Here is a 55844-nt window from a genome sequence, read left to right as displayed (position 1 = left end):
GAGAAGGGCCTGACTGTGACCGAGATCATGGATGAAGCCTATGCGGGCAACATCAAGGGCATGTATATTCAAGGCGAGAACCCGGCGATGTCTGACCCTGATGTGGAGCACGCGCGCGATGCGCTGGCCAAGCTGGAGCATTTGATCGTGCAGGATATTTTCCTGACCGAAACGGCGAACTATGCCGATGTGATCCTGCCCGCCTCGGCGCTTTATGAAAAGAACGGCACGGTGAGCAACACCAACCGTCAGGTGCAGCGCGTGCGCCCTGCCGTGGCCCCACCCGGAGAGGCGCGGGAGGACTGGAAGATCACCGTCGAGCTGGCGCAGCGCATTGGCCTGAACTGGGTTTATGAGGATGTGTCCGAGGTTTTCAACGAGATGAAGCTCAACATGCCTTCGCTCGACAACATCACATGGGAGCGGCTCAAGACCGAGACAATCACCTACCCCTCGCTGTCGGAGACAGACCCGGGGCAGGCTATTGTCTTTGGCGACGGCTTCCCGCGCGCCGAAGGGCGGGCGAAGTTTACGCCGGCCAGCGTGATTGCACCCGATGAAGCGCCTGATGCGGAGTATCCGATGATCATGACCACGGGCCGGCAGCTCGAGCATTGGCACACCGGCTCGATGACACGGCGCGCGAGCGTGCTGGACGCGGTAGAGCCTGAGGCGAACTGCTCGCTGCACCCCAAAACGCTGCGCCGCCTTGGCGTTGCGCCCGGGGAGCATGTGCGCCTGAGCACGCGCCGCGGCAGTATCGTGATCATGGCGCGGGCCGACAGGGCCGTGGCGGAAGACATGGTCTTTGTGCCTTTTGCCTATGTGGAAGCGGCGGCAAACATCCTGACCAACCCTGCGCTCGACCCTTATGGCAAGATCCCCGAGTTCAAATTCTCGGCGGTGAAAGTTGAGAAAGCCGAAGGCGCCGTGGCCGCAGAATAGGGCTTGCAAGATGCGGGCGCGGCGGGTTGTCTGGTGGGGTAATCCTGCCAAACTAGGACCGCTGCCATGACCCTCTCAGTAAACCCCACCCGCTTTCTGGAAGACTTGCACGCGCTGCGCCGGTTCGGCGCGTCGGGCGTGGGCAAGGGCGTTGTGCGGCCTGCTTATTCAGAGGCCGATGTCGCGGCGCGGACCTGGCTGGCGGGGAAGTTTGAAGAGGCGGGCCTCACGGTGCATTACGATCCGATGGGCTCGCTCTTTGGTTTGTCGGATGCGCCCAAATCGCTTTTGCTGGGGTCGCATTCCGACAGCCAGCCCGAGGGCGGCTGGCTTGACGGCGCGCTGGGAGTAATTGCGGCACTGGAGGTGGCGCGCGCGGCCAAGGAGGCCGGTGACCCTGCGGTGTCTGTTGTCAGCTTTCAGGACGAGGAAGGGCGCTTTGGCGTGACCACGGGCAGCACGGTCTGGTCAGGGCAGCTTTCGCTGGCGGAGGCAGACAAGCTCACCGACAGGAGCGGGCTGAGCCTGGCAGAGGCACGCGGCGCGATGGCGCATTTGACAGGTGATTTTGTCGATCCCACGCGCTTCACCGGCTTCATCGAAATGCATATCGAGCAGGGGCCATGGCTGGATCAGGCCTGCGAGGCGGCCGGTGTGGTCAGCAGCATTGTTGGCATCCGCGACATGCGTATAACCTTTGAGGGCGAGCAGAACCATGCGGGCACTACGCCGATGCACCTGCGCAAGGACGCCTTTCAGGCGCTCACAGCCTTCAACGCGCTGATTGCGGAGCGCTTCCAGAACGTGGTAACGCCCCAGACCGTCTGGACCATTGGCCATGTCAAGCTGCATCCGGATGCACATTCGATCGTGCCGGGGCGCGCGACCTTCTCGATGCAATGGCGCGATGGTGATGCCGACAGGCTCGCGCGTGTGGAAGCGATTATCCGCGCGGCTGCCGAGGAGGTCGCCGCACTGCACGGGATGACCCTGAGCTTCGGGCCGATGTTGGGGCTGGAGCCAGTCGATATGGACACCCGCTTGCGGGCCGCGCTCGAGGCCAGCGCGCAAGAGCACGCCGCGGGCCGCTGGCGCAAGATGCCGTCGGGCGCTCTGCATGACGCAACCAATGTCGCGCAGCATATGCCTGTGGCAATGCTCTTTGTGCCCTCGATCAACGGTATCAGCCACGCCTTTGAAGAAGATACGGCCGAGGCCGATCTCGTCAAAGGGCTCGAGGTCCTCGCAGGGGCTGTCGCTCGGGTTGGCTGAAGCCCCTCTCTGTTTTTCTTTCTAAAAATATCCCGAGGGGGTCCGGGGGAGCAGCGCTCCCCCGGCGGATCGGATTTGGCGAAGCCAAATTCGAAACAGGACTAGCCCCAGCTCACATCGCCCAGAAAGACATAGCCCGCGCCGTAAATCGTCTTGATCAGCCGCGGGTTTTTCGGGTCTTCGCCCAGTTTGGTGCGCAGCCGGGAGATGCGCACATCCATCGCCCGATCAAAGCTTTCGCCGGCCGCGCCGCCCAGAGTTTCTTGCATGTTAGCGCGTGAAATCAACCGCTTGGGCCGCTCCAGAAAGAGTCTAAGCACTTCGCCCTCGGCATGGGAAAAGGCGGTCTCGCTGCCGGTGTCATCCACCAGCATGTAGCGGTCAAAATGGGCGGTCCAGCCGTTGAAGCGCGCGGTTTCAGTGCTTTGGGGGGCGGGTGCGGCCTTGCGCAGGCGGGCGCGCACACGCGCAACCACTTCGGCAGGTTCGAAAGGTTTGATGATGTAGTCATCCGCTCCGAGTTCCAGCCCCGTGACGCGGTCTTGCACCTGTGCGCGGCCGGAGATGATGATCACGCTTGCGCCCTGCTCCAGCGCGAGGCGGTGCACCAGTGTGAGGCCGTCCTTGTCGGGCAGGGAGAGATCGACAAGGCAAACGTCGGGCGCTGTGGTTTTCAGCGCGGCTTCAAACTCGGTTGCCCGGCCAAAGCTCAGGGTCTCAAAACCGGCCTCTTCCAGCGCATCTGTCAGCATGTCGCGGATGGCGCGTTCGTCATCCAGAATGGTTACCAGTGGTTTGCTCATGGGGTCTTGTCCGTTCCGAGGTAGGTTGCGAGTGTCTGCGCGGTGAAGGGTTTGCGCAGCACCGGCGCAAGTTTGATGGCCCGCTGGAACAGTGGATCTGTTTCGGGCAGGGAGGTCATCAGAAAGCTGGGGGGGCGCGTGGCGCCCAGTTTGTTGAGAAGGTCAAGGCCCGTGGCCTCACCTTCCAGCGAGATATCCGACAGCACGAGGGCAATATCGGGCAGGTCTTGAGCCAGCACCAGCGCCTCATCCACGCTTGTTGCCTCGATCACCGAATGGCCCTGTGCCACGAGCATCTCGCGCACATTTGTGCGGATAACCGGGTTGTCCTCCACGAGCAGGGCAAGGCCGGGCGCGACCGGGGCAGGGGCGTGCCGGATGGGCAGGCGCAGGCTGACTTCTGCGCCGGTTGTGCTGTTGCGTGCCTGCACCTGCCCCCCGGAGAGCTTGGCCATATCATAGACCATGGCCAAGCCGAGCCCTGAGCCGCCATCGCCTTTTGTGGTGAAGAAGGGGTCAAACACATGTGCCAGCGCATGTTTGGAGAAACCCGGCCCCGTGTCGCAGACCAGAAATTCGATCCAGAGATCTTTGACCGTTTGCACGCTGAGCGTGATCTGGCCTGCGTCACGGCAGGCATCTCGGGCGTTGAGCACGAGGTTGAGCAGGCTGTCTTGCAACATGCCTGCGTCCAACATCAGGGTGAGATGCGAGGGGAGGCTGTCGTGTTTGATCTCAAGGCTTTGGCCTTCTGGCAGTGTGGTTTGGGCGAGGGTCTGAAACTGGGCGAGAAAGCTTTTGAGCAACACCGGCTGTGGATGCAGGTCGCGGTGACCTGTCATATCGGCAATCCGGTTGAGCAGATCACCGCCGCGGCGCGCGGCCGTGAGTGTTGCGCTGATAAGGTCCTGTGCCTTCGGTTCAAGACCAAGGTTTTGAAGCCGGCTCTGTGAGCCAAGCACAATTGTAAGCAGGTTGGAAAAATCATGGGCCAGCCCGGACACCATCTGGGCGGCCAGTTCGCGGCGGCGGGTTTGCTGGAGTGCGGCGCGGGTCTGGGTCTCTTCGGTGATGTCCATCGAGAGAATATAGACCCCCCCTGTGCTGGCATCCGGCGTAAGCGCCACGCGGATGCGCCGCGAGCTTGGCTCGTGGGTGAATTCAAACACCGAGGGTTTGCCCGCAAACCCGCGCTCCAAATGTGGTGCAATCACGCTGTAGGGCTGCGGCCCGAGCACCTCGGCGGCGTGGTGCCCCACCGGATCGGCAAGGCTGCCGGGCATGACCGAACTCACGCGGCGGTTGGAGAAGGTGTAGACCTGATCAGAGCTCACATGGGCGATATGGGCCGGCATCATTTCGGTGGTGAGGCGGGTGCGCGCCTCCATGGCTGTGAGCTGGCGCTTGGCCTCTTCCAATGCGGTGATGGTGGCTTCCAGCTCGCGGTTGGTGCTGGCAAGCTCTTCGGCGCGGGTGAGCAGCTGGTCTGAGAGGGTTTCCGAACGGGTGCGCAGGAGCTCCTCTTGCCGCTTTGTGCCTGTAATGTCGGTATAAACGGCCACCCAGCCGCCATTGGGCAGGGGGGAGCCTTCCACCGAGATCCAGCGGCCGTTGCCCATTTGGCGCTCGATGTAATGCGGCTCAAAGGCGCGCGCGAGAGCGACCCGCTCTTGCACGAAGGCGTCAATATCATCTATGGCGCCATATTCTCCGCGCTCGGCAAGGTAGCGGATGGTGGCGGCAAAGTCGGCTCCGGGAGAGACAATCCAGTCGGGCAGGGCAAACATCTGGCGAAAGCGGGCATTGGAGACCACCAACCGCAGGTCGCTGTCGTAGATTGACAGGGCCTGCTGGATGAGGTTCAGCCCGGCCATTGTCATGGCTTGATCGTTGGATGATGTGTTCATTTGGGCCCTCTCCTGACATTTGCTAACACCGTGAAGCGCCAAGGCAAACCCCAAGGCGGCCCCTGAATGTTGCTTGTTACAATTCGTTAGATTCGCGAAATGATCAGGTAAAAGTTGACGGCAACTGTGAAACCGTCACGCTGGGGGAAGGAGAATCGCCCGGAACGTGGTGAGTTTGCCTGCATGGGGCAAAGGGAGGAATAGATTTGACACAGTCGTCAGAGGCGACGGGCGGGCTTTGCTCCGTTCCGGCGCTGTTGCAGCGGAACGCGCGGGACTTTGGCAGCAAGGCTGCATACCGTGAAAAGGAATTCGGGATCTGGCAAAGCTGGACCTGGGCGCAGGCCGAGAAGGAAATCGAGGCTCTGGCGCTCGGATTTATCAACCTCGGCGTGAATGAGGGCGATTTCATCGCAATCATCGGGCGCAACCGGCCCCATTTTTACTGGACAATGGTTGCGGCGCAATCGGTGGGGGCTGTGCCTGTGCCGCTGTATCAGGATGCCTCTGCGGAAGAGATGGCCTATGTGCTGGAGCATTGCGGCGCGCGTTTTGTTGTCTGCCAGGATCAGGAGCAGGTCGACAAAGTCATCGAAATTCAGGACGGGCTGCACCAGTTTGAGCATATGGTCTATGTCGACCCTCGGGGTCTGCGCAAATATGACCATCATGCGCTGCACCGGTTTGTTGATATTCAGGCGCAGGGCCGTGCGGCGTATTACGAGTGGATCGAAGATCTGAAAGCCCGCCGCGAGAAGCTGACCTATGACAGCACCTGCGTCATGCTTTACACCTCGGGCACGACAGGCAAGCCGAAGGGTGTTGTGCTGTCCAACCGCAACATCATCGAGACCGCCAAGAACGCCAGTGAATTTGACAATCTCAACGCAGGTGATGAAATTCTGGCTTATCTGCCAATGGCTTGGGTGGGAGATTTTATTTTCTCGGTCGGTCAGGCCTATTGGACGGGTTTTTGCACAAACTGCCCTGAGAGCCCGGAAACCATGATGACCGATCTGCGCGAGATCGGCCCGACTTATTATTTTGCGCCGCCGCGTATTTTTGAGACGCAGCTGACCAATGTGATGATCCGCATGGAAGATGCGAGCGCCTTCAAGAAAAGCCTGTTTGACTACTTCATGGCACATGCCAAGAAGGTTGGTCCTGCCATTCTTGACGGCAAGCCCGTGGGCTTTATGGACCGGATGAAATACAAGCTAGGTGAGTTGATGATTTACGGGCCCCTCAAGAACACGCTCGGCTTTAGCCGTGTGCGCGTGGGCTATACGGCGGGCGAGGCGATCGGACCGGAGATCTTTGAATTCTACCGCTCGCTCGGCATCAACCTCAAGCAGCTGTATGGCCAGACAGAGGCCAGCGTTTTCATCACTGTGCAGCCGGATGGCGAAGTGCGGGCCGACACGGTGGGCGTGCCTGCGAAGGGTGTGGAAATCCGGATCGCGGAGAATGGCGAAATCTACTACCGCTCCGAAGGCACTTTTGTGGAATACTACAAAAACGCCGAGAGCACGGCCTCAACCAAAGATGGTGAGGGCTGGGTGGCCACCGGCGATGCGGGCTTCTTTGAGCCGGAGACCGGGCATCTGCGGATCATCGACCGTGCCAAGGATGTTGGCACCATGGCCGACGGCAGCCTGTTTGCGCCAAAATATGTTGAAAACAAGCTCAAGTTCTATCCGGATATTCTGGAGGCTGTGTTGTTTGGCAATGGCAAGGACCGTTGTGTGGCCTTTATCAACATCGACCTCACGGCTGTGGGCAACTGGGCGGAGCGTAACAACATTGCCTATGCCTCCTATCAGGAGCTGGCGGGACACCCCAAGGTGCTGGCCTCGATCCAGAGCCATGTGGAAGAAGTCAATAAATCGGTCGCAAAAGACGAGATGCTTTCGGGCTGTCAGGTGCACCGCTTTGTTGTGTTGCACAAGGAGCTGGATGCGGATGATGGCGAGATGACCCGCACCCGCAAGGTGCGCCGGGTGATTGTGGCGGACAAGTTCAAGGACATTGTGGACGCGCTCTATGACGGTGCGCCCCAAGTATCGACCACAACAGAAGTGACCTATGAAGACGGGCGCAAGGGCGCGATCAGCGCAACCTTGAGCATCATTGATGCCAAGGTGCAGGCCGTGAGCACACAGAAGGTGGCAGCAGAATGAACGATATGAGCAGCGAAGGCTACACCACAGCCGATGGACGCAAGATCGGCGGCACGCTGATGGAGATGAAAAACATCACCCTGCGCTTTGGAGGGGTGAAAGCGATCACCGACATCAGTTTTGACATCAAGGAAGGTGAAATTCGCGCCATTATCGGCCCGAACGGCGCTGGCAAATCCTCGATGCTCAACGTGATTTCCGGCTTCTACATTCCTCAGGAGGGCGAAGTCTGGTATCAAGGGGCCAAGCGCCCGCAGATGAAGCCTTACGAAGTGGCGCGGCAAGGTATTGCGCGCACCTTCCAGAATATTGCCCTGTTTGACGGCATGAGTGTTCTGGACAACGTTATGACCGGGCGGCTGAACCATATGACCACAGGGCTTTTTGCCCAGGGCCTCTGGAAGGGCAAAGCCGAGGCGGAAGAAGTTGAAAACCGCGAAAAGGCCGAAAAAATCATTGATTTTCTCGAAATTCAGGCGATCCGCAAAACACCGGTTTCGCGGCTGCCTTATGGCCTCAAGAAGCGGGTTGAGCTGGCGCGCGCGCTGGCGGCGGAGCCTTCGCTTTTGCTGCTGGACGAGCCTATGGCCGGGATGAACGTCGAGGAAAAAGAGGACATGAGCCGCTTTATTCTGGATGTGAATGACGAATTTGGCACCACGATTGCGCTTATCGAGCACGATATGGGCGTGGTTATGGACCTCTCGGACCGTGTTGTGGTGATGGATTATGGCAAGAAGATTGGGGACGGCACGCCAGATGAGGTGCGCAACAACCAAGCTGTGATCGACGCTTATCTGGGGGTGAGCCATGACTGATCTGACCCTGAACATCCAAAGAAATCTGGAGGCTTAAGCCATGTCTGACAATCTTATTTTCGGGGCAGAAGTCTTCCTCAACGGCCTCATGGCGGGGGTGCTTTATGCGCTTGTCGCGCTTGGGTTTGTTCTGATCTACAAAGCGTCGGGGATCTTCAACTATGCTCAAGGCGTTATGGCGCTTTTTGCGGCGGCCACGCTTGTGGGGATCATGAAGGGGCAAGTTCCCTTCAGCCATCTGATCAACGCGATTTTTGGCACGGAAGTGCATTACTTTGGCTGGCATTTGCCTGCCATACTGGGAATTTTGTTTACCGCGGCTGTGATGGTTGCGCTGGCGTGGTTGGTGCAGAAGTTCGTTTTCCGCCATCTTGTCGGGCAGGAGCCGATCATCCTGTTCATGGCCACCATTGGCTTGGCTTATTTCCTGGAAGGGGTGAGCGACCTGATGTGGGGTTCTGAAATCAAGAAGCTGGATGTGGGCCTGCCGCAGGGTGCGAGCTTCTGGCTGGAAGAAAACACCCAGTGGATGGGCTTTGGCAATGAGAATTTCTATGGGTTCTTCATCGACAAGCTCGACATGTTTGCCACGGTGATTGCCGCTATCTTGGTGCTGTCATTGGTGATTTTCAGCCAATACAGCAAGCAGGGCCGCGCCATGCGCGCTGTGGCAGATGACCACCAGGCGGCGCTGTCTGTTGGGATCAACCTCAACTTTATCTGGGTTATGGTGTGGTCGCTTGCGGGGTTTGTGGCGCTGGTTGCCGGCATCATGTGGGGCACCAAATCTGGCGTCCAGTTCTCGCTCTCGCTGATCGCGCTCAAGGCGCTTCCGGTTCTGATGTTGGGCGGGTTTACCTCTATTCCCGGCGCGATTGTGGGTGGTTTGATCATCGGTGTGGGCGAAAAGCTGTTTGAATTTGCCATCGGCCCCATGGTGGGCGGTGCCACCGAGAACTGGTTTGCCTATGTGCTTGCGCTTATCTTCCTCGTCTTCCGGCCCCAGGGGCTGTTTGGCGAGAAGATTATCGAGAGGGTCTAGCGCCATGATGAAGCTGATTGCAGTTATCAATGTTGTTGCTTGGGCGGGGTTCTGGTCCTTCGGATATATTGCCCTGTCCGCCGGCACCGGCAGTGACAGCCAGATCACAACAGCAGCCATTCTGGCCGCATTCGGGGCGGGCATCGGTTTGTGGACATATTTCCAGCTGGTCCGCCACGCAGAAGAAACAGGCTATGCCAAACGCAGCAACCGCGTTGAGCTGGGCCATCAAGAACCAAACGGGGAGAGTGTCTGATGTTTTATCGTGAGGCCGGTGACTACAAAACATCCTACCAGGACGACGGGCAAACCTTCCCGATCAAATTTGACCGCTACCGCTATTACTTTGTGCTGTTTGTGGCCTTTGCAATGGTGCCACTGCTGATCAATGATTATTGGGTCAACGCGATTTTCCTGCCGTTCCTGATCTATTCGATTGCGGCGATCGGGCTGAATATTCTCGTGGGCTATTGCGGGCAGGTCTCGCTGGGCACCGGGGGCTTCATGGCGGTGGGGGCCTATGCTTGCTACAAGTTCATGACAGGGCTCGATATCTGGATTGGCGGTGTGCAATATGCCTTGCCGCCGATCAATATCTTCTTCTCGGTCATCTTGGCGGGGCTGGTGACGGCGGTTGTCGGTGTGCTGTTTGGCTTGCCGAGCCTGCGCATCAAGGGGTTTTACCTGGCCGTGGCCACACTGGCTGCGCAGTTCTTCCTGGTTTGGCTGTTTAACAAGTGGTCTTGGGCTTACAATTATTCGGCCTCGGGCCAGATCAATGCGCCGGAGCGCGAGATCTTTGGTGTGGCCATCACCGGGCCAAGCACCGAAGCCTGGGCCAGCTATCTCTTCTGTTTGGTGATCGCGACGATCACGGCGATCATTGCACGCAACCTGACGCGGGGGGCCTCTGGCCGCAAGTGGATGGCCATTCGCGATATGGACATCGCGGCGGAGATCATTGGGGTGAACCCTCTGAAAGCCAAGCTCAGCGCATTTGCCGTGAGTTCCTTTTACATTGGTATCGCGGGGGCGCTGTTCTTCGCGGTCTATCTCGGCGCGGTGGAAGTGGGCGAGGCCTTTGGCATCCAGAAATCCTTCATTGTGCTCTTCATGGTGATCATTGGCGGTCTGGGATCAATTTTCGGATCCTTTGCGGGCGCGGCCTTCCTTGTGTTGCTGCCTGTGTTGCTCAAGCTGATGCTGGCGGACAGCACTGACCAGATCTCCGGATTTGCAACCACAATGAGCTGGGTGTTCATGGCGGCGCTTGTTGGCTCGGTTGGGATGCTGCTTGTCAGCACCCTACGCCACCGCAGCCTGATTGCCGGTGCTGGGATCTATTGGATTTTTGCCGCGCTGGCGAGTTTCATGGCCTATGCGCTGGCCATTGGCGGCATGGGGTGGCCCACCGATATTGTGGCCCATATGCAGCTTGTGATTGTCGGAGCGTTGATCATTATTTTCCTGATCGCCGAACCACATGGGCTAGCCCAGCTGTGGCGCGTGGCGAAAGAGAAACTACGGTTGTGGCCGTTCCCCCACTAGGGCGCGGCAACAAATAAGGGCGGCGGCCTCAGGCCGCGGCGAACATCGGACATAACCAAGGGAGGAGACCCCGATGAAGAAGAAACTAGCAACAATGGCCGTGGCAGCCGTGATGGCGGCAGGCCCTGTGATGGCGGACCTTGTGTTCCCGTCACTCTCATACCGCACAGGCCCATACGCGGCGGGGGGCATTCCGTTTGCCGACGGCTATGCCGACTACTTCACACTGCTCAACGAGCGTGATGGCGGTATTGGCGGCGTCATGACCAAAGTGCCAGAGTGTGAAACCGGCTATAACACCGAAAAAGGTGTTGAATGCTACGAAGCCACCAAGGGCGAGGGCGCGCTTGTTTATCAACCGCTGTCAACGGGCATCACCTACCAGCTGATCCCGAAAGTGACAGCCGACAATATCCCGCTCCACACAATGGGCTATGGGCGCACTTCAGCGGCGAACGGCAAGGTGTTTAGCCACATCTTCAACTACCCTGCTAACTACTGGAACGGCGCTTCTGTTGCGATCAACCACCTTCTGGACACCAATGGCGGCGATATCAACGGCAAGAAAGTTGCGCTCGTCTATCACAACTCTGCCTACGGCAAAGAGCCGATCCGCACCTTGGAAGAGCTGGCCAAAAAGCACGGTTACGAGCTGAGCCTTTTGCCCGTTGACCACCCAGGTCAGGAGCAGAAATCCCAATGGCTTCAAATCCGTCGTGACCGTCCCGACTATGTAATCATGTATGGCTGGGGCGTTATGAACCAGGTGGCCATTCAGGAAGCCGCCAACATCCGCTTCCCCATGGAAAACTTCATCGGGATCTGGTGGTCAGGTGCGGAGCATGACGTAACACCTGCGGGTGATGCGGCCAATGGCTACAAATCGGTGACCTTCCACAATGTCGGTTCTGACTTCCCGATCTTTGACGACATCCAGAAGCATGTTGTTGACAAGGGCCTCGCGGCCGGCGCTGGCGATCAGATCGGCACGGTGCTTTACAACCGTGGTATGTATGCGGCGATGCTTGCAGCAGAAGCGGCCAAGACAGCCCAGGAGATCCACGGCACAGCCGATATCACGCCAGCGATGATGCGTGATGGCATGGAAGCGCTGGAGATCACCGAAGCGAAGATGACAGCCCTTGGGATGCCAAACTTCGGTCCAAGCTTCAAAGTAAGCTGCGAAAACCACGGTGGCCCAGGCCTCGGCGGGATCACGCAGTGGAACGCGGCGGACAAGAAGTGGAGCCTGATCTCTGACTTTGGCCCCTCGGACATGGATGTCATCCTGCCGCTGATCACCGCAGACTCAGAATCGTTTGCGGCTGAAAACAACATCGAACAGCGCTGCAACTAAGCGCCTCTGGCCGCCTGCCTTGTGCGGGCGGCCAACCTTTTAACCGAAGATCAAACAAGCGAGCCCTGAGACATGCTGGATGCTGGTGACACAAACGAAACCGTTCTCGAGATCAACAACATTGAGGTGATCTACAACCACGTCATTCTGGTTCTGAAAGGCGTTTCGCTGAAAGTGCCCAAGGGCGGGATCACCGCGCTGCTGGGCGGCAATGGTGCTGGCAAGACGACCACGCTCAAGGCCATTTCCAACCTCCTGCACTCGGAGCGTGGAGAGGTGACAAAGGGCAGTGTGAGCTACCGTGGTGAGATCACCCAGCATATGGACCCGGCGGATCTTGTGAAGCGCGGCGTTATTCAGGTTATGGAAGGGCGGCACTGTTTTGAGCACCTCACAGTTGAGGAAAACCTGCTCACAGGCGCCTATACCAGAACCGAAGGCAAGGGGGCGGTCGATGCCGACCTTGAGATGGTCTATACCTATTTTCCGCGGCTCAAAGAGCGCCGCAAGAGCCAGGCTGGCTATACCTCGGGCGGGGAGCAGCAGATGGTTGCGATTGGCCGTGCGCTGATGAGCCGGCCCGAAACGATCCTGCTGGATGAGCCTTCAATGGGCCTTGCGCCACAGCTCGTGGAGCAGATTTTCGGGATTGTGAAACAGCTCAACGAGGAAGAGGGATACACCTTCCTTCTGGCTGAACAGAACACAAATGTGGCCCTGCGCTTTGCGCATTACGGTTATATTCTTGAGTCCGGTCGGGTGGTTATGGATGGCCCTGCCGCAGAGCTTCGGGAAAACCCGGATGTGAAGGAATTCTACCTCGGGATGTCGGACGAGGGGCGCAAGAGCTTTCGTGATGTGCGCTCCTATCGCCGTCGCAAAAGATGGCTGAGCTAAGACGGCCCGGCCCGTAAAGTCACTGTCAGGGGGTTTTTGATCGGCCCCCGTCAAGCTTCTATACCTGCCGGGTATCCGGCCTGCTAAGCACGAGAAAGTTTCACCCATGAGCCAGTTTTTTGATGAGTTGGAGACACGGACACCTGATGCGCGCGCCGCGGATGTGGCGGAGCGGTTGCCCCGGCAAATCGCTCTGGCGCAGGGGCTTTCGGGCTATGGCAAGAGCCTCGCGGGCGTGGACGCCAGCCAGATCACGAGCCCAGAGGCCCTGGCCCGGTTGCCTGTGCTGCGCAAATCGGACCTCAGCGCCGCGCAGAAGGCAGCCCCACCCTTTGGCGGGCTGACAGCGGCGAAGGCGGCTGGCTTTGCCCATATTTTCCAGAGCCCCGGGCCGATTTATGAGCCCGGAAACGTAAGCCATGACTGGTGGCGCGCCGGGCGCTTTCTGGCGGCGGCAGGCATTGGCGCGGGGGATATTGTGCAGAACTGCTTTTCTTATCATCTCACCCCTGCGGGGATGATGTTTGAGAATGGCGCGCGCGCTGTGGGCGCGGCGGTTGTGCCGGCTGGCGTGGGGCAGACCGAGCTTCAGGCGCAGGCGGCGCATGATATTGGCTGCACGGCCTATGCGGGCACGCCCGATTATCTCAAGATCATTTTGGACAAGGCCGACGAGATGGGCCTCAAGCTCAAGTTTACCAAGGCCGCCGTGGGCGGGGGGGCGCTGTTCCCCAGCCTGCGCGCCGAGTATAAAGACCGTGGCATCATGTGTTTGCAGAGCTACGGCACGGCCGACCTTGGCACGATTGCTTATGAGACCTCTGCAATGGAGGGGATGATCGTGGACGAGGGGGTGATTGTCGAGATTGTGCGCCCCGGAACCGGCGACCCTGTGGCGCCGGGGGAGGTGGGCGAGGTTGTTGTCACAACGCTCAACCCCGATTATCCGCTGATCCGCTTTGCCACCGGCGATATGAGCGCCGTGATGGAGGGCACAAGCCCTTGTGGGCGCAGCAATATGCGCATCAAAGGCTGGATGGGCCGTGCGGACCAAACCACCAAGATCAAGGGGATGTTCGTGCGCCCCGAGCAGGTTGCGGCTTTTGTGGCCAAGCACAGCGAGATTGTGAAAGCCCGCGTCGTGGCCAAGCGCCAGGGCGAGATGGACGCAATGACCGTGATGGTTGAGGCCGAGGGCGGAGACGCGGCGGCCTATGGCAAATCGGTTGCCGAAGTCTTGAAGCTCAAGGGCGAGATCGAGATCGTGGCGAAGGGCAGCCTGCCCAACGATGGCAAGGTGATCGAGGATCTGCGCAGCTACGAGTGAGCCGGGCTGCGCGCGCAAACAGCTGAAAAGCATAAGAAAAGAGCCGCCCCAAAGATTGGAGCGGCTCTTTTTGCGTTCTGCTGTCGCTTGCGCTCAGCCCTGACGGGCTTTGAAGCGGCGCTGTGTTTTGTTGATCACGTAGACGCGGCCCTTGCGGCGCACGACACGGCAATCCCGATGCCGGTTCTTCAGCGAGCGGAGTGAGTTTCTTACCTTCATGAGGCAGTCTCCTTGGTCGCGGCGCAGGCCTTGCGCCTTTGGGTTAGCGGGTGCGCGAGAGTTTCCCCCCGTGCGGTGAATGGGTCGTGGTGGGCGATACAAGGTTCGAACTTGTGACCCCTTCGATGTCAACGAAGTGCTCTACCACTGAGCTAATCGCCCGAACTGGCTTGATTTTTCGCCCCCATAAACAACAAGGGGCGCGGAAACCCGCGCCAGCGCCTCGTGTCTATAAAAGGAGTCGCAGATATGATCAAGAGCTTTTGACGCCTCATTTCTTTGCTCTATAGTTCTGCTCAGAAGCAGGAGCCAGAATGCCGCGTGTCGCTTATGATTTGATCCACCCGCAACGGCGCACAACCTCGGTTGTGTTCGCCTCTCCGCACAGCGGGCGCGACTATCCCTGGACGTTTTTGCGGCGCACCGTGTTGGACCAGCATTCGATCCGAACCTCTGAAGATGCCTTTGTCGACAGGCTTTTCAGGGCCGCACCAACGTTTGGGGCACCTTTCCTGACAGCGGGCGCGCCGCGCGCTTATGTGGACCTCAACCGCGCCCCGGAAGAGCTTGATCCGGCCCTTTTTGAGGGGGTTGTGGCGCGGGGACACAATCCGCGGGTGTCTTCGGGCCTTGGGGTCGTGCCGCGCGTGGTGGCCGGGGGGCGGGCCATTTACCGGGGTAAGCTGCCTCTGGAGGAGGCGCACCGCAGGATCGACACCTATTGGCGGCCCTATCACGGGGCGCTGGCCGAGCTGTTGCAGCAGTCGCACGCGGCCTTTGGCGAGGCGATTCTGGTGGATTGCCATTCCATGCCGCATGAGGCGATGGACCTGGCGGCGCGGGGGGCTGTGCGCCGGCCCGAGGTGGTGATTGGCGACCGGCACGGCGCTTCGGCCCACAGCGCAATTGTCGATCAGATCGAAGCCGCCTTTCAGCGCGCCGGGCTGCATGTCGTGCGCAATGTGCCCTTTGCGGGGGCCTATATTTGCCAGACCTATGGCCGCCCCTCGCGGGGGCAACATGCGGTCCAGATCGAGATTGACCGGGCCATTTACATGAATGAGCAGATGATCCGGCCAAATGGCAATTTTGAGGCCTTTTGCCAACTTCTGGAAGGGATCACCCGCGAGATCTGTGCGATCGGGCAGGGCGATGAAACAGCGCTGGCTGCGGAATAGGCCAATAATTCACATGATTTTACAAAGGTTTAGGGCTTGATCGGCGAGTATAGCCCAGCCTGCTTAACACCGCTTTGAGGCTGCGTTTCACGCTGTTAACCCCTCTCTTTGGGCCCAAAAAGGGGGGGTGACATGCGTGCACAGGGCGTGCACCACGCGTGCACCGCCTGATGCGGCCAAATGTTAACAGACATTAAGTTATCGCAGCGTGCGCTCTTTGGCCTTGCCGGGGGGCTTTGGCACTTTGCGGGCTTGCGCAGTGTTCTTGACATGTGGTTATTTGAACGCTGGTGTTTTGAGTGTGTTGGGCCGTGACATATGCAATCTGCATTGGTGCCATTTGTGGAGACAAATGCTGGGTTGGCAGCGTTTTTTCTGGCGTTGGTGGTTGTGCCGGTCGTCTCAAAGCTGAGTGCCTATTTTGCCACCGCCAGCTTGCTTGAGCAGATCGAGGATGCCCATTCGCACCCCAGCCTCGTGCGCCGCTACCGCAGCAAATCAACAAACTGGTATGAAAAGGGAATTATCGTCACCCTGAGCTTCTTTGAAAAAGTCTATGGCGTGCGCAAATTCAGCCAACAAGCCTTTGTCACCTCCATGCAGATTGCCGTGGTTTATTTCTGGATCGCGGCCGTTCTCGCGGCTGTGATTCTGGCCCTTCTGGAAGGCCCGGTGATCACGCCTTGGAAAGTGGAGGTGCCCGTCAATATCGTGATCGCCCTGGCCTGTGTCTGGTTTGGGGTGAAGGTGTTTTTCCTTTCCGGGCGCTTGCTTGGCCACGCAACTTTGGCGCGCCCTTTGGTGAGGCAAATCTGCGCGGCGTTCAGGCTCTGGGCCAGCAGGCTGCGCGTGCCCTGGATTTACGCGATCCTGGGGCAGCGCCGGTTGTATCGCATCTGTTTCGCGCTATTGCTGGTGGTGGCCTATCATTTTGCCGTGGTGTCGGCTGTGGAGTGGCTTTCATCGGAGGCCGACTTTTTTGAGGCGGCGGGCAAGAACAGCCCTGAGGGCTATCTGGGGTTTTCAACCGGTTTTCTGCTGATTTCGGTTTATCTTGCGCTCGGGTTTCGTTTCATCGTGGAGGCGGGTATTTTTTACCCGCTGTTTGGCGTTCTGTTTGCGGTGTTCTTTTTCAAGAACGACCATTCGGGGTTTATGGTCGCTGTGTTTGCCTTTCTGGTTTATCCTGTCTCAAACGCGGTCTTTGACTTTATCTCCATCGGCGCCACGCGCAGCTTTCTGGGCAAAATTCTGCATGAGCGGCTGCATTTCAAGGCGGTTGTCCGAAACCTGAGCTTTGATCTCTTGGTGGCGCTGGTTTCTTTTGCCGGGTTTATTTTGACGACCGTGACCATGGTGAGTTTTATTTCGGTGTTCATTTTGGGCGGTTTTCTGGGGGCAGATGCCAAAACGGTCCGTTCGATGGACCCGTTGGGGTTTGCGCGATATGCGGGGTTTATTGCCGAGGTTGAGCGACTGGAGCGCCCCCAGCCAGGGCCGCGCCCCTCATCTGCGCCGGCAGGCACCGATGACGTGGCCGGGAAGACGCCAGAGGCGGGCGCGGGCAACCCCGGAGAGATCAATGAGATCAGGGCAATGATCATCATTGCCTGCCTGTTTGGCGCGACGACATTTGCGCCCTCTCTGGTGCATCTTTTGATAGTGTGTTCAAACAATTACAGCCAGAGAACCAAGAGCTGGTCCAGCGCGGTTGCCATGCTGGAAGCGCCGCCTGATCCGATTTCGAAAGCGTGGTCAAATGATGTCTTGAGGCGCATACGCAGAGGGCATCTTTGGGGGTGGAGCGTGGCGCTTTGGGGGGTATTGCTGTTTGGGATTGTTGTTTTTTGAGCGCTTCCTGAGCCGTTGCAGGGCCGCTTGTGAGGCTCGACTTTTGAGCCTCCGACGCTGACGGCCTGGGCTGCGCTTGGCCGTGCCCAGACAGCGCGCCGGTAGGCCAGATGCGTTTTGCGCGCATAATTTCACGGCGGCGCAGAGCGGTCATTGAGCATTTACACTTGGGGTGTTACGATTGGACCATGCTCGGCATCGGGGCTTTCAGATGTGTAAGAAGGAGGGACTTCGTCCTGTCACCAAGTGTTGTTGCAGCCGAAGGCGCGGCGAATGCGGCCCCAAGCAGGGCCAAAGAGTTGAGCAGCCAGGAGCTGCTTGCCATCATTCTCAAATCATTAGACGACGATAAGGCCGAGGATATCGTGCAGATTGATCTGCGCGGGAAGTCTTCTATTGGCGATTATATGGTTGTCTGTTCGGGGCGCTCCTCGCGTCAGGTGGGGGCGATTTCCGAGAAGCTCGCCGAGCGGCTCAAGGTTGAGCACGGGCGCGCCTCCAAGATCGAGGGCAAAAGCACCGGCGACTGGGTGTTGGTGGACACGGGCGATATTATTGTTCATGTCTTCCGCCCGGAAGTGCGCGAGTTTTACCAGCTCGAAAAGATGTGGCTGACGCCCGAGGCGGAAAAGGCCTGAGATGCGGCTGACCATCTGCGCGGTGGGCCGCCTGCGGGGCGGGCCGGAAAAAGCGCTGATTGACGATTATGTGCAGCGCTTTGAGCGCACGGGGCGGGGGCTTGGCCTGACCGCCCTTTCTGTTGTGGAAGTCGAAGACAAGAAGGGCGGGGGCATGGAGGCCGAGGCCGCTTTGCTTCAGCGCGCCCTGCCCAGGGGCGCGCGGCTTGTGTGCCTGGATGAGCGTGGGCGCGTGGAAAGCTCGCCCGCCTTTGCCGTCCGTCTTGCGGCTTGGCGCGACACGGGGGTGCAGGAGCTGGCGTTTGTGATTGGCGGCGCGGACGGGATTGCGCCGGGCCTGCGCGCAGAGGCGGCGCATTTGCTCAGTTTCGGGCCGATGGTCTGGCCGCATATGCTGGTGCGGGTGATGCTCACCGAACAGCTTTACCGCGCCGCTTCGATCCTTGCGGGCGCGCCTTATCACCGCGTTTGAGGTTGCGGGTGTTGCCCCGCGTGGGCAAGGCGCGTAAATGCTCAGGCAAAGAGGATGAAGGCTATGAGCAGACCAAAACCCGTTGTGTTGTGTATTCTGGATGGGTGGGGCCATTCGGCGCGGCGCGAGGCCAATGCGCCCGCGTTGGCCGACACGCCCAATTTTGACCGGATCATGGCCGAGTGCCCCACGAATTTCCTCACCACCCATGGCCCCGATGTGGGCTTGCCCAGCGGGCAGATGGGCAATTCGGAGGTGGGTCACACCAATATCGGTGCGGGGCGCGTTGTGGCGATGGACCTCGGACAGATCGACCTTGCCATCGAGGACGGCAGCTATTTTGACAACCCGCGCCTCAAGGGCTTCATCGCAAAGCTTCAGGAGACAGGCGGCACGGCGCATATTGTCGGGCTTGTTTCGGACGGGGGCGTGCATGGCTCGCTCATGCATATGATGGCCTCTGTCACCGCGATTGCCGAGGCGGGTGTGCCGGTGGCCATTCACGCGATTGCGGATGGGCGCGATGTGGCGCCCAAATCGGCCTTTGGCTATTTTGCCGCGCTCACCGAGGCGCTGCCTGCCAATGCGTGGATTGTCACTGTGACGGGGCGCTACTTTGCGATGGACCGTGACAACCGCTGGGAGCGGGTGAAGGAAGCCTATGACGCCATGGTGCTGGGCCAGAGCGGCTATGCGGCCCTGGATGCGCATGGGGCGATTTCAAACGCCTACAACCGCAGCGAGACGGATGAGTTTATCTCGGCCACGGTGCTGAAGGGCTATACGGGGATGACGGAGGGCGACGGTGTCTTTTGCCTCAACTTCCGCGCAGACCGTGCGCGCGAAATTCTGGCCGCTATGGCGCAGCCGGGGTTTGACAGCTTTGACGCGGGCGCGCGGCCCAAGCTCGAAATGCTGGGCATGGTCGAATATTCGGAGGCGCACGAGGGCTATATGCGCACCGTCTTCCCCTCCAGCGAGATTGTGAACACGCTGGGCGCATGGGTGGCCAAGCAAGGCTTGACGCAATTTCGCCTCGCGGAAACGGAAAAATATCCGCATGTGACCTTTTTCCTCAATGGCGGCAAGGAAGAGCCTGAGGTGGGCGAGGCGCGCTATATGGCGCAGAGCCCCAAGGTGGCGACCTATGACATGCAGCCCGAGATGAGCGCCAGCGAGGTCACCGATGCCTTTGTGGGCGCGATCAAAGAGGGCTATGACCTTATTGTGACAAATTACGCCAACCCGGATATGGTGGGCCATACGGGTGATTTGAAGGCGGCGATCAAGGCTTGCGAGGCGGTAGACCAGGGCCTTGGCCGCGTGTTGGCGGCGCTGGAGGCCGCAGGGGGCGCGATGATTGTGACGGCGGACCACGGCAATTGTGAAATGATGATCGACCCTGTGACGGGCGGTGCGCATACGGCGCATACGATAAACCCTGTGCCGGTGATCCTTGTGGGCGGGCCTGAGGGCGCAACCCTGCGGGAGGGGCGCTTGAGCGACCTTGCGCCGAGCCTTCTGGAGCTGATGGGGCTGCCCAAACCGCCCGAGATGACGGGGGAAAGCCTGATCGAATGAGGCTCTTTGGCGCTCTTTTTGCTCTGCTCTGCTGTGCGCCAATGGGGGCTCATGCACAGCAGCCTCTGCGCCCGGCGGTTGCGGCGCAAGCGGCGCTTGAGGAGCTGCGTGCAGCCCAGCAGATGTTGGAAGAGGCCAAGGGGGGGCGCGCCCGCGTGGCCGCGCTGAGCGAGACCGTGCGCGCCTTTGAGGCCGGGCTGAGCGCTGTGCGCGCCGGCCTGCGTGGCGCAGTCATTCGCGAGCGCGCGCTGAGCCTGCGCCTGGCCGGGCAGGAAGAGGAAATCGCAGCCCTTTTGACGGTGTTGCAGGCGCGTGGGCGGGCCGGGTCGCCGAGCCTGTTTTTGCATCCGCAAGGCGCGCTGGGCACGGCGCGGGCCGGGATGATTGTCAGTCAGATGACCCCTGTTTTGAGCGCACAGGCCGAAGAGCTGCGCGAGGTTTTGGCCGAGGTCAGCAGCCTGCGCCAGCTTCAGGCGGGGGCCGAGAGCCGCTTGCAAGAGGCCTTGGGCGCGGTGCAGCAGGCGCGCAGCGCCTTGAGCCAGGCGATTGGCGACCGCACCGAGCTGCCACGCAAGTTCAGCGAGGACGCCGTCAAGACCGCGCTCTTGCTGGCCACGGCAGAGACGCTTGAGAGCTTTGCCGGTGGGCTTGGCGAGATCAGCGGTGGGCCCCTCATGGGGCAGGCGGCTGATGAGGATGTGACCCTGCGCAAAGGCCAGCTGCCCCTGCCTGTGGCGGGGCGCGTTTTGCGCCGCGCCGGGGAGGCGGATGCGGCCGGTATCGTGCGGGCAGGGCTTGTTGTGGCCACCCGCCCGCGCGCTTTGGTAAGTGCTCCGGCCGCGGCGACCATCCGCTATCAGGGCCCGCTCCTGGACTTTGGCAATGTGTTGATCCTTGAGCCCAAGGCCGGGCTGTTGATGGTCTTTGCCGGGCTGGATCTGGTTTATGGGCGCACCGGAGAGGTGGTCGCCCGGGGGGCTCCGCTTGGGTTGATGGGCGGAAAACAGGCCAGCGTTGGGGAAATATTGACACAAGTCGGTGAAGGAACCGGAAGTGACCTTTCACAATCGCTCTATTTGGAAGTAAGAGAAGACAATGAACCCGTGAACCCGCAAGACTGGTTTCGCACAGAAAGGGAAGAGTGAGACATGAAGAAATTTCTCATGGCCGCAGCAACAGGCACGCTGGCAGGGGTGATTTTCACCACCCAGGTGGCCGCACCTCTGCTGGCGCAGGACGCCTCCAAGACATCCAATGTCTACCAGCAGCTTGATCTGTTCGGGGATATTTTTGAACGGATTCGGGCGCAATATGTGGAAGAGGTTGACGAAGGCGAGCTGATTGAAGCGGCCATCAACGGGATGCTCACATCGCTGGACCCGCATTCCAGCTACCTCAGCCCGGAAGATGCCGAGGGGATGAAGGTGCAAACCAGCGGCGAGTTTGGCGGGCTGGGGATTGAAGTGACCCAGGAAGAGGGCTTTGTGAAAGTCGTCTCGCCAATGGACGGAACCCCCGCTGATGAAGCCGGTGTGGAAGCGGGTGATTTTATCACCCATGTGGATGGTGAGAGCCTGCTTGGGTTGACCCTGGATGAGGCGGTTGATCTGATGCGCGGCCCTGTGGGCAGCGAGATTGTGATCACCGTGGCGCGTGAGGGCGCAGACGAGCCCATGGAAATTTCCATCATCCGTGACACCATCAAGCTCACGGCTGTGCGCTCGCGCATTGAGGGCGAGAGCGTTGTGCTGCGGGTCACCACCTTCAACCGCCAGACCTCGCCCAACCTTGCGGCCGGAATCGAGGCGCAGGTTGCCGAAGCCGGCGGAATGGACAATGTGAACGGCTTTATCCTGGATCTGCGCAACAACCCCGGTGGCTTGCTGACCGAGGCGATTGCGGTGTCGGATGCCTTTCTGGAAACCGGCGAGATTGTCTCGACCCGCGGGCGTGCGCCAGAAGATGGCGACAGGTTCAACGCAACGCCCGGCGATCTGACGCAGGGCAAGCCTTTGGTCGTCCTGATCAATGGCGGCTCGGCCTCGGCGTCTGAAATTGTGGCCGGTGCGCTGCAAGACCATCGCCGTGCGATCGTTGTGGGCACCAAGAGCTTTGGCAAGGGCTCGGTGCAGACCTTGATGCAGCTGCGCGGAGAAGGGGCCATGCGGCTGACCACAGCGCGCTATTACACCCCCTCCGGGCGTTCCATTCAGGCGCTCGGCGTCTCGCCGGATATTGTTGTGGAGCAACCGCGCCGCACGCCGGAGGCGGATACGGCAGAGGAGGAGAGCGCCTTCAAGGCCCGCACGGAGGCGGATCTGCGCGGCGCGATCAGCAATGACAGCCTGACGCAAGACGAGATCGAGCAGATCAAGAAAGAGCAGGACGAAGCACTCGCCGCTGCCAAGCTGCGCGAAGAGGACTACCAACTCGCCTATGCGCTCGACATTCTCAAGGGCCTCTCGGCCCTCGGGCCGGACAGCAAGTAAGCAGGCCGGACCCACAACAGGGCCGCTCCGAAAAGCGGGCGGCCCTTTTGTGTGTGCGCTTTGAGCCGGGCGGGCCAGGTCTTGGCCTATTCGGCGCTTGCGGCGCGGTGGAGCTTGGGTCAGAAGGCTTGCGCAAGAGGGGAGCAGCCATGTTGGAACTCATTATTTTATGCGCTGCGGGCTTTGCTGCGGGGGCGCTCAATGCGGTTGCGGGGGGTGGCACGTTTATTTCCTTTCCGGCGCTTGTCTGGATCGGGGTGCCGCCGATCATGGCCAATGCCACGGCGACGCTGACGGCGATACCGGGTTATGCGGGCAGTGCCTGGGCCTTTCGCCATGACATGCAGGCCGAGGGCGCTGTGAGTTTGCGGGCCATGCTGGCGATTGCCGCGTTGGGCGGGCTTATTGGCGCGTTTTTGCTCACCATCACCAGCGAGGCGGCTTTTGTGGGGCTTGTGCCTTGGCTTCTTTTGCTGGCCACAGGCGTTTTTGCGGCGGGGCCGAAGATATTGCAGATGCTCAAGGGCCGCGGGCTTGGCATCTGGGGTGGCAGCGCGGCGCTGATGGCGGTGTCGATCTATGGCGGCTATTTCAACGGTGGCCTTGGGATCATGCTGCTGGCGGCCTTCGGAGTCATGGGGTTTCAGAACCTGCATGGGATGAACGGGCTGAAAAACCTGATGTCTGCGCTGCTCTCGATCGTTTCGGCTACGGCGCTGGCTGTGGCGGGGCTGATCGCGTGGAAAAGCGCGCTTGTGCTGGCGCTGGCAACCACGGCGGGGGGCTATTTTGGCGCGGCCTATGCGCGCAAGATCACCAATATGAAGCTTCTGCGCGCCGCCATCGTTGCGGTGGGGCTTGCTATGACGCTATTGTTTTTCCTGAAGTGAGGAGCCCTGATGCGCCCTGAAGAGATTGCAAAACTGCCCTATCGCCCCTGTGTGGGTGTGATGCTCGTGAACCCAGCCGGGCATGTGTTTGTCGGCCAGCGGCGCGACCGCGATCAGGACGCCTGGCAGATGCCGCAGGGCGGCGTGGACGACGGCGAGGAGGCGCGCGCCGCAGCCCTGCGCGAGCTTTGGGAGGAAACCGGTGTGCGCGCCGACAAGGTGCGTATCGAGGCGGAAAGCGCGGGCTGGCTGCCCTATGATTTGCCCCATGATCTTGTGCCCAAGATCTGGAAAGGGCGCTTTCGCGGGCAGGCGCAGAAGTGGTTTCTGATGCGCTTTCTGGGGGCGGATGGGGACATCAATATCGCCACCGAGCACCCCGAATTTTCCGAGTGGCGCTGGCTGCCCGCCGACGAGCTTGTGGCCAATATCGTGCCGTTCAAGCGCGCCGTTTACCAAGCGGTTCTGGCCGAGTTTTCGCCGCTTCTGGCGTCAGAGGGAGCCAACAAACCGGCCCGTTGAGCGCGCCGGCCTGCGCCCCTTGCACTGCCGTTAATGCAGGTTTGGTGGCGGTGTTGCCCCGCGCGCGCCCAGCGCCAGCGCCTTTTCGCGGCCGCCGTGCTGCGCCACCAGAGCATCTTGGGCCGCAAAGGCGGCGGTATCGGCTGCGGCTGGATCGACGTGCTGGCGCAGAAGGCGCGCCAGCCTTGCCAGCTCTGCGGGCTGCTGCACAGCGAGATTGGTGGCTTCTTCCGGGTCTTCTTCAAGGTCAAACAGTTCGGGCTCAAAGCCGATATATTCGATATATTTCCAGCGCCCCTTGCGCAGCATGTAAGCTCCTGAAACAGCGCCTGCGGCGTGGTATTGCGAGAGGATTTCGCGCGCGGGATCATGTGGCGCGCGGGCGATGTCTTGCAGCGGGCGGCCATCACTTTCGCCAGCCCAGTTGAGCCCGAACACCGCAGGGATGGTGCGGGAGAGATCCAGCAAGGAAACCGGTGTCGTGCAGGTCCCGGCGGGCAGGCCCTCAACCGCTGCGATCATGGGGATGCTCACGCTTTCGCGATACATGTTGGATTTGCCCCAGAGGCCGCGCGCACCGGCGTTGTCGCCATGATCGGAGGCGTAAAGGATGTCGGCGCTCAGGCCCGCGCTTTCGAGGGCCGCCAGAATGCGCCCCACATTGTGATCGAGCCATTCGCACAGGCCCCAATAGGCGGCGATGGCGTCTTTGCGCTCTTCCTTGGATTTGAAGGCAGACTCGCTGTCCATAAAGGCGTTTTGCTTTGCCACCCAGGGGTGCTGCACATAGCCGTCGCGCGGCAGAAGCTTGGGCTCTGGCAGGTTCATCTGGCGGTATTTGGAAAAGAACGGCTCAGGGCAGACCAGCGGGAAGTGCGGCGCGACCAGACCGATGTAAAGACACCAGGGGCGCGCATCGTTTGAGGTGGCCTTGTCGGCAAACCACTGGGCGGCGCGCGCGACCACGGCCTCATCATAGCGCGTGTAGGCGCTTTCGCCCGGGCCGATATACTCGCCCAGCATACGCCCCTGCGCTTGGATGCGCTCGTCTTCGCGGCGGATGGAGGCGAAGACCATGCCGACCCCGTCTTTGACCATCATTGGGATGTGCTCGTGATCAAACCCCACAGGGTCAGAGGGGTCGCGGTAGTGCAGTTTGCCCACAGATTCGACCTGCACGCCGCCCCGCTGAAGCACATGGCCCCAGCTTTGCGGTGTGCCTGTGTAGGGCATGGAATTGTCCCAGTGGCCGGTTTTGTGAACATGCTGCGCGGTGGCAAAAGAGGCGCGCGCGGGCACGCAGATGGGGCTGGGGGTATAGGCATCGGTGAAGCGCGTGCCACGGGCGGCGAGGGCATCAAGGTTTGGTGTGTGCACGAAAGGGTGGCCCGCGCAGCTCATCGCGTCAGCGCGGTGTTCATCGGAGAGGATGACAACAAGTCCTTTGGTCATGGTCTGGTCTTTCATCGGCAAAGTCATTTGCGGCCTCTGAGGTTCCAGAAGACGACAAAAATGGCGAGGGAGGTGAAGGTGAAGGCAATCGGGCTGGAGAAGAGCAACCACGGGTCGCTGCCTGTGGCGGCGAACGCCTGGCGCGCGGTGGCTTCCAGCTTGCCCGCCAGGATGAAGGCGATGACGAAGGGCAGGGGCGAGATGCCGGTGCGGCGCATGAGATAGCCCAGAAGCCCGAAGGCGAGGGTGATCCAGACGGCGAGCATTTTGCCTTCCTGAACATAGATCGCTGTAAGCGTCAGCAGCAGCACGACAGGCAGAAGGATTGCCTTTGGCACCCGGCTCATGATGCCGACCTGCCGCATGAAGAGGCCGCCCAGTGTCCAGTTCAGGGCATTGGCGCAGAACATGGCCGTGAAGAGGCCAAAGGCGATGACAAGCTCCGGGTTGGTGCCGCTGGCGGGCAGGGCAAAGACCGAGGGGCCGGGGGTAAATCCGCCGATACTTTCCATTGCGAGGATCAGGAAGACGGCGGCGGCGTTGCCTGGGATGCCGAGAGACAGAACGGGGATGAGGTTGGCGCCGGAGACCGAGGAATTGGCCGCCTCGGTTGCGGCGATGCCTTCGGGCGCGCCTTGGCCGAAGGCGGGCGTGCGCCCTGTTTTGGCATGGCTGCGCGAGGCCATGGTGTAGCCGAGCGTTGCGGCAAGCGTGCTGCCAACCCCCGGCAGTGCGCCGATGGCTGTGCCAACGATGGAGGAGCGCAGAATGTGGGGCCAGAGGCGCGGCAACTCGGGCCAGAGGCGGTGTTTTTGGCGGCTCTGTGTGTCACGCGCGACCTTTTGGGGGCCTTCGCTGCGCAACTCTTCCAGCGATTTGAAAACCTCTCCGATGATCAGCACACCGAGGATGGCGGCGGCAAGGGGGATGCCGCCGGACAGGCCCGGGGCGCCCATGGTGAGGCGGGGGTAGAAGTCTTCTCCCGTGGCGATCATCGCGGCCAGCAGGCCCAGCCCCATCGAGATCAGCCCTTTGCCGACAGAGCCGCCAATGACCGAGGCGATGAAGGCCAGTGACAAAAGCAGGAGCGCAGCTTTTTCGGGCAGATCAAGATAGCGCTCCACGAGGATGGCCAGAAACGGCGCGCAGAGCACCAGCACCACATCAGAGAAGGTATCTCCCGAGGCCGAAGACAGATGCGCGATTTTCAAGGCACGCTTGGCCTCGCCGCGCCGGGACATGGGAAAGCCATCAAGCGCTGTCATATAGGCATCGGGCGTGCCGGGGGTGTTGAAGAGAATGGCAGGCACCGCGCCGCCGACTGTGGCGCCTTTCATTATCCCGATCAGAAAGCCGAGAACGGGCAGCAGCGCGTCGACGGAATAGCCAAAGACCGAAATCAGGATTGGCAAGGAAATGGCCATGGCGATGGGGCCGGCAAGGCCCGGGGTCGCGCCGACAACGATGCCGAGCACGAAGCCTGCGGCGACCATCACCAGCACGATGGAAACGCCAAGGCCAAAGAGCTCGAAAGCCGGATTGGCAAAGAACACGGCCTGAACGCCAAGCTGGATGTGGCCCCAGATATCCATCACAGGTCTCCGTTGGGCGGCAAGAGCAGGTCTTCAAAGGGCAGATCATAGGCGAGGGCTATGAGTGTTGCGGCGCAAAAACCGGTGAGCAGGAGCGCCCAGAGCCGTCTTTTCTGTGCCGGTTGGGCCATGCCGCTGAGCGCGGCAACCATCAGGGTGCCGCCGGTGATATAGCCGATGTATTTCCACGGCAGAGTGTTGCGCAGCGGGCGGTAGCCCGTGTCTGTCAAGCTGCCAACAAGGGGGCCGAGGTGGCGCATGAGCGCCAACGACAGCGCAAAGACAAGCGTGAGCGCAGCGATCCAGCGCAGGTTTTCAGGCCGCAAGCGGGGCGCGCACGGATCAGGCCTCAGCCATGTCAGCACGGCCCCGAGCAGGAGGACACAGCCTGCCACCGTTGGCCCCAATGCGTCGCCGATGAGCACACGCCGGCGCAGTTTTTCAAGCAGCCCGGTTTCCGTGTCCAGCGGAATCCAGACAAAGAGCAAGACCAGCGCAAAGGCAAAGACCAGAAGGCCAAGCCAGCGATCAGATGAGAGCTTTTGCATGGTCTTGCCTCTGTGCCCGCTTACTGGGCCGCCTCCATGAGGGCGCCGGCGGCGTCATAATCGCGCTCAAGCAGGGATTGCAGATCGGCGCCCATGATGTTGACGTTGCCGCCAAAGGCCTTCTTGATCATGCCGGAGGCCTTGCCGCTGGCTGTGGCTTTTGCGATGGCCTCGCTCAGCGCGGTGCGGGCCGCTTCGGGCAGGCCCTTGGGCGCCACAAAGGCGAAATGGCCGTTGGCGTTGAAGGGCACGTTGTACGCGGCCAGAAGCGGGGCGTCGGGCGTCTGCTTCAACGGTTCGCTCATGGCCGAAGCGAGGTTGACCAGCGCGCCAGAGGCGACGGCTTTGCCTTGCGCCCCCGCCACGAAGCTCACGTCCATATCGCCGGCAATGACGCCATCAAGCGTGGCGCGGCCGCCTTTCACTTCGATGATGTTGAACGCGACATCATTTGCCGCGCCGATGACATAGGCCAGATCGGCGAGCTTGGGGCTCATCACGCCAAAGCGGATGTCCTCCCCGGCTTTCGCCGCGCCGAGCACGTCACCGAAGGTTGTCCAGCCGCGGTCGGCCTTGGCGATGATTCCCATCTGAAAGCCGGCGGTGGTGGTGAGCGGGGTGAAATCTGTCGGAGTGATGCCCGCCGATTTGGCAGCGCGGGCGTTATAGCCCAGGGATTCTGTCACAACCAGTGCGATGGCGGTGCCATCGGCGGGCATGTCGCGCAGGGCCACAAGGGCGTTCAGCCCGCCCTTGCCGGTGATTTGTTCGGGAATGACATCCCAACCCATTGTCGTTTGCAGATCTTCCGCGACCAGCCTTGCGTGGGTGTCGGCCCCGCCGCCGGCGTTGAAGGCGATGATCATCTTGATGGGGCCTTCAGGTGCCCAGCTTTCGGCCGTGGCTGGCGCAGCCGTCAGCCCCAAGCTCAGTGTCAGGGCCGCGAGGGCCCCTTTCAGGTAATTTTGCATGTGATTCCTCCCTAGAAACAGGGGCAGCCTTGTGGAAATTAGTTGACCTGTCAACAATAAGGTTGAACAGCCTCGCAAACTGGCCTCTAGTATTGCTATGAAAAAACCGACAGCTTCCCCGAGTTTCCAAGACCTGTCGTCCTTTGTGACTTTCCGCATTGCGCGGGTTCAGAACACATTGAACGCTCAGGCGAGTGCCACATTGGCCGCGCATTGCGACCTGACGCTGACAGAATGGCGGATGTTGGCCTCTATCGAGGCCCGTGGCCAGACGACAGCGGCCGAGATTGCGCGCCACACCCAGATTGACAAGGGGCAGGTGAGCCGCGCGGTGAAGTCTTTGAAGGGGCGCGCGCTTTTGAAAGCGGGTGCGGCAGCAACAGACCAGCGCCAGCAGACCTTGACCCTTTCCGCCCAGGGGCGGGCGGTTTTTGAGCGGGTTGTTGTTGTGATGCGCAAGCGGCAGGAAATGCTGACGCAAGACATTGCGCCCGAAGACCTCAGGACGTTTTTTTCGGTGCTCGACAAGCTGCAAGCCCGCGCGCTTTGAGAAGAAAGCTTGCGTGCAAGCGCGTCAGTCGGGCTTGCGGTTGTGACGGTGGTTTGGCGGGGTTTTGGAGGGTGAAACCTGGTGCTGTAGGGGAGGATTGAACTCCCGCACTCAGCAGCTTGCGTGCAAGCGCGTCAGTCGGGCCTGCGGTTGTGACGGTGGTTTGGCGGGGTTTTGGAGGGTGAAACCTGGTGCTGTAGGGGAGGATTGAACTCCCGACCTCTCCCTTACCAAGGGAGTGCTCTACCACTGAGCTACTACAGCGCCGGATGTGGCGGGTGATTAGACGCAAATTGCCGCTCGTGCAAGGCCAATCTGGACGGCTTGTGCCAAGCGCGATATGAGGCTCTTATGGAGCCGAAAAACAGCAAACCCAAAGCCAAGAGCGAAACCGCGCGCGAAGAGCGCTTGAAAGCGGCGCTCAAGGCCAATATGGCGCGGCGCAAGGCGCAGGCCAAGGCGCGCCAGCAGGCGCAGGCGGCGTCCAAGAGCGGTGGCAAGGATTAAAAGGTAGAGCAGATGGACCAGATTATCGTAACGGGCAACGGCCCTGTGAGTGGGCAGATCCCGATTGCGGGGGCCAAGAACGCCTGCCTTGCGCTGATGCCGGCCACGCTTTTGAGCGAGGAGCCTTTGACGCTGACCAATGCGCCACGCCTCAGCGACATTCGCACCATGACCCAGCTTTTAGAGAGCCTTGGGGCGGAGATTTCGGCGCTGTCCGAAGGGCAGGTGATTGCCATGTCCTGCCATGGGCAGATCAACACCCGCGCGGACTATGACATTGTGCGCAAGATGCGTGCTTCCAACCTTGTGCTGGGCCCGCTTCTGGCGCGCGAGGGCCATGCTGTTGTCTCGCTGCCCGGTGGCTGTGCGATCGGGGCGCGGCCGATGGATATCCACACCAACGGTCTGGAAAAGATGGGGGCAGAGATCGAGCTGAAGGAAGGCTATTTGCACGCCAAGGCCGGCGGTGGGCGCTTGAAGGGCGCTGTCATCGACTTCCCCTTTGCCTCTGTGGGTGCGACCGAGAATATCCTGATGGCCGCCACGCTGGCCAAGGGCACGACCGTGATCAACAACGCCGCGCGCGAGCCGGAGATTGTCGATCTGGCGCAATGCCTGCGCAAGATGGGTGCAGAGATCGAGGGCGAGGGCACGAGCACCATCACCATTGAGGGTGTTGACAGGCTGGGCGGGGCAACCCATCAGGTTGTGACCGACCGGATCGAGCTGGGCACTTACATGCTTGCGCCCGCGATTTGCGGGGGCGAGGTCGAGTGTCTTGGCGGCAAGCTGAGCCTTGTGGAGAGCTTTGTGGCCAAGCTCAACGAGGCGGGGGTTGATGTGGAAGAGACGCCTTCGGGCCTGAAGGTGGCGCGCAAGAGCGGGCCGATCAAGGCGGTGAATGTCACCACCGAGCCTTTCCCCGGCTTCCCGACAGATTTGCAGGCGCAGATGATGGCCTTGCTTTGCACCGCCGAGGGCACCTCTGTTCTGGAAGAAAAGATTTTTGAGAACCGTTTTATGCACGCCCCTGAGCTGGAGCGCATGGGGGCGGATATCGAGGTGCATGGCGGCACGGCGACTGTAAAGGGTGTGAAGCGCCTGAAGGGGGCGCCTGTGATGGCGACCGATCTGCGCGCCTCTGTCTCGCTCATCCTTGCGGGGATGGCGGCAGAGGGCGAGACGGTTGTGAACCGTGTGTATCACCTGGATCGTGGTTATGAAAAAGTGGTGCGCAAGCTTTCGGGGATTGGTGCAAAAGTCGAGCGGGTGAAGGGCCAATGAGCGTTGATGCCAGCTTTGAGGACGGGGCCGAGCGGCCACTGAACCTTGGCGCGCTGGACGAGGATGACCTCGCGGTCATCTCTGCGCTGGTGCAGGATGCTGTCTTTCCGGTCACCGAGATGACATATGACCAGAAGGGCCGTCGCTTTGCGCTTTTGCTCAACCGCTTTCGCTGGGAAGACAAGGGCGCTGCGCGCCACGCGCCCGAGCGGGTGCAGGCTGTGCTAGTGTTTGACACCGTGCTCGGCGTGGCGACGCAGGGCGTGCGCCGCGCGGACAAAGACATGGTGCTGTCGCTGCTGGCCATAGATTGGGAGCCAAGCGAGGCCCCGTCTGGGCATATCGTGTTGACGCTGGCGGGGGACGGGGCGATCAGGCTGGACTGCGAGGCGCTGGAAGTCACGCTGAAAGACGTCACGCGGCCCTATACAGCACCCTCGCGCAAACGGCCGAGCCACGAAGGCTGACGCCTGCGACACAACTCTGCCTTGAGGCCCGCAAGGTGCGGCGCTAAGACGGGCGCAAGCCTTGAAAGGATGCCCGATGCCACAGTTTCTGGACGCGACAACGCCTAATTTTGAGACGCACTTTGCTGCCCTCTTGGGGGCCAAGCGCGAGGACAGCCCCGATGTGGATGCGGCTGTGGCCGAGATCATTGCCGACGTGCGCGCGCGCGGTGATGCGGCTGTTATCGCGCTGACCGAGAAATTTGACCGTGTGACGCTGACGCCTGAGAGCCTGCGCTTTTCGCCTGAAGAGATTTCGGCGCTGGTGGCGCAGGTGCCTGCGCATGAGCGGGCGGCGCTGGAGCTGGCGGCAGAGCGCATTCGCGCCTATCACGCGCGCCAGATGCCTGAGGATGCGCGCTGGACGGACGCAAGCGGCGCAACGCTGGGCTGGCGCTGGGGCCCTGTGAGCGCGGCGGGGCTTTATGTGCCCGGCGGGCTGGCGTCCTATCCGAGCTCCGTTTTGATGAACGCGATCCCTGCCAAGGTCGCCGGGGTGGCGCGGCTGGCGATCACTGTGCCGACGCCGGATGGCGTGGCCAACCCGCTGGTGCTGCTGGCGGCGCAGATTGCGGGGGTGGATGAGATCTACCGCATTGGCGGCGCGCAGGCGGTGGCGGCGTTGGCTTATGGCACCGAGACGATTGCCCCTGTCGACAAGATCACCGGGCCGGGCAACGCCTTTGTGGCGGCGGCCAAGCGGCGGGTGTTTGGCAAGGTCGGGATTGATATGATTGCGGGGCCGAGCGAGATTCTGGTGATTGCCGATGGCGACAATGATCCGGACTGGCTGGCGCTGGACATGCTCTCCCAAGCGGAGCATGACGAAAGCGCCCAGTCGATCCTGATCACCACCGACCGCGCCATGGCGAAGGCCGTGGAGGCGGCGATCGAGCGGCATTTGCTGACACTTGAGCGGCGCGAGATTGCCGCGAAAAGCTGGCGCGACTTTGGCGCGATTATTCTTGTGCCGGATCTGGACGTGGCGGCGGCGCTCTCCAACCGTATTGCGCCCGAGCACCTTGAGCTTTGCGTGGCTGACCCTGACGGGCTGAGCGAGCAGATCACCCACGCGGGAGCGATTTTCCTCGGCGCGTGGACGCCCGAGGCGATTGGCGATTATGTCGGCGGGCCGAACCATGTGCTGCCCACGGCGCGCTCGGCAAGGTTTTCCTCCGGGCTTTCGGTGCTTGATTTTGTGAAGCGCACCACGCTCGCCAAGATGACCCCCGCCGCGCTCAAGGCCATTGGCCCTGCGGCAGAAACACTGGCGATTTCCGAAAGCCTTGAGGCCCACGGGCTGAGCGTGCGGGCAAGGCTCAACCATTTGAACGAGATCTAGGCGATGAGTGGCGCTTTGGCTTTTGCCAAAGCGCTAAGGCGAGGGGGGCTTTGCCCCCCTCGCGCTCCCCCCAGGATATTTATAGAAAGAAAAAGACATATCCTCGGGGAGGTCTGGTAGGCGCTTTCGGCAAGGACGGGGCGCACTTGCCGTTGCATTTGGCGGATTGCGCGCTAGGGTTTGGAGAAAGCTGCGCAGGGATTTGCGCGCAAGGTAAGAAGGCAAAAGACGATGTCGCGTATTTCTCATATCGAGCTGGATGACAGCAACTTGCCGCCGCCGACGCCGGAGATTGAGCAGGAGCGTAAGGTCGCGATTTATGATCTGTTGGAGGAGAATGTTTTTGTCTTGCCCCAACGCGGAGAGCGCGCTGTGCCGGAAGGGCCTTACCGTGTGGGGCTGTCGATCCGCGAGAAGCGGCTGGTCTTTGATGTGCTCACCGAGGCCGAGGATAAGGCGGCGGAGTTTCACCTTTCGCTCTCGCCGTTCCGGCAGGTGGTGAAAGACTACTGGCAGATTTGCGAGAGCTATTTTGACGCGGTGAAGACCATGCCGCCCAGCCAGATCGAGACGATCGACATGGCGCGGCGGGGCATTCACAACGAGGGTGCGCGCATTCTGGCAGAACGGCTGGAAGGCAAGGCCGAAGTGGACAACGACACGGCACGGCGGCTGTTTACGCTGGTTTGCGTGTTGCATTTCGGAGGCTGACACTTGGTAAAACCGCTTCCGCAATCGGTTCTGTTTTGTTGCGACCATAACGCCGTGCGCTCGCCTATGGCGGAAGGGCTGATGAAGCGTTTTTATGGCAAGGGCACTTATGTGCAGTCGGCCGGTGTGAAGAACGACCTTGAAATTGACGGGTTTTGCATTGCGGTGTGCGAGGAGCTGGGTGTGGAGCTGTCGCGCCACCGCTCGCGCAGCTTTGACGAGATGGAGCGGATGGGCGAAGTGCTCAGCTCTTTTGATGTGGTGGTGGCGCTGTCGCCGTTGAGCCGCGAGCTGGCAAGCGAGCTGACCCGTGGTTTTCACACTGATCTGGAGTATTGGCCGATTGTGGACCCATCGGGCAAGGGAGAAACGCGCGCCGCAAAGCTTGAGGCCTATCGCGAGGCACGCGACCAGATTATTGCGCAGATCACCAGCAATTGGGGCAAGCCGCCGCTCTGAGGCGGATCAGATCACCAGCAGGGACGCCAGCAGCGCCAGAGAGGGGCTTGGCGCAACCACCAGCTTCATGCAGCGCCGGTCGGCGTGCCATTCCTCGCAATAAGCGTGCAGCGCATAGGCCCAGAGCGCCGCAGCCGGCAGCAAGAGCACGGTCAGAAACAAGCTCGAACTGTGCTCCAGCATATGCAGCACAGAGTTATGGGCGCTGGCGTGGGTGCTGTGGGGTAAAACGAGCAGGCTGAGCAGAAAAAACACTCCGTAGCCGCCAAAGGGCATATAGCGCAACCAGGGCCGTTGGGGCGAAGCGACAAAGCTCGTTGAGCTGAAGGCAAAGAAGAAAGCAAAGAAAATGAGGGCGGTTTCGTAAGAGTAAAAATGGAACACTGACTCGGTAAGACTCCCTGATGTTGTTGTTTTTCCTTGGGTTACAACCGTATCATGTATTTTCAATAAATAATATATAAAAAACTTATAAAAAAGCCGTGACCTTTGGGGGCCACGGCTTTGATGCAGTTTTTTTGAGGGAAACGGCGGGTTTACATGCCGTTTTTCTTGATCAGGGCCTTGGCTTGGTCGAGCAGCGCCTGACCGTCAAAGCCTTTGTCGTTCATTTCGGCAACCCAGCCGGTTTCCACCGAGCTGGCGGCGGCTTTCCATTCGGCCACCTGGGCGGCGTTCAGGGTGATGATGTTGTTGCCATTGGCCGCTGCTGCGGCACGCGAGGGCACATCTGCGCCGGCCATATCACGGCCCGCGATGGCCGAGAAATCGGCGCCTGACATGGAGTCGATCGCCGCTTTGTTCTCGTCTGAGAGGCTGTCATATTTTTGCTTGTTCATGGCGAGCACGAAGGCTGTGGTGTAAAGCGATTCATCGCCAAACTCGGTATGGTTGCTCACCAGTTCGGGCACTTTCAGCGCCGCGGTCACTTCCCATGGAATCACGGCGGCGTCGATCACCCCTTTGGAGAGCGCTTCCGGCACGGCGGGCACCGGCATCCCCACCGGGGTGGCCCCAAGGTCGGAGACCATTTTGTTGATGATCCGCGTGGGCGCGCGCAGCTTTACGCCGTTGAGATCGGCCACTGTCGTGATCGGCTCTTTGGAGTGGATCAGGCCGGGGCCGTGGACCCAAACCCCGAGGACTTTGAAATCCTTGAGGTCGCTGTCAAACATATTGGCTTCGGCATATTCCCAGAAGGCGCGGCTGGTGGCTTCGGCATTGTTCATCATGAAGGGCAATTCGAAGACTTCGGCTTGCGGGAAGCGGCCCGGCGTGTAGCCCAGCACGGTCCAGGCGATGTCGGCCACGCCGTCCTGAACCTGTCCGATCAGTTCTGGAGGCTTGCCGCCCAGCTGCATGGAGGGGAAGTGGTTGATCTTGATCTTGCCGCCGGAGGCGTCTTGCACGCGGGCGATCCAGGGGTCAAGAATCAGCTTGGGCACATTGGCCTGCTGGGGCAGGAACTGGTGCAGCTTGAGGGTAACCTCTTGGGCCTGTGCGGCAAGGCCGACGGCGGTGAGCGCCGTCGCGACGGCGAGGCTTTTGAGGGTTCGTTTCATCAGTGACATGTTGTTCTCCCTTTTGACACGTCGGATTGGGCCTGAGATTCGCGCGTTAGGCTTCAAAATCAGGCTGGTTCTTCGGGGCGGCTTTGTCAAATGCCGGCAGCGCCTGGCAGGCGGCATAAACGGCGCTCACCCGGGGTAGATCGGCATAGGAAATGCCGAAGCGCTCGGCCGAAAACACCTGTGGCACAAGGCAGATGTCGGCCAGACCGGGCGTTTCGCCAAAGCAGAAGCGGCTTTGGGTGGGGCGTTGGGCCAGCAAGCCTTCGCAGGCCTCAAGCCCGTCGCGCAGCCAGCGGGTGAGCCAGCCGTCCTTGGCGGCGTCATCAAGGCCAAGCTCGCCGGTGAGATAGGACAGAACGCGCAGGTTTTGCAGCGGGTGGGTTTCGCAGGCGATCACCTGGGCAAACCCGCGCTCGCGCGCCCGTGTGAGCGGGTCTGACGAGAGGATTGCCGGGGTGGGGTGGGTTTCTTCAAGCCATTCGAGAATGGCGAGAGACTGGATCAGAACCGCGCCGTCGTCTGTGACCAAGGCGGGCAGCAACCCCTGCGGATTTAGGGCTTTGAACGCAGGATCACGCTGGGCGCCGCTTTTGAGGTGCACCGGTTTGAAGCGGTAATCAAGCCCCTTGAGGTTGAAGGCAATGCGGCAGCGGTAGGAACTTGAGCTGCGGAAGTATCCGTAGAAATCCATAAAGCGTTACACCTCCCAAGTGTTCGTGAATTGATATGTAACGTATACACCGAAAGCAACAAGATTGTTTCAAGGCTTTCAGCGCGTCACAGGCTGGCATAGCCTTGGGCATATGTGTGGACGGCTTGCAGTCACTTTGCCAAGCGATTCGATGGCGCAGCTCTTTCAGGCTGCGCCGGCCAACCGGCTGCCTGCTGTGCCGGATTACAACATTTGCCCCACTGATCCGGTGCATGTGGTGCGGGCCAGCGGTGCGCGGCGCGCGCTTGTGGCGATGCGCTGGGGGTTTGTTCCGAGCTGGTATAAGGCCCCCACGGACGGGCCACTCCTGATCAATGCGCGCGCGGAGACGCTTGCCGAAAAGCCCGCCTTTGCCGCGGCGGCGCGGGCAAGGCGCTGTCTTGTGCCGGTGAGCGGCTATTACGAGTGGGCCCGGGCCGGGGAGGCCAAGCTGCCGTGGTATTACAAACGCGCTGACGGGGCGCCCTTGGCTTTGGCCGGGATCTGGCAGGACTGGCAGGCCGAAGAGGGGCCCATGGCGAGCTGTGCGCTTGTCACCACGGCGGCCAACCGATTTGCAGGGCAGGTGCACCACAGGATGCCGGTGATCATTGAGCCGCAGGCCTGGGGCCTTTGGCTGGGCGAGGAGGGCCGGGGGGCGGCGCGGCTGATGGGGCCTGCGGGCGAGACTGTGCTGACGGCCCACCGCGTGAGCCCCAAGGTGAACTCCAACCGCGCCGAGGGGGCCGAGCTGATTGCGCCCTATGAGCCCGACGAGAGCGCTTGACGGCCCCGCGCACAGCCGATATTCAAGCGCCAGAAGCGGGCGTTGTGTAGTGGTAAGACCTTAGCCTTCCAAGCTAATGACGCGGGTTCGATTCCCGCCGCCCGCTCCAGACCTTCTCTATAATCGCGACAAGTGGCCGCTTGACGGCCTTGCTCTGGCGCTTCAAAAAGCCCCAAAACGTAAGGGCGCGAAGAGATATGGCAAGAACAGGTTCCCCCCAAGGCGAAGAGCGCGCGGCCACCAAGGATGTGGCGGCGCTGAAGGCGCTGCTGCCTTTCATGGCACCTTACAGGTGGCTTGTTTTTGCCGCCGGTCTGGCGCTGATGCTCACGGCGGCGCTTTCGCTGACGTTGCCCTTGGCGGTGCGCCGGGTGATCGACAACTTCGGCACCAAGGATCTGGCGGTTCTGGACCTCTATTTCGTGGCCGCCATCGGCATTGCCGCGCTGCTCGCGTTGGGCACGGGGCTGCGCTATGCGCTGGTCACCCGGCTGGGCGAGCGGGTTGTGGCCGACATTCGCAAGGCGGTGTTTGACCGGGTGATTGGCTTGTCGCCCAGCTTTTACGAGACGGTCATGACGGGCGAAATTCTCAGCCGGATCACCACCGATACAACGCTGATCCAATCGGTGATTGGCTCGTCGGTGTCGGTGGCGCTGCGCAATGTGCTGATCTTTTTCGGAGGCATGGTGCTGATGCTGTTCACCAGTGCCAAGCTCACCGGGCTTGTGCTTCTGATCGTGCCGCTGGTGGTGGTTCCGATCCTGACACTGGGGCGGCGTTTGCGGGTCTTGAGCCGCGAAAACCAGGACTGGATTGCCGCCAGTTCGGGGCAGGCCGCCGAGACCCTGGGCGCGGTGCAGACCGTGCAAAGCTTTGCGCAGGAAAGCGTGGCGCGGCGCGATTTTTCAGGTGTGACGGAAAAGAGCTATGAGGTGGCCAAACAGCGGATCACGGTGCGCTCTGTTATGACGGTTGCGGTGATGTTTCTGGTGTTTGCCGGGGTTGTGGGCGTGCTGTGGATTGGCACGCGGGATGTGCGCGCGGGCGAGATGAGCTCGGGTGCGCTGGTGCAATTCGTCATCTATGCGGTGATGGTCGCGGGGGCTGTGGCCGCGCTCTCGGAGATCTGGGGCGAGTTGCAACGTGCTGCGGGCGCAACCGAACGTCTGGTGGAGCTTTTGAACGCAACAGACCAGGTCAACGACCCTGCAACGCCACGCGCTTGTCCGCAGCCCTTGCGCGGGGAAGTGCGCTTTGAGGCGGTTGATTTTGCCTATCCCTCCCGGCCTGACAGGGCGGCGCTGGAGGCGATCAGCCTGACCGTGAAACCGGGGGAAACCGTTGCTTTTGTGGGGCCGTCTGGGGCGGGCAAGACCACGATCATGCAGATGATCCAGCGCTTTTATGACCCCCAGTCAGGGCGCATTCTGCTTGATGGTGTGGATGTGCGCGAGATGCTGCGCGAAGCGTTTCGCGGGCAGATCTCTGTGGTGCCGCAAGACCCGGTTATCTTCTCGGGCTCTGCGCGCGAGAACATCCGCTTTGGCCGCCCTGAGGCCAGTGACGCCGAGGTGGAAGCCGCTGCCAAAGCGGCGGCGGCGCATGGGTTTATCGAGGGGCTCGCCGAGGGCTATGACACGCGGCTGGGCGAGCGCGGGGTGATGCTTTCGGGCGGGCAGAAACAGCGCGTGGCGATTGCGCGCGCGATCTTGCGCGACGCGCCTTTGCTGCTTTTGGACGAGGCCACTTCGGCGCTGGATGCCGAAAGCGAGCGCGCGGTGCAGGAGGCGGTGGAGCGGCTTTCGCAGGGGCGCACCACATTGATTGTGGCGCACCGCCTTGCGACGGTGAAAAAGGCCGACCGCATCATTGTGATGGACGCCGGGCGCATTGTGGCGCAGGGCAGCCATGACGCGCTTGTGGCCGAAAACGGGCTTTATGCGCGGCTGGCGCGGCTCCAGTTCACGGATGGGGCCAGCGCGGCCTGATGTGGCTTGCCTTTGGCGGCCAGTCTGGCCAGTCTGCTCTGTGTTGGTGCAGACAAGAAAAGGAGATGCCCGTGGGCACGACGGTGTTTGTTTTGAACGGTCCGAACCTGAACCTGCTGGGCCAGCGCGAGCCGGAAATCTATGGCTCTGACACGCTGGCTGATGTGGAGCAGATGTGCCGCCGCGCCGCGCCGGCGCAGGTGGAGATTGTCTTTCGCCAGAGCAACCACGAGGGCGTGTTGGTGGACTGGATACAGGAGGCGCGGGAGGTGGCGGCGGCGATTGTGATCAACCCTGCGGCCTATACCCACACCTCTGTTGCGATCCTTGATGCCTTGAGCGCTTTTGACGGGCCGGTGGTGGAGGTGCATATCTCGGATGTGCACAAACGTGAGGCGTTTCGCCACCATTCTTATGTCAGCCAGCGGGCGGATCATGTGATCGTCGGGCAGGGCGTGGCGGGCTATGTTCAGGGGCTCGACTGGGCCTTGGAGCGGCTTGGGTGACGGCTTGAGTGACGGCTTGGGTGACGGCTTGGGTGATGGTGCGCGCAGAGCGCACACCCTACGGCAGGGCAGCGCGAGGTGGGGTTAACGGCAGCGCGCGGTCGGGTTAACGGCTGTGCCGCGCCCCAAAACGGGGGGGGTGACATGCGTGCACAGGGCGTGCACAAAGCGTGCACCGCCCGACACCGCCAAATCTTAACGCAAATTAACCAAATGCAGCGTGCGCAGCCCCGTCTGGGCGCCAGCCTTGCAGCGCCAGCAAGATCTTTCTCAGCGGGCTGCGCAGGGCCTCGGCCCTGGCCGCATCATAGGCGAAGGGCGCGGCCTCGGTTTCAAGATAGGTGGATTGCGCCAGCTCCATCTGAAGCGCATGCCAGCCCTGCGCGGGGCGGCCATAGTGGCGGGTTGTCCAGCCGCCTTTGAAGCGGCCGTTGAGCACGCAGCTGTAGCGGCTAGCGGCGCAGAGCTTGTGCACAGCGCTCTCAAGGCCCGGCGCGCAGGTTGTGCCCCTGTTCGTGCCGATGTTGAGATCGGGCAGCACGCCCTCGAAGAGAAAGGGGATGTGGCTGCGGATCGAGTGGCAGTCATAGAGGATGGCAAAGCCGTGGCGCGCAGTGAGTCGGGCCATTTCGGCCTCGATCGCGGCGTGATAGGGTGCGTGAAAGGCCGCGCGGCGGCGCTCTGTTTCCTGCGGGTCTGGCCTGTGGCTTGCGCGGTAGAGCGGTGCGCCCTCAAAATCGGTGAGCGGGCAGAGACCGGTGGTGTTTTGCCCCGGATAAAGCGATTGCCCCGTTGGGTCGCGGTTGACGTCGATCACATAGCGGTGAATACGGGTGCGTATGGTTGTGACATTCTCCAGCAGCCCCGCATAGAGCCTGTGGATGTGCCAATCGGTGTCGGCCAGCGCCAGACCGCGCGGGTTGAGCTGTGGGGCGATGTCGGCGGGCAGCACTGTGCCGCTGTGCGCAAAGGCCAGCAGCAGCGGGCTGTCGCCCCGGGTGATCTCCAGAAAGCTCATGGGCGACCTGCAAAAATACGGCTGTGAAGCGGGTTGATCCCGATCCCGTAGGAGAGCTCTGCGGGATGCTGCACGTTCCAGATGGCGAGATCGGCACGTTTGCCCACGGCGAGCGTGCCGGCATCGGACAGGCCAAGTGCCTGTGCGGCGTGGCGGGTGACGCCGGCCAGCGCTTCGGCGGGGGTGAGGCCGAAGAGGGTGCAGCCCATGTTCATGGCCAGCAGCAGCGAGCCGAGCGGGGAAGAGCCGGGGTTCCAATCGGTGGCGAGGGCCATGGGGACATTGTGTTTGCGAAAGGCCTCAACCGGGGGCTTGCGGGTTTCGTTCAGGGTATAAAATGCGCCGGGCAACAGCACGGCGACTGTGCCGGACTGTGCCAGGGCCGCCGCATCGGCCTCGGTGGCGTATTCGACATGATCGGCGGAGCGCGCGCCGAAGCGGGCTGCGAGCTGCGTGCCGCCGATGTTGCTGAGCTGTTCGGCGTGCAGCTTTACGGGCAGGCCGAGGGCGCGGGCGGCCTCAAACACGCGGGTGATCTGGGGGACATCAAAGGCAATGCCCTCGCAGAAGCCATCGACCATATCGACCAGCCCCTCTGCGTGGGCGGCGCGCAGCGTGGGGATGCAGATGGTGTCAATATAGGTGTCGGCCCCGGCGCCTTTGGGCACCGCATGTGCGCCCAGGAAGGTGGTGGAAATGCGCAGGGGCCTCTGCGCGGCCAGAGCGCGGGCCACACGCAGCATTTTGAGCTCGGTGGGCAGGTCGAGCCCGTAGCCGGATTTGACCTCGATGGTGCTGACCCCCTCGGCGATGAGCGCATCGGCGCGCAAGAGGGCGGCGGCGAGCAGCGCCTCCTCGGAGGCTGCGCGGGTGGCGGCGACCGTGGAGGCAATGCCACCACCGGCGCGGGCCACCTCTTCATAGGTGGCCCCTTGCAGGCGCAGTTCAAATTCTTGGGCACGGTTGCCGCCGTGCACGATATGGCTGTGGCAATCTATCAGGGCGGGGGTGAGCAGACGCCCCTTGAGCGCGGTTGTGGGCGCGCCGTGATAGGCGGCGGGCAGGCGCTCTTGCGGGCCAAGCCAGGCGATGTGGCCGGCCTCTGTCACCAAGGCGCCCTGCGGCACAAGCCCATACCCCTGCGGCGCGAGCGTTGCGAGGGTGGCCCCTGTGAAAACATGTGGCAAAGACATGAGCGCTCCTTGCGTTGTGGCTTTGGCCTTCATAATATGTAGCTACATAAAATGCAAATGGCGATGAAGAGGGCTGTGCTGTGACGGTTATCGAGGCAAAACAGGGTCTTACCCCGGATGGGTGGTGTGCAGACCTGCGCGTGACTCTGGGCGCGGATGGCAGAATCGCAGCGGTGGAGCCTGCCGGGCCGGGCCGCAAAGGACCCAGTGAGAGACCCGGCGAAAGCGGTTCTGTTCATCGGGTGGATATGCTTTTGCCAGCCCCTGTCAATTTGCACAGCCACAGTTTCCAGCGCGCCATGGCCGGGCTGACAGAGGCGCGTGGCCCTGATCGGCAGGACAGTTTCTGGACCTGGCGGCGCTTGATGTATCGGTATCTGGAGCAGCTGGGCCCCGAGGACATCGAGGCGATTGCGGCGCAGGTGTTTGTCGAGATGCTGGAGGCCGGTTATGCGGGGGTGGCGGAGTTTCACTACTTGCACCACGCGGTGGCGGGCCGCCCCTATGGCAACCTGGCCGAGCTGAGCGGGCGGATTGTGGCGGCGGCCGAGGCTGTGGGGATTGGGCTGACGCTGTTGCCGGTGCTCTATCAGTGGGGCGGTTGTGACGGGCGCGCCCTGGAGGGGGGGCAACGCCGGTTTGGCAACACGCCGGCGCAATATCTGCGGCTGCATGAGGCTGCGGGTGCATTGATTGCGGCGGGCCCTGCGGATTTTGCGCTGGGGGTTGCGCCGCATTCGTTGCGCGCGGTTGATGCGGCGGGCTTGGCGGCGGCGCTTGACGTGGCGGGGGATGGGCCTGTGCATATGCACTTGGCCGAGCAGCTGGCCGAGGTTGACGAGGTCTTGGCGCACCGGGGCGCGCGACCGGCGGAGTGGCTGTTTGACGCGCATGAGGTTGGCGCCCATTGGTGCCTGATCCACTGCACCCAGATGACGGCGCAGGAGACCCTCGCTCTGGCCCGCAGTGGGGCCGTGGCGGGGCTTTGCCCGATCACCGAGGCCAATTTGGGCGACGGGATTTTCAACGGTGTTGCCTATCTGAGCGCGGGGGGGCGTTTGGGCTTTGGCTCGGATTCCAACCTGCATATCGCCTATTTTGACGAGCTGCGGGCGCTGGAATATTCGCAACGGTTGCGCGACCGCACGCGCGCGGCTCTGGCGCGGCCCGATCAGTCGAGCGGGCGGGTGCTGGTTGAGGCGGCGCAGCGTGGCGGGGCGCAGGCGGCTGGACGGGCCAGCGGGCAGATCGCTGTGGGCCAGTGGGGGGATCTTTTGGGGATCTGCACGGACAGCGCCTGGCTGTGCAACCGGCGGGGCGATGCGGCGCTGGATACGCTTGTTTTTGGCGGTCATGGCCAGCGGGCGGTGCAAGATGTTTGGTCTGCGGGGCGACATGTTGTAAGGGAGGGCAAACATGCGCTGCGCGACCCTGTGGCGGCGCGGTTTCGGCAGGTTGTTCAGAGATTGGGACAAGAGATTTGACAGCACCACAGCGCCGTTCCTGGCAGGATATCCGCGATATTTTGCGCGGGCAGATACTGGACCGCAGTTACCGCCCCGGCGACAAGCTGCCGCGCGATGAGGATATTGCGGCGGCGCTGGGCTGTGCGCGCTCGACCGTGCAGCGGGCGATGCAGGATTTGGTGGATACGGGGCTTGTGGCGCGCAAGCGCAAGGGCGGCACCCGGGTGCGGCCGGATCCTGTGACCCGGGCGACATTTGATATTGCCGTGACGCGGGTGGAAGTGGAGGCCACGGGGGCCACCTATGGCTACGAGCTGGTGTCACAGGCCCGCGCGCGCACACCGGAGGCGGTGGTGGCGCGTTTCGGGTTAAAGGCGCCTGAAGAGATGCTGCATGTGCAGGCGCTGCACCTGGCCGATGCGGCCCCTTATGTTTTTGAGGACCGCTGGATCAGCCTTGCCAGCTGTGGCGAGATCGAGGCGGTGGATTTGAGCCGTCAGAGCGCCAATGAATGGCTTGTGCACCACAAGCCCTACAGCCGGATTGACCTGCGGTTTTATGCGCTGCAAGCGGATGAAACGCTTGCCCGGCAAATGCAGACCGCGCCGGGCGCGGCGCTTTTGGTGCTGGAGCGCACCACCTGGCTTGAGGCTGTGCCGATCACCACGGTGCGCTCGGTGACGCGGCCGGGCCACCAGATTGTGGCCCAAAACGAGGCCTGAGCCGCTTTCAATAGGCCTGTGAGGGCGTTTCAAACAGCTTCGCGAAGGCGCGGCGCGAAGCGATCAGGCAGCGCTCGGCCTCTTCGCAGATCCGTTGGGCGAGGTTCAGATCGCCCTTGTTGAGCGCATCTTCCAGCGCGTTGAACTGCTTGTGCAAATGGGTGGCCCCGATCATGGCCAGCGCATTGGCCGCATGGTGGACGCGCTCTGCAAAGGGGCCGTCTGTGAGAGCCTTGGCGTTGCGCAGGTTCTCGATTTCGGCACTGGTCTCGTTCAGGGCGCGGTGCAGGATGCTTTCTGTGGCCTCATGGCCGAGCAGATCGAGCAGGTCACTGAGGCAGCTTTGGTCAATCAGATCTTTGCGCTCGCTTTCTAGGGCAAACTTGGGGTCACACCACTCTGCGGCGGTGCATTGGCTGACCGTGCGACACAGGGTGTTGAGCGAGAGCGGCTTGGTGAGCAGCTTGTCAAAGCCTTCCTGGCCCAACACATCAAACAGCCCCGGCTGGGCGTTGGCCGTGACGGCAATCACCGGGGTTTTCTTGCACAGGCCCTGCTCGCGCAGGTGGCGCATGACATCGCGCCCGCTCATGTTGGGCATGTTCAGATCCAGCAGGATATAATCAAGCTCGGTGCCTGCGGCGATCATCAGGGCGGTTTCGCCATCCGGGGCTGTCAGGGCCGTGTGGCCCAGCTGTTCGAGCATCCGCGAGAGCACGACGAGGTTGATCTCCTTGTCATCTACCACCAGAATTTTGCGGCCACGCGCCTCGGCCCGCACGCGGGCGCAGGGGCTGGCTTCGGGGGCGGGCACCGGCGCGGCGGCGCGGATCGGGATTTCAAACCAGAACAGGCTGCCCTCGCCCTTTTCGCTGGAGACCCCAAGCCGGCCATCAAGCGCGGCGACGGCCCGGCGCACGATCCCGAGGCCAAGCCCTGTGCCGGAAATATAGCCATCTGCAAATTGATCGCCGGTTTCGAAATCTTCAAAGATGCGGCTCTGGTCTTCCAGCGAGATCCCGATGCCGGTGTCGAGCACCTCGATGCAGAGGGCGTTTGGATCGGTGAGGCTGTCGCGCAGGCGGATGATGATTTCGCCGTTGAGGGTGAATTTGGTGGCATTGCGCACCAGATTGGTGAGCGCGTGGCGGAAGGCCTTGCGGTTGCCCACAACCGGTGCGGGCTCATACCAGCTGTTTTGCACGACAATGCGGGTGTTGTTGAGCAGGGCCGCCGGCTCGAGCAGGCGGGCAATCTCATGGGCAAGCTCGTCAGGGCGGAAGGCCTCGGGCGCATTGACCTCGGTGGCGCGCTCCAGATCGGTGGAATCGAGCACCTCCTCGATCAGCTCCAGTGCGGTGACCGCCGATTGGCGGGCCGTGGCGAGGAACTTCTCATTGTCTTCCGGTGGGGCATGGGGCTGGTTCACCAGCTCCAGCGAGGCCATGATTCCGTGAAGGGGGGTGCGCATTTCGTGGCTGACCACGGCCAGGAAGCGGGCTTTGTTGGCTGCGACGCGCTCGGCCTCTTTCTTGGCGCGGCGCAACATGGCCTCGGCCTGGGCCTGTTCGTCGATGTTGCGAAAGAAGGCGACAATCACCGGCTCGCCCAGCCCGTCAACTTCGAGCACGAGGTTGACCTCGGCGACAAATTCGCTGCCATCGGCGCGCTGGCAGATGATCTTGATCCCGCGGGGCTCGGAGGTGGCGGCTTTGATCAGCCCGTCAAGCTCGGCCTGGCATTGCGCGGCAAAGCGGGGCGGCACAAGATAACGGCTGGCCTGTTGGCCCACCAGCTCGCCATCACCGACCTGAAAGGTGCTGCCGGCGGCGTTGTTGTGGGATTTGATCGCGCCATTGAGGTCGATCAGCAGGATGGCCTCTAGGGAGGCATCAATGGTTTTGCGCAGGGTGTTGGCGATGCGGGCATTGTCTCTTGTGCGGGCCGACAGGTCGTAGGCGAGTTTGCCCACAATGATGATGATGGCGCAGAGCAACACGATCATGGCGATGGTGAGCATGAAATAGTAGCGCACCAGCGAGACGTATTTTTCATGCCGCTCCGAAGCGCTTTGGACAATTTCCCGCAGGGTGAGAACCGCCACTTTGCGCACGTTGTCGGCATTGCTGTAGAGGGTGTCGATCAGCTTGTCGCAGGCCTGCTGATCCCACATGGGGGTGGTGTCAATCAGGGTGGCGAGATTGTTGGTATTGGCAATCACCTCGACCCAACGCTCTGAAAACTCGGGAGAAAGCCCGTATTTCTGATCCATGAAGGAGAGGTAGGATTTGATTTTGCGCACCCGGCTGTAGAAGATGTCAAAGGCCACTGACACCTGCTCGGGGGGGCGCGTGGCGTTGAACTCATGGGCCAGCGCGGCCTGGTTGGCGGCAAGTTGCAGTTTGAGGTGATCGACCTCGAGCTGGGCAAACAGCCAAGTGGAATTGTCCAACTCGGCTGTTTGCAGGCGCGAGAGGCGCGAGTGCGCCTGTGCGGCCAGAAAGATCAGCACGAACAGCCCGATCGCCGCCAGCAGCACTGCCGTGGTTGCCCCGATGAGGGGGAAGGGCAAAAACAACCGGCGCGGCTGTTTGAGATCGGGGGCAAGAATCAAATCACTCGGCTTTCAGTCGGATCAATTGCCAGATACTTTGGGAGTAAATGGTTTCTTGTTGGTATTTTTCATCACTGTCATAGGGAAACACAAGCCAGAGCGGCCCCCCTTCGCGCACCGAATAGGGGGCGCCGTTCATGCGGGTGGCGATGATGGGGTAGGGGGCATCTTGCGCAACCTCGGCGATTGCGATGCTGTAATCATTGAGGGCATAGGCCGTGAGCGTCACCGGGGGGCTGTCAAGGCTGTTGAGAAGCGTGCTGAGCGCGGGGCCGGAAAAGCTGATCACCCCGTCTGTCCAGATGGTTGTGGTTTGGAAGCTTTCTTGGGGCAGGGCGTCAAGCATAGCCATGTCAAACTCCGTCGTGCGCGGTTGGCCGGTGGCCGGGTCGGCGGCAAGCTCGACCGTGAGCAGGACCTTGCCTTGAGCCGTCTGCGCGTCTGGGGCGCTGGCGAGCGCACAAACAGCCAAAACCGCCGCCAAAAACAGAAATGTTCGTTTCGATACCAGATCAATCATTAATATACCCTTTTTGATACTCGTGTAACTAACGGTTATGACAGCTCGAATTTGACCCGCAAATCTATCTTTCGTATACTAAAGGCGCGATGGGATAAATCTTTGCTAAATATGGGTTGAAATGTGCCGTCACGCTATAGACACTATCCGAAAGGTCACTGAGGCTTAAGGCGCGTATGTATAAAGTTAAATCTAATTCCGATGGGGCTGACAGTGGAAGAGAACTTTCTGTTCTCATAGCCGACGACCACGAGCTGGTGCGCGACGCTGTGGCCATGGCGCTGCGCGCGGATGCGGCGCTGACGGTGGATATCGTGCAAAACCTGCAAGACACCCTGGCTTACCTTGAGGAAAAGGGGCCTGTGGATGTGCTGCTTCTGGACCTTGTGATGCCTGATATGAATGGGCTTGCGAGCATTGAAACCGTGGTGGAAAAAAACAAGGGCGGAGCGGTGGTTGTCTTCTCCGGGAATGTCTCGGCCGGCTATCTGCAACAGGCCATTGATATGGGTTGTTTTGGCATTATTCCCAAGACCTTACCGCTCAAATCGCTGGCCAATGCCATCAAGCTTGTGGCCAGTGGGGAGGTCTTTGTGCCCTTCTCGCTCTCGGCCAGTTTTGAGGAGGCTGCCGCCGAAAACGCCGGGCCGCTCAAGGCGCGTGAGCTGACAATTTTGCGGCATGTGTCCAACGGGCTGACCAATAAGGAAATCGCTTGGAAGTTGAACATGTCGGAAGTGGGTGTGAAGTCGAACATGCGCACGATCTGCACCAAGCTTGAAGCCAAAAACCGCGCCAGCGCGGTGATGAATGCCAAGAACCTCGGCTTGATCTGACCGCTCTTCGCGGCGCGGGTGCGCGAAAGTGAGGCAATTTCTCCAGAAGTGAGAGCACACAACTAAATAGGCCCGTGGGGCCTGTTTGATCGGCTATTCTTAAAGTTTGAAGCAAATTAACCTGAAGGGGTCAGGATGGGAGAGATCCTAGTTAGACGACGCCTCAGGATGTGCTTAATGCTATGAAAGATATAACGAAAGTGACGCCGAGATCTTGGCGGAGCCGTTTCTTTCGCAGCCCAGCACACAGGGCCTCTGAAGCTCCCTCTCCTGGCAGGTTTGACTCAGACTCTGAGCTCGAAGATGCTGGAATTCCCCCGATTTTCTGGGTTGTTCTCTTTGCAATCTTCGGGCTCTTTTTTTGGATCTACCTGATTGCTTTTGTCATTTTCTCCGTGGACGACCCGCCTGCGCAGGATGCTTTGGCTCCGCGCGTTGTGGCCTCGCTCGACCGGCTGGCCTGAGGCTCAGCTGCGCAACTGACGGTTGTTGCGCGCGGCGGCCAAAAGCCCTTCCACTAGGCGTTGAAAGCTCAGCGGTGCGGCCAGAGTGGCATCACAGATCATGCGCCGTTCGGGGCTCAGATCATCCGCGGCGACAGCCGTAGACACCAGAACAATCACCACCTCCGGGTGGGCCTTGCGAAAGACCATCAGCGCGCTGACGGCGTTTTCAAGCGTGTCAAACCCCTCAAGATTGACAATCAACGAGGGCGCGGCCCCGGGCGCGCCAAACGAGGCCTGCGCCAGCGCGTCAATGTCAAAACCACTGGTTTCTGCGGCCCCGGCGGCCCGCAGCATCTTGGTTATCCGGGCCTGATTGGCTGCGTTGAAGCCCAGCAAAACCAGCTTGGCCCCGTCCAGCTTCAAGGGGCTGTCCTCATCGTCCCATTTGAGCGAGAGCTTGGTGGCCAGGCTCTCGGATACCCCGAAACGGCGGTCGGCTTCGGGGCTGTCGGGGCGGGCAATTTCGGGCACAAAGGCGCGCGCAGAACCGTTGGCCTGCGCAACGGATGGGCGCGCGAACAATCTGTTGAGCACACTCATGACGCGGCTCCCGAGAGGCGCGCGCAGATTATAGTGTGTATTTTAGAGAAAATCCGGATTAATCGGATGCGGAGCAAAGCCATAATAGAAACTCTTTGTTAACTACGATCAGCGTAACAAGCGCCGCCTCTCAACGATAAGAATCCTTGGTGGCTCAGTCTCTCTCTTGTGTTTTGGGGTGCGCTTTCGGGACAATTTTCATCAAAAGTGCGCTTTTTGACAATAATTCCCCAGAAGCGCCGGCGTATAGGCTGCTCAAAGCCTCGGCGAAAGCCGGCTTGCGCCGTAGCGCAGCGCACGCCGCTCAGAGAAGGCCAGGACCCCCAAGCGACCCTAAAGGCACAAACCCAACGGAGCGCAGGCGCGTTCTGGCCCCTCAATTGAGGGGGCCGGCTGATGGGTGCTGCTCGTTTTGAAAAGGGCGTCTCCGAAGGCCGCAAACCCGCGCGGGACGCTTTTGCCGGTGGGGGCTCTCTTTGGGTCTATGTCAATCAAGGAGAGAATTGCCGATGGCGGAGGAGGTGGGGGTTAAGTTCCTCAATCATCCGTCAGCATTCATCTAACACTCTGATTTCATTAGAACCACGCAGGGACAGTTCATGTCAATAAGGCGGTAAATGGTCCGTAATTTGGTCAGTAATGCAGAACACCCCCATGCATGTGCCACCCCACCCCAGTAGGGATATCGTATATGAGCCTGACCTGAGATTGGGAGATGAAAACTGTCTACACGACCCGAATGCTCGAGATCATAAGATTTACAGTTTTATTGGAGCAGGGGGCGGCTTAATCGTATATTCAATAGATTGCTTTGAATGCAGATAAAGCACGCAGTTGATGGTAAGGGTCTACGCTAGGTGAATTACTCAGGAGCTTGTCTGAGCTTTGGCCACGTGTTTGGAAATTATTAGAGCCTGTAGTGATGTTCAGTTTTAGTGATTTTAGGGATTCAGAACAGCCCCAATATGCATTATACTCTAAGTCCTACCAGTATGGGGAAGGGCCTCCCCAGAGGGCCCTGACCACTAAGCACTAGATGAAGGAATAAGTACTTGAAAGGAGCTAAATCTAACCCTGTAGTTCCAAAGCAAAAAGACAGCATAAATCTCTCTTGGAGAGATGGCCGTTATAACAAGTTCTATGAGGTGGTGGATCATTTAGTAGATGAAATACAAGACCATGTCTGGGCTGAAACTGGTAAGCCGATGCGTAGGGTAAAAGGGGACGGTTTAGAAAAGCTGCATTATTCCGTGGAGTGTTTAGTACGGGATTGTATGGCCGTAGTGCTTCAAAGGAAAAGAAAAGGTGTATCTGCCATTAAGAAAGGACAGCATCATGTCTGACGTCAGCCCCTGCTGGACAGATCTGAGCATTTGAACAACGGAGGATTTCTGGTTCATCTTATCGATTAGGAGATCGAGATGACAAAGAAGCCTACCACATCGAAAGATGCCGCCGACAAGGTGGTTAAGAACATCCGCCGCAAGACACGGCAAACCTATTCAGCGGAGGAGAAGATCCGCATTGTTTTGGCAGGTCTGCGTGGCGAGGAAAGTATTTCTGTGTTGTGCCGTCGTGAGGGGATCGCTGAGAGCCTGTATTATAGCTGGTCTAAGGAATTCCTTGAGGCAGGCAAGCGACGTCTGTCTGGGGACACTGCGCGTCAGGCGACGTCGCCAGAAGTGAAGGAGCTGCGTTCAGAGTCGCTGGCATTGAAAGAGTGCGTGGCGGATCTGACTCTTGAAAACCGGCTGCTCAAAAAAAGCATGACAGGAAATGGGGGATACGAGGAATGAGGTATCCAGCATCCGAGAAGCTTGAGATCATCCGCACCGTCGAAGGCTCACACCTGCCAGTCAAACAGACGCTTGATATGCTGTGCATTCCGCGCAGCACATTTTATCGATGGTACGATCTTTATCTCGATGGTGGTCTGGACGCGTTGGCGGATCATTCGCCGCGTCCCAAGTCTGTCTGGAACCGTATCCCAGACGTCAGGCGCGATGATTTGATCGAGTTTGCATTGGAGCACGAGGCGTTGTCGACACGCGAGCTTGCCGTCAAATACACGGATGAGAAGCGGTATTTTGTCTCTGAATCATCAGCTTACCGCATTCTAAAAGCAGCTGACCTGATCACTGCGCCTGATTATGTGGTGATCAAGGCTGCTGACGAGTTCACAGACAAAACCACAGCTATCAACGAGATGTGGCAGACTGATTTTACCTACTTTAAGATCATCGGCTGGGGCTGGTATTATCTGAGCACAATCCTGGACGATTACAGCCGCTACATCATTGCATGGAAACTCTGCACAAATATGCGTGCTGAGGACGTAACAGACACGATCGAGCTGGCATTGGCTGCATCCGGTTGTGATCAAGCCACTGTTCGGCACAAGCCGCGCCTGCTCAGCGATAACGGCTCCTGCTACATCTCTGGCGATCTGGCTGAGTGGCTGGAAGGGCAAAGAATGGATCACGTTCGCGGAGCACCGCTCCACCCGCAAACGCAAGGTAAGATCGAGCGCTGGCACCAGACCATGAAGAACCGTGTTCTGCTGGAAAACTATTACCTGCCCGGCGATCTCGAGCGTCAGATCGGGGCTTTTGTCGAGTATTACAACAACCAGCGCTACCACGAGAGCCTGAACAACGTCACACCCGCTGACGTCTACTTCGGGCGCGACAAAGCCATTTTGAGGGAAAGGGAGAAGATCAAAAGCCAAACAATCCGCCAACGCCGCTTGCAACATCAAAAACAAGCAGCATAATCAATCACACGAACGAACCAGAGCCTCCTGTGCTCAAGCCGATCTGATGTCCAACTTTATATGACGACGGACAGGGTGCAGGTGATCTCAAAGGTTTGACACAACCTTTGGCCTATGCGTCAAGGTTCGCGGAAGCCGCCGCTATATGTTCTCTGGCACGCGCAGCATCGCCCAGATCATGAACCAGAAGCAGTGCCAGCTTGGCGAGAAGAAGTTCACGTTTTTCGGCCTTGGTGGCGTCGAGCGTCGGGGCGAGGTCTTCGTATACAACTTCCAGAACGGCGGGCTTCATGAAATCGCTTCCTTTGGCATCGCGACTGCAGCTTGAAGGGCAATAAGAACATCAGCCGCTTGCGCAGATTTCCACCGACTTGCAACATGGCCATCGGGGCGCACGAGATAGGCCGTCTCGGCCGTGGCCCCCAGGATTTGAGCAGCCTCTGAAGCGGGTGGCAGGCGGCAGACTGTCAGATCGGCCTGAGCGCACTGATCGGCAAGTGCCCCGTCAAAACAGATCAGGCTGAACCCCGGCCCGAGAAGATCATGAAGGAATCCGTCTCCGACCAAGGCATCCGGCAGGACCGCGCCGGCGACCGGCCCGGTTTCAAAAAGCGGATCATCTGCCTGCACGACAGGGCTTTGAGTATATGTGTAAGGGGTCATCTGACGGGGATTGGCAAGCTTGCCGGCAAAGGGATGGCTGAGTGCAAGGTTCAGCGCCGCATCTCGCATCAATTGCCAGCCTGCGCTAGGCGGGGTCATGAAACGGGCGGACTTCGAGGCATTGGCAAAAACGTCCAGCGTCGCGCCGCGGCGTTCGGGGGTATAGCTGTCAAGCAGGGCGTCATCAGCCTTGCCGTTCAGCACCCAACCCAGTTTCCACCCGATATTCTCCGCATCTGCCAGGCCATTGTTCAACCCGCGCACCCCGAAAATTGGCACAATATGGGCGCTGTCACCGACAAAGAACACCCGCCCGTCCCGGTAGTCGGCAAGGGCAAGCGTGTTGGCCGAGTAAATGCTCCACCACTCAAGATCCCAGTCGCCGGAATAGCCGATTTCGTCCAGAACCGACGCAACCGAGGCGCGCACGGTCTCCTCGCGGATCGCTTCTGCTTCGTCTTCGCCGTCGCGCAATTGATAGTCGATGCGCCAGATGTTGTCGGGTTGTTTATGCACAAGGATCGTCCCGCCACGGCGGCAATCTGGATCAAACAGGGCGCGTCGGATGGTCGGGTAGCCATGCGCCATCTGAACATCGGCAATCACATACCGCCCTTCGAAATTGTCTCCTTCGAGCCGCATGTCACGCAACTTGCGGATTGTGCTGCGCGCACCGTCTGCGGCCAGAACCCAGTCCGCGTTGAATTCGTAGTCGTCCTCGGGATCGCGCACATTCAGCCGGACGCCGTCATCAGTATCCGACAATCCCGTCACTTCGCTTTGCCACCGGGTCTCGATCAACTCGCTTTTGACGACAGCATCCCAGAGGAACTGTTCGATATATTGCTGCTGTAGATTGTACATCGGGCGGTATTTTTCCGACGGACTGTCAGGCATCTCGAATTCGAGGATCTGCTTGCCGCGATAGAACGATCGCCCGGTCGTCCAGCCCAGGGATTTGTCCAGGAAGGGCGCAACCGCTCCGATCCGCTCCAGAATCTGGAAACTGGACCGAGCAACACAAATGGCCCGGCTGCCATCGTTGAAGGTGTCCTTGTTGTCAAACAGCACCGAACGGATGCCTTGCTTGGCCAGAGTAAGTGCCGCGGTCATGCCAATCGGACCGGCACCGACGATGGCGACTGACGCAGAGGTGACCATTTGTGCACGCGCATCACCTTTGGGCGGCTCAAAATGTGGGTACGTAAAATAGAGCGAGTCAGTTTCGGCGCGTCCTGCAGGTCTCATGGCGGCTTTCTGTTCTGTTTCGATCGTAAACAAGACATATACCTGCGATGGTCTTATGTCTGTCCTCTTTTGCAGGGGACATCTTAGCCTAACCGCTATGCCCGGCCTTGCTCAACATATCGGAACGGGCTCTTTGTCAATCTATACCAAAGCGGGCCCGATACTGCCTTGTATGATCCTGACATCGTTTGTATGCCCGGGCGTCTGGTTCTGATGCATTTCGACCGACCAACCCAGTCAGATACCTCCCCGCCGCTTGCCACGCTCAGCGCGCGCGAACGGGAAGTTTGTCTTGGCATCCTGTCCGGCAAAAAGGCATAGGTCATTGCAGGCGACATGGATATTACGACGCCCACGGTCATTACCTACCGCAAACGCGCCTATCAGAAACTCGGCGTTTACACCCGTGTCGGCCTTTTTGCAGTTTGTCGCCCATAGATTGATGCTTCAGGCCTGTTTAACCCATGGTCACTTGGAAAGCGCACGCGCAACGCCGCGAAACTCTGCCACGAGCCCGCCCGCCTCTGTGGACAGGCTCACGTCATAGATCGAAGTGCGGCCGACGGTTGTTCGCAAAGACACGGAGGCGACAACAACCTCTCCGAGATGCGCCGGGCGCAGATAGGTGATGGAACAATGTTGCGACACGGCTTCTCGGCCAGCGCAATTCGCCGAGATCCCGAAAGCGGCGTCAGCCAATGTAAAAAGGGCCCCGCCCTGACAGGTTCCATGTTTCTGCACCATGCGTTCTGTCACCATCATCTCCAGCTCTACACAGCCTTCGACCTGTCGGATGATGCTAGCGCCTAGGAGCTGCATAATCTGATCCTGATCGAAAAGGTCTTTGGCAAGTGTCATGTGGTGATTCTTTTCATGTCGTCGTGGTGTAAGCTCATGAGCAAGCCTTTTGTCGCGCAAAACCGGTCATTTGTCCTCCGCCGTTTCAATCACAGGGGCGAGCCATCCTAAAGGTGGATGTTCACTCCAACCCGGCGATTTGCATCAAGGTGTTTGGCATGGTTTGGCTCTCAACCCCCTGAACTAGAAGGTAACAAACCTGCCGGTCGCAGCCGCCGCTTGAACAATACCCAATCGAAGTTCTGCTCAGGCCGGATTTCTGGGCTTGCCAGGACTGAGTGTCTTGAACCGCGCCAAAGACGATGGCGTCGACCCAAAGGAAAACGTCTAGCGCATCCCCATGACATCTGCTGCGCGTTGTGCGGGCAGAAATTTCACATCATAGGCGGGCGCAGTCGCGACCACTTCATCCGGGCGCGACATGTTGTGGAGCTTGCGGAACAAGTCGACCAGCTTGCCGGTTGGCGTGACCCAGAACAGGCAGGTCACATCATGACCGGTGTTGTTAAAAATTCCATGCGGAATGCCGCGTGGCATGCACACCAGATCGCCTTCGCTTGCGTGGATATGCTTGCCGTTCAAAACCAGATCCAGTTCACCGGATTGCAGCAGGATGTATTCGTCCTGCGTGGTGTGAATATGCGGGGGAACAAACGATTCAGCGGGCAAAAGCGCGGCCCAACTGAAACACTCTTCGGTGATCGATTTCGGCGAGTATACCTGCCCGAGAATGTTCCAATGCACATCGTCGATGCCTTCGCCACGGCGCATTATTCCGGCTGATAGGCTCATGTTTTGTCCTCCGATACATCGCGGCGCAATAACTTGTTCAGGGTCGGGGCGACCAGGGGGTTTGCATTGGCCAGCCGCGGGCCCCATTCATTGCGGATCGCCTCTTCCAACTCGGCTTCATCCCAATATCCGATCAGGATACCGGCCTCGCCAATGCGATCCTGAATGTTGGTGCCTTCGATTGCCCCATCCGCCACGGTGGCGCGCTGGCGCGGCTTTCTGGCCCATTCAAACAACGCCTCGTGCAGGCGCGCCCGCACTTCGGCCAATGCGGGATCGGCCCCAAGATCGTTCAGTTCGTTAGGGTCGTCGTCAAGATCGTAGAGCATCGGGCGGAAGCGTTCGGCGTGAATGTATTTGTAGCGACCGTCGAATATCATCCGCAGCCAGCAATCGCGCGCCGGCATGTCCAGAGCGATGCGCGGTTCAACAAAGGAATAATCGTATTCCGAAATCACATAGCGGCGTGGATCGGACGTGCGCGTGCCGGTCAGAGTGTCGATCAGGGAATGGCCATCCATGACGTGGGGAACGGGCGCGCCGCCATACATTTCCAGAAAGCTCGGCGCGAGGTCGATGGATTCGATCAGATCCGTGTTCACCTTGCCGCGGGTCGGGTCGGCCTCGGGCGAGGGATCGTAAATGATCAGCGGCACGCGCAGGGATTCGTCGTGAAACAGCTCTTTCTCGC

General features: G+C 60.3%; 54 protein-coding genes, 3 tRNA genes and 2 pseudogenes (1 of these 59 running past the window's edge). 37 read left to right on the top strand and 22 right to left on the bottom strand.

The features are described from left to right. Nucleotides 1-945 carry the 3' end of a formate dehydrogenase subunit alpha gene (gene fdhF / locus Q0478_RS06205; protein WP_298677212.1) on the top strand. Its footprint begins 1833 nt before the window's first position, so 945 of the gene's 2778 nt are visible here — the last part of the coding sequence; its start codon lies off the left edge, out of view; its stop codon occupies nucleotides 943-945. A gap of 66 nt (nucleotides 946-1011) precedes the next feature. Then, a complete protein-coding gene (locus Q0478_RS06200) occupies nucleotides 1012-2217 on the top strand; it encodes a hydantoinase/carbamoylase family amidase (RefSeq protein WP_298677211.1) in 1206 nt (401 codons plus the stop codon). Between the two features lie 101 nt (nucleotides 2218-2318). Here Q0478_RS06200 and Q0478_RS06195 read toward each other — a convergent pair whose 3' ends face one another. Continuing rightward, a complete protein-coding gene (locus Q0478_RS06195) occupies nucleotides 2319-3020 on the bottom strand; it encodes a response regulator transcription factor (protein ID WP_298677209.1) in 702 nt (233 codons plus the stop codon). Next, the gene (locus Q0478_RS06190; protein WP_298677207.1) at nucleotides 3017-4927 is read right to left on the bottom strand and encodes a PAS-domain containing protein; all 1911 of its coding nucleotides are present in this window, start codon (nucleotides 4925-4927) and stop codon (nucleotides 3017-3019) included. Before Q0478_RS06190 ends, Q0478_RS06195 begins: the two co-directional genes overlap by 4 nt. Nucleotides 4928-5133: 206 nt before the next feature. On the opposite strand from Q0478_RS06190, the gene Q0478_RS06185 reads away from it, so the two are divergent. The 9 genes and pseudogenes from Q0478_RS06185 to Q0478_RS06150 all read left to right on the top strand — a co-directional run bounded on the left by Q0478_RS06185 (nucleotide 5134) and on the right by Q0478_RS06150 (nucleotide 14096). Beyond that, nucleotides 5134-7107, top strand: a complete 1974-nt coding sequence (locus Q0478_RS06185; protein ID WP_298677206.1) for an AMP-binding protein — start codon at nucleotides 5134-5136, stop codon at nucleotides 7105-7107. Then, on the top strand, nucleotides 7104-7925 hold the full coding sequence (locus Q0478_RS06180; RefSeq protein ID WP_298677205.1) for an ABC transporter ATP-binding protein: 822 nt from the start codon (nucleotides 7104-7106) through the stop codon (nucleotides 7923-7925). Before Q0478_RS06185 ends, Q0478_RS06180 begins: the two co-directional genes overlap by 4 nt. Before the next feature lie 40 nt (nucleotides 7926-7965). After that, nucleotides 7966-8967 (top strand): branched-chain amino acid ABC transporter permease, encoded by a 1002-nt coding sequence (locus Q0478_RS06175; RefSeq protein ID WP_298677204.1) that lies wholly within the window; start codon nucleotides 7966-7968, stop codon nucleotides 8965-8967. A 4-nt stretch (nucleotides 8968-8971) separates the two neighbouring features. Next, nucleotides 8972-9223, top strand: coding sequence for a hypothetical protein (locus Q0478_RS06170; RefSeq protein ID WP_298677202.1), 252 nt, complete (start codon nucleotides 8972-8974; stop codon nucleotides 9221-9223). Next, nucleotides 9223-10179: pseudogene (locus tag Q0478_RS06165) on the top strand (branched-chain amino acid ABC transporter permease); the annotation flags it as partial. The gene Q0478_RS06170 and the pseudogene Q0478_RS06165, both read left to right, overlap by 1 nt. Before the next feature lie 186 nt (nucleotides 10180-10365). Next, nucleotides 10366-10515 (top strand): annotated as a pseudogene (locus tag Q0478_RS14430) (branched-chain amino acid ABC transporter permease); the annotation flags it as partial. A 73-nt stretch (nucleotides 10516-10588) separates the two neighbouring features. After that, complete coding sequence (locus Q0478_RS06160; protein ID WP_298677199.1) at nucleotides 10589-11872, top strand: ABC transporter substrate-binding protein; 1284 nt, start codon at nucleotides 10589-10591, stop codon at nucleotides 11870-11872. 72 nt (nucleotides 11873-11944) lie between these two features. Then, a complete protein-coding gene (locus tag Q0478_RS06155; RefSeq protein ID WP_298677197.1) occupies nucleotides 11945-12769 on the top strand; it encodes an ABC transporter ATP-binding protein in 825 nt (274 codons plus the stop codon). A gap of 106 nt (nucleotides 12770-12875) precedes the next feature. Next, nucleotides 12876-14096, top strand: a complete 1221-nt coding sequence (locus Q0478_RS06150) for a phenylacetate--CoA ligase family protein (protein WP_298677195.1) — start codon at nucleotides 12876-12878, stop codon at nucleotides 14094-14096. A 93-nt stretch (nucleotides 14097-14189) separates the two neighbouring features. Here Q0478_RS06150 and ykgO read toward each other — a convergent pair whose 3' ends face one another. Further along, on the bottom strand, nucleotides 14190-14315 hold the full coding sequence (ykgO, locus tag Q0478_RS06145; protein WP_005850168.1) for a type B 50S ribosomal protein L36: 126 nt from the start codon (nucleotides 14313-14315) through the stop codon (nucleotides 14190-14192). An 87-nt stretch (nucleotides 14316-14402) separates the two neighbouring features. Next, nucleotides 14403-14477, bottom strand: a tRNA-Val gene (locus tag Q0478_RS06140). Between the two features lie 152 nt (nucleotides 14478-14629). Here Q0478_RS06140 and Q0478_RS06135 point away from each other — a divergent pair. The 9 genes from Q0478_RS06135 (at nucleotide 14630) to Q0478_RS06095 (ending at nucleotide 23936) form a co-directional block, all read left to right on the top strand. Continuing rightward, on the top strand, nucleotides 14630-15493 hold the full coding sequence (locus Q0478_RS06135; protein WP_298677193.1) for an N-formylglutamate amidohydrolase: 864 nt from the start codon (nucleotides 14630-14632) through the stop codon (nucleotides 15491-15493). A 318-nt stretch (nucleotides 15494-15811) separates the two neighbouring features. After that, nucleotides 15812-17344, top strand: a complete 1533-nt coding sequence (locus Q0478_RS06130; RefSeq protein ID WP_298677191.1) for a hypothetical protein — start codon at nucleotides 15812-15814, stop codon at nucleotides 17342-17344. A gap of 188 nt (nucleotides 17345-17532) precedes the next feature. Next, nucleotides 17533-17982, top strand: a complete 450-nt coding sequence (rsfS, locus tag Q0478_RS06125) for a ribosome silencing factor (protein WP_298677189.1) — start codon at nucleotides 17533-17535, stop codon at nucleotides 17980-17982. 1 nt (nucleotide 17983) lies between these two features. Next, nucleotides 17984-18454, top strand: coding sequence for a 23S rRNA (pseudouridine(1915)-N(3))-methyltransferase RlmH (gene rlmH / locus Q0478_RS06120; RefSeq protein WP_298677187.1), 471 nt, complete (start codon nucleotides 17984-17986; stop codon nucleotides 18452-18454). Between the two features lie 63 nt (nucleotides 18455-18517). Then, on the top strand, nucleotides 18518-20035 hold the full coding sequence (gene gpmI, locus Q0478_RS06115; RefSeq protein ID WP_298677185.1) for a 2,3-bisphosphoglycerate-independent phosphoglycerate mutase: 1518 nt from the start codon (nucleotides 18518-18520) through the stop codon (nucleotides 20033-20035). Further along, nucleotides 20032-21180: a peptidoglycan DD-metalloendopeptidase family protein gene (locus Q0478_RS06110; RefSeq protein ID WP_298677183.1), complete on the top strand. Its 1149-nt coding sequence runs from the start codon at nucleotides 20032-20034 to the stop codon at nucleotides 21178-21180. Before gpmI ends, Q0478_RS06110 begins: the two co-directional genes overlap by 4 nt. A 3-nt stretch (nucleotides 21181-21183) precedes the next feature. After that, nucleotides 21184-22524 (top strand): S41 family peptidase, encoded by a 1341-nt coding sequence (locus Q0478_RS06105; RefSeq protein WP_298677181.1) that lies wholly within the window; start codon nucleotides 21184-21186, stop codon nucleotides 22522-22524. Nucleotides 22525-22673: 149 nt separating this feature from the next. Beyond that, nucleotides 22674-23414: a sulfite exporter TauE/SafE family protein gene (locus Q0478_RS06100; protein ID WP_298677179.1), complete on the top strand. Its 741-nt coding sequence runs from the start codon at nucleotides 22674-22676 to the stop codon at nucleotides 23412-23414. Nucleotides 23415-23423: 9 nt separating this feature from the next. After that, the gene (locus Q0478_RS06095; protein WP_298677177.1) at nucleotides 23424-23936 is read left to right on the top strand and encodes an RNA pyrophosphohydrolase; all 513 of its coding nucleotides are present in this window, start codon (nucleotides 23424-23426) and stop codon (nucleotides 23934-23936) included. Nucleotides 23937-23966: 30 nt separating this feature from the next. Here the strand turns inward: Q0478_RS06095 and Q0478_RS06090 are convergent, their stop codons facing one another. The 4 genes from Q0478_RS06090 to Q0478_RS06075 are packed head-to-tail and all read right to left on the bottom strand — an operon-like array spanning nucleotide 23967 to nucleotide 28499. After that, nucleotides 23967-25388: a sulfatase-like hydrolase/transferase gene (locus Q0478_RS06090; protein ID WP_298677175.1), complete on the bottom strand. Its 1422-nt coding sequence runs from the start codon at nucleotides 25386-25388 to the stop codon at nucleotides 23967-23969. A 23-nt stretch (nucleotides 25389-25411) separates the two neighbouring features. Next, the gene (locus Q0478_RS06085; RefSeq protein WP_298677174.1) at nucleotides 25412-26980 is read right to left on the bottom strand and encodes a tripartite tricarboxylate transporter permease; all 1569 of its coding nucleotides are present in this window, start codon (nucleotides 26978-26980) and stop codon (nucleotides 25412-25414) included. Continuing rightward, a complete protein-coding gene (locus Q0478_RS06080; protein WP_298677172.1) occupies nucleotides 26980-27528 on the bottom strand; it encodes a hypothetical protein in 549 nt (182 codons plus the stop codon). Before Q0478_RS06080 ends, Q0478_RS06085 begins: the two co-directional genes overlap by 1 nt. Nucleotides 27529-27548: 20 nt before the next feature. Further along, nucleotides 27549-28499 (bottom strand): tripartite tricarboxylate transporter substrate binding protein, encoded by a 951-nt coding sequence (locus tag Q0478_RS06075; RefSeq protein ID WP_298677170.1) that lies wholly within the window; start codon nucleotides 28497-28499, stop codon nucleotides 27549-27551. A 97-nt stretch (nucleotides 28500-28596) separates the two neighbouring features. On the opposite strand from Q0478_RS06075, the gene Q0478_RS06070 reads away from it, so the two are divergent. After that, a complete protein-coding gene (locus tag Q0478_RS06070; RefSeq protein ID WP_298677168.1) occupies nucleotides 28597-29049 on the top strand; it encodes a MarR family winged helix-turn-helix transcriptional regulator in 453 nt (150 codons plus the stop codon). A 189-nt stretch (nucleotides 29050-29238) separates the two neighbouring features. Here Q0478_RS06070 and Q0478_RS06065 read toward each other — a convergent pair. Next, a tRNA-Thr gene (locus Q0478_RS06065) sits at nucleotides 29239-29313 on the bottom strand. An 87-nt stretch (nucleotides 29314-29400) separates the two neighbouring features. Here Q0478_RS06065 and Q0478_RS06060 point away from each other — a divergent pair. From Q0478_RS06060 to Q0478_RS06035, 6 genes are all read left to right on the top strand, one after another. Then, nucleotides 29401-29556, top strand: a complete 156-nt coding sequence (locus Q0478_RS06060; protein ID WP_298677166.1) for a hypothetical protein — start codon at nucleotides 29401-29403, stop codon at nucleotides 29554-29556. Between the two features lie 12 nt (nucleotides 29557-29568). Further along, entirely contained in the window at nucleotides 29569-30840 is a 1272-nt protein-coding gene (gene murA / locus Q0478_RS06055; RefSeq protein ID WP_298677165.1) for a UDP-N-acetylglucosamine 1-carboxyvinyltransferase, read from the top strand. Then, on the top strand, nucleotides 30837-31307 hold the full coding sequence (locus Q0478_RS06050; protein ID WP_298677163.1) for a DUF2948 family protein: 471 nt from the start codon (nucleotides 30837-30839) through the stop codon (nucleotides 31305-31307). Before murA ends, Q0478_RS06050 begins: the two co-directional genes overlap by 4 nt. Nucleotides 31308-31383: 76 nt before the next feature. Further along, nucleotides 31384-32688 (top strand): histidinol dehydrogenase, encoded by a 1305-nt coding sequence (gene hisD / locus Q0478_RS06045; RefSeq protein ID WP_298677160.1) that lies wholly within the window; start codon nucleotides 31384-31386, stop codon nucleotides 32686-32688. A gap of 231 nt (nucleotides 32689-32919) precedes the next feature. Further along, complete coding sequence (locus Q0478_RS06040; RefSeq protein WP_298677158.1) at nucleotides 32920-33399, top strand: UPF0262 family protein; 480 nt, start codon at nucleotides 32920-32922, stop codon at nucleotides 33397-33399. Between the two features lie 66 nt (nucleotides 33400-33465). Beyond that, a complete protein-coding gene (locus Q0478_RS06035; RefSeq protein WP_298677332.1) occupies nucleotides 33466-33858 on the top strand; it encodes a low molecular weight phosphatase family protein in 393 nt (130 codons plus the stop codon). 6 nt (nucleotides 33859-33864) lie between these two features. Here Q0478_RS06035 and Q0478_RS06030 read toward each other — a convergent pair whose 3' ends face one another. The 3 genes from Q0478_RS06030 to maiA form a co-directional block, all read right to left on the bottom strand. Further along, entirely contained in the window at nucleotides 33865-34242 is a 378-nt protein-coding gene (locus Q0478_RS06030; protein WP_298677157.1) for a hypothetical protein, read from the bottom strand. Nucleotides 34243-34394: 152 nt separating this feature from the next. Continuing rightward, nucleotides 34395-35429, bottom strand: a complete 1035-nt coding sequence (locus tag Q0478_RS06025; RefSeq protein WP_298677155.1) for a TRAP transporter substrate-binding protein — start codon at nucleotides 35427-35429, stop codon at nucleotides 34395-34397. A gap of 46 nt (nucleotides 35430-35475) precedes the next feature. Next, complete coding sequence (gene maiA / locus Q0478_RS06020; RefSeq protein WP_298677153.1) at nucleotides 35476-36120, bottom strand: maleylacetoacetate isomerase; 645 nt, start codon at nucleotides 36118-36120, stop codon at nucleotides 35476-35478. A gap of 112 nt (nucleotides 36121-36232) precedes the next feature. Between maiA and Q0478_RS06015 the strand changes: the two genes are divergently transcribed. The 4 genes from Q0478_RS06015 to aroQ all read left to right on the top strand — a co-directional run bounded on the left by Q0478_RS06015 (nucleotide 36233) and on the right by aroQ (nucleotide 39404). After that, nucleotides 36233-36907, top strand: coding sequence for an SOS response-associated peptidase (locus tag Q0478_RS06015; protein ID WP_298677330.1), 675 nt, complete (start codon nucleotides 36233-36235; stop codon nucleotides 36905-36907). A gap of 35 nt (nucleotides 36908-36942) precedes the next feature. Further along, nucleotides 36943-37016: transfer RNA gene (locus tag Q0478_RS06010), tRNA-Gly, on the top strand. An 88-nt stretch (nucleotides 37017-37104) separates the two neighbouring features. Continuing rightward, a complete protein-coding gene (locus Q0478_RS06005) occupies nucleotides 37105-38898 on the top strand; it encodes an ABC transporter transmembrane domain-containing protein (RefSeq protein WP_298677151.1) in 1794 nt (597 codons plus the stop codon). 71 nt (nucleotides 38899-38969) lie between these two features. Beyond that, complete coding sequence (gene aroQ / locus Q0478_RS06000; RefSeq protein WP_298677150.1) at nucleotides 38970-39404, top strand: type II 3-dehydroquinate dehydratase; 435 nt, start codon at nucleotides 38970-38972, stop codon at nucleotides 39402-39404. A 205-nt stretch (nucleotides 39405-39609) separates the two neighbouring features. Here the strand turns inward: aroQ and hutG are convergent, their stop codons facing one another. Both hutG and hutI read right to left on the bottom strand, forming a co-directional pair. After that, entirely contained in the window at nucleotides 39610-40422 is an 813-nt protein-coding gene (hutG, locus tag Q0478_RS05995; protein ID WP_298677148.1) for an N-formylglutamate deformylase, read from the bottom strand. After that, nucleotides 40419-41615, bottom strand: coding sequence for an imidazolonepropionase (hutI, locus tag Q0478_RS05990; protein WP_298677146.1), 1197 nt, complete (start codon nucleotides 41613-41615; stop codon nucleotides 40419-40421). Before hutI ends, hutG begins: the two co-directional genes overlap by 4 nt. Nucleotides 41616-41695: 80 nt before the next feature. Here hutI and Q0478_RS05985 point away from each other — a divergent pair, with 80 nt between their 5' ends. Both Q0478_RS05985 and Q0478_RS05980 read left to right on the top strand, forming a co-directional pair. Next, nucleotides 41696-43099, top strand: a complete 1404-nt coding sequence (locus Q0478_RS05985) for a formimidoylglutamate deiminase (protein ID WP_298677145.1) — start codon at nucleotides 41696-41698, stop codon at nucleotides 43097-43099. Further along, on the top strand, nucleotides 43096-43803 hold the full coding sequence (locus Q0478_RS05980; protein ID WP_298677143.1) for a GntR family transcriptional regulator: 708 nt from the start codon (nucleotides 43096-43098) through the stop codon (nucleotides 43801-43803). Before Q0478_RS05985 ends, Q0478_RS05980 begins: the two co-directional genes overlap by 4 nt. A gap of 7 nt (nucleotides 43804-43810) precedes the next feature. On the opposite strand, the gene Q0478_RS05975 is transcribed toward Q0478_RS05980, so the two are convergent. Next, the gene (locus tag Q0478_RS05975) at nucleotides 43811-46417 is read right to left on the bottom strand and encodes an ATP-binding protein (protein ID WP_298677141.1); all 2607 of its coding nucleotides are present in this window, start codon (nucleotides 46415-46417) and stop codon (nucleotides 43811-43813) included. A 1-nt stretch (nucleotide 46418) separates the two neighbouring features. Continuing rightward, entirely contained in the window at nucleotides 46419-46937 is a 519-nt protein-coding gene (locus tag Q0478_RS05970; protein WP_298677139.1) for an oxidoreductase, read from the bottom strand. Between the two features lie 176 nt (nucleotides 46938-47113). Between Q0478_RS05970 and Q0478_RS05965 the strand changes: the two genes are divergently transcribed. Beyond that, nucleotides 47114-47773 (top strand): response regulator transcription factor, encoded by a 660-nt coding sequence (locus Q0478_RS05965; RefSeq protein ID WP_298677137.1) that lies wholly within the window; start codon nucleotides 47114-47116, stop codon nucleotides 47771-47773. Nucleotides 47774-48240: 467 nt separating this feature from the next. On the opposite strand, the gene Q0478_RS05960 is transcribed toward Q0478_RS05965, so the two are convergent. After that, nucleotides 48241-48819 (bottom strand): hypothetical protein, encoded by a 579-nt coding sequence (locus tag Q0478_RS05960; RefSeq protein WP_298677135.1) that lies wholly within the window; start codon nucleotides 48817-48819, stop codon nucleotides 48241-48243. A gap of 1052 nt (nucleotides 48820-49871) precedes the next feature. On the opposite strand from Q0478_RS05960, the gene Q0478_RS05955 reads away from it, so the two are divergent. Continuing rightward, nucleotides 49872-50162, top strand: coding sequence for a hypothetical protein (locus Q0478_RS05955; protein WP_298677133.1), 291 nt, complete (start codon nucleotides 49872-49874; stop codon nucleotides 50160-50162). Nucleotides 50163-50240: 78 nt separating this feature from the next. Beyond that, nucleotides 50241-51592, top strand: a protein-coding gene (locus Q0478_RS05950; RefSeq protein ID WP_089894336.1) for an IS3 family transposase whose coding sequence is annotated in 2 segments (ribosomal slippage) — nucleotides 50241-50577 and nucleotides 50577-51592 — 1353 coding nt in all. Because the reading frame shifts where the segments join, the coding sequence is not laid out codon by codon here. A gap of 112 nt (nucleotides 51593-51704) precedes the next feature. Here the strand turns inward: Q0478_RS05950 and Q0478_RS05945 are convergent. Together Q0478_RS05945 and Q0478_RS05940 are read right to left on the bottom strand one after the other, a co-directional pair. Then, a complete protein-coding gene (locus Q0478_RS05945; protein WP_298677131.1) occupies nucleotides 51705-51884 on the bottom strand; it encodes a hypothetical protein in 180 nt (59 codons plus the stop codon). Next, nucleotides 51881-53536 carry an FAD-dependent monooxygenase gene (locus Q0478_RS05940; protein ID WP_298677129.1) on the bottom strand — a complete coding sequence of 552 codons (1656 nt, stop codon included), beginning with the start codon at nucleotides 53534-53536 and terminating at the stop codon, nucleotides 51881-51883. Before Q0478_RS05940 ends, Q0478_RS05945 begins: the two co-directional genes overlap by 4 nt. A gap of 303 nt (nucleotides 53537-53839) precedes the next feature. Here Q0478_RS05940 and Q0478_RS05935 point away from each other — a divergent pair, with 303 nt between their 5' ends. Beyond that, nucleotides 53840-53941 carry a hypothetical protein gene (locus tag Q0478_RS05935; RefSeq protein WP_271437125.1) on the top strand — a complete coding sequence of 34 codons (102 nt, stop codon included), beginning with the start codon at nucleotides 53840-53842 and terminating at the stop codon, nucleotides 53939-53941. Between the two features lie 30 nt (nucleotides 53942-53971). Here the strand turns inward: Q0478_RS05935 and Q0478_RS05930 are convergent, their stop codons facing one another. From Q0478_RS05930 to Q0478_RS05920, 3 genes are all read right to left on the bottom strand, one after another. Further along, nucleotides 53972-54361 carry a hotdog fold thioesterase gene (locus Q0478_RS05930; protein WP_298677127.1) on the bottom strand — a complete coding sequence of 130 codons (390 nt, stop codon included), beginning with the start codon at nucleotides 54359-54361 and terminating at the stop codon, nucleotides 53972-53974. A gap of 327 nt (nucleotides 54362-54688) precedes the next feature. Beyond that, nucleotides 54689-55153, bottom strand: coding sequence for a cupin domain-containing protein (locus tag Q0478_RS05925; RefSeq protein WP_271437127.1), 465 nt, complete (start codon nucleotides 55151-55153; stop codon nucleotides 54689-54691). Continuing rightward, nucleotides 55150-55844 (bottom strand): sulfatase/phosphatase domain-containing protein (locus Q0478_RS05920; protein ID WP_366914894.1); only part of this gene is annotated, 695 nt, incomplete at its 5' end. The genes Q0478_RS05925 and Q0478_RS05920, both read right to left, overlap by 4 nt.

The organism is uncultured Lentibacter sp. (genome assembly GCF_937123735.1).
Lineage (GTDB): Bacteria > Pseudomonadota > Alphaproteobacteria > Rhodobacterales > Rhodobacteraceae > Lentibacter.
This window is presented reverse-complemented; position numbering and strand designations above follow the sequence as displayed.

What these genes read in the sequence shown, in the direction of transcription:
- Q0478_RS06175 (WP_298677204.1), top strand. Translation starts at nt 7,966, where the DNA reads ATGTCTGACAATCTTATTTTCGGGGCAGAAGTCTTCCTCAACGGCCTC.
- Q0478_RS06195 (WP_298677209.1), bottom strand. Translation starts at nt 3,020, where the DNA reads ATGAGCAAACCACTGGTAACCATTCTGGATGACGAACGCGCCATCCGC.
- Q0478_RS06050 (WP_298677163.1), top strand. Translation starts at nt 30,837, where the DNA reads ATGAGCGTTGATGCCAGCTTTGAGGACGGGGCCGAGCGGCCACTGAAC.
- rsfS (WP_298677189.1), top strand. Translation starts at nt 17,533, where the DNA reads ATGCTCGGCATCGGGGCTTTCAGATGTGTAAGAAGGAGGGACTTCGTC.
- Q0478_RS05960 (WP_298677135.1), bottom strand. Translation starts at nt 48,819, where the DNA reads ATGAGTGTGCTCAACAGATTGTTCGCGCGCCCATCCGTTGCGCAGGCC.
- Q0478_RS05935 (WP_271437125.1), top strand. Translation starts at nt 53,840, where the DNA reads ATGGATATTACGACGCCCACGGTCATTACCTACCGCAAACGCGCCTAT.
- Q0478_RS06005 (WP_298677151.1), top strand. Translation starts at nt 37,105, where the DNA reads ATGGCAAGAACAGGTTCCCCCCAAGGCGAAGAGCGCGCGGCCACCAAG.
- Q0478_RS06100 (WP_298677179.1), top strand. Translation starts at nt 22,674, where the DNA reads ATGTTGGAACTCATTATTTTATGCGCTGCGGGCTTTGCTGCGGGGGCG.
- Q0478_RS06085 (WP_298677174.1), bottom strand. Translation starts at nt 26,980, where the DNA reads ATGGATATCTGGGGCCACATCCAGCTTGGCGTTCAGGCCGTGTTCTTT.
- rlmH (WP_298677187.1), top strand. Translation starts at nt 17,984, where the DNA reads ATGCGGCTGACCATCTGCGCGGTGGGCCGCCTGCGGGGCGGGCCGGAA.
- Q0478_RS05945 (WP_298677131.1), bottom strand. Translation starts at nt 51,884, where the DNA reads ATGAAGCCCGCCGTTCTGGAAGTTGTATACGAAGACCTCGCCCCGACG.
- Q0478_RS06060 (WP_298677166.1), top strand. Translation starts at nt 29,401, where the DNA reads ATGGAGCCGAAAAACAGCAAACCCAAAGCCAAGAGCGAAACCGCGCGC.
- Q0478_RS06130 (WP_298677191.1), top strand. Translation starts at nt 15,812, where the DNA reads ATGCAATCTGCATTGGTGCCATTTGTGGAGACAAATGCTGGGTTGGCA.
- Q0478_RS06150 (WP_298677195.1), top strand. Translation starts at nt 12,876, where the DNA reads ATGAGCCAGTTTTTTGATGAGTTGGAGACACGGACACCTGATGCGCGC.
- hisD (WP_298677160.1), top strand. Translation starts at nt 31,384, where the DNA reads ATGCCACAGTTTCTGGACGCGACAACGCCTAATTTTGAGACGCACTTT.
- Q0478_RS06160 (WP_298677199.1), top strand. Translation starts at nt 10,589, where the DNA reads ATGAAGAAGAAACTAGCAACAATGGCCGTGGCAGCCGTGATGGCGGCA.
- Q0478_RS06105 (WP_298677181.1), top strand. Translation starts at nt 21,184, where the DNA reads ATGAAGAAATTTCTCATGGCCGCAGCAACAGGCACGCTGGCAGGGGTG.
- Q0478_RS06190 (WP_298677207.1), bottom strand. Translation starts at nt 4,927, where the DNA reads ATGAACACATCATCCAACGATCAAGCCATGACAATGGCCGGGCTGAAC.
- Q0478_RS06075 (WP_298677170.1), bottom strand. Translation starts at nt 28,499, where the DNA reads ATGCAAAATTACCTGAAAGGGGCCCTCGCGGCCCTGACACTGAGCTTG.
- Q0478_RS06040 (WP_298677158.1), top strand. Translation starts at nt 32,920, where the DNA reads ATGTCGCGTATTTCTCATATCGAGCTGGATGACAGCAACTTGCCGCCG.
- Q0478_RS06135 (WP_298677193.1), top strand. Translation starts at nt 14,630, where the DNA reads ATGCCGCGTGTCGCTTATGATTTGATCCACCCGCAACGGCGCACAACC.
- Q0478_RS06155 (WP_298677197.1), top strand. Translation starts at nt 11,945, where the DNA reads ATGCTGGATGCTGGTGACACAAACGAAACCGTTCTCGAGATCAACAAC.
- Q0478_RS06095 (WP_298677177.1), top strand. Translation starts at nt 23,424, where the DNA reads ATGCGCCCTGAAGAGATTGCAAAACTGCCCTATCGCCCCTGTGTGGGT.
- Q0478_RS06025 (WP_298677155.1), bottom strand. Translation starts at nt 35,429, where the DNA reads ATGTCACTGATGAAACGAACCCTCAAAAGCCTCGCCGTCGCGACGGCG.
- Q0478_RS06090 (WP_298677175.1), bottom strand. Translation starts at nt 25,388, where the DNA reads ATGACCAAAGGACTTGTTGTCATCCTCTCCGATGAACACCGCGCTGAC.
- Q0478_RS06180 (WP_298677205.1), top strand. Translation starts at nt 7,104, where the DNA reads ATGAACGATATGAGCAGCGAAGGCTACACCACAGCCGATGGACGCAAG.
- gpmI (WP_298677185.1), top strand. Translation starts at nt 18,518, where the DNA reads ATGAGCAGACCAAAACCCGTTGTGTTGTGTATTCTGGATGGGTGGGGC.
- Q0478_RS06035 (WP_298677332.1), top strand. Translation starts at nt 33,466, where the DNA reads ATGGCGGAAGGGCTGATGAAGCGTTTTTATGGCAAGGGCACTTATGTG.
- maiA (WP_298677153.1), bottom strand. Translation starts at nt 36,120, where the DNA reads ATGGATTTCTACGGATACTTCCGCAGCTCAAGTTCCTACCGCTGCCGC.
- Q0478_RS06080 (WP_298677172.1), bottom strand. Translation starts at nt 27,528, where the DNA reads ATGCAAAAGCTCTCATCTGATCGCTGGCTTGGCCTTCTGGTCTTTGCC.
- Q0478_RS06170 (WP_298677202.1), top strand. Translation starts at nt 8,972, where the DNA reads ATGATGAAGCTGATTGCAGTTATCAATGTTGTTGCTTGGGCGGGGTTC.
- Q0478_RS05925 (WP_271437127.1), bottom strand. Translation starts at nt 55,153, where the DNA reads ATGAGCCTATCAGCCGGAATAATGCGCCGTGGCGAAGGCATCGACGAT.
- hutG (WP_298677148.1), bottom strand. Translation starts at nt 40,422, where the DNA reads ATGAGCTTTCTGGAGATCACCCGGGGCGACAGCCCGCTGCTGCTGGCC.
- ykgO (WP_005850168.1), bottom strand. Translation starts at nt 14,315, where the DNA reads ATGAAGGTAAGAAACTCACTCCGCTCGCTGAAGAACCGGCATCGGGAT.
- Q0478_RS06200 (WP_298677211.1), top strand. Translation starts at nt 1,012, where the DNA reads ATGACCCTCTCAGTAAACCCCACCCGCTTTCTGGAAGACTTGCACGCG.
- Q0478_RS05970 (WP_298677139.1), bottom strand. Translation starts at nt 46,937, where the DNA reads ATGATTGATCTGGTATCGAAACGAACATTTCTGTTTTTGGCGGCGGTT.
- hutI (WP_298677146.1), bottom strand. Translation starts at nt 41,615, where the DNA reads ATGTCTTTGCCACATGTTTTCACAGGGGCCACCCTCGCAACGCTCGCG.
- Q0478_RS06070 (WP_298677168.1), top strand. Translation starts at nt 28,597, where the DNA reads ATGAAAAAACCGACAGCTTCCCCGAGTTTCCAAGACCTGTCGTCCTTT.
- Q0478_RS06015 (WP_298677330.1), top strand. Translation starts at nt 36,233, where the DNA reads ATGTGTGGACGGCTTGCAGTCACTTTGCCAAGCGATTCGATGGCGCAG.
- Q0478_RS05930 (WP_298677127.1), bottom strand. Translation starts at nt 54,361, where the DNA reads ATGACACTTGCCAAAGACCTTTTCGATCAGGATCAGATTATGCAGCTC.
- Q0478_RS05965 (WP_298677137.1), top strand. Translation starts at nt 47,114, where the DNA reads ATGTATAAAGTTAAATCTAATTCCGATGGGGCTGACAGTGGAAGAGAA.
- Q0478_RS06110 (WP_298677183.1), top strand. Translation starts at nt 20,032, where the DNA reads ATGAGGCTCTTTGGCGCTCTTTTTGCTCTGCTCTGCTGTGCGCCAATG.
- murA (WP_298677165.1), top strand. Translation starts at nt 29,569, where the DNA reads ATGGACCAGATTATCGTAACGGGCAACGGCCCTGTGAGTGGGCAGATC.